Source organism: Methylobacterium sp. CM6241 (assembly GCF_054817845.1).
Genome location: NZ_CM139246.1, coordinates 1,446,008 through 1,501,996, shown reverse-complemented (window position 1 = coordinate 1,501,996; position 55,989 = coordinate 1,446,008). Strand labels below are relative to the sequence as shown.

At 67.9% G+C, this 55,989-nt stretch carries 51 protein-coding genes (2 of these 51 only partly in view); 27 read left to right on the top strand and 24 right to left on the bottom strand.

Annotated elements, in window-relative coordinates; genetic code table 11:
• From ACYQR9_RS06965 to ACYQR9_RS06935, 7 genes are all read right to left on the bottom strand, one after another.
• Positions 1-48: the 5' portion of an MSMEG_0570 family nitrogen starvation response protein gene (locus ACYQR9_RS06965; RefSeq protein ID WP_207413000.1), read on the bottom strand. Its footprint begins 240 nt before the window's first position; the window shows 48 of its 288 coding nt (coding positions 1-48); its start codon is at positions 46-48; its stop codon lies off the left edge, out of view.
• Positions 41-1,219 (bottom strand): MSMEG_0565 family glycosyltransferase, encoded by a 1,179-nt coding sequence (locus tag ACYQR9_RS06960; protein ID WP_461229143.1) that lies wholly within the window; start codon positions 1,217-1,219, stop codon positions 41-43. Before ACYQR9_RS06960 ends, ACYQR9_RS06965 begins: the two co-directional genes overlap by 8 nt.
• Positions 1,220-1,224: 5 nt before the next feature.
• Positions 1,225-2,199: a sll0787 family AIR synthase-like protein gene (locus ACYQR9_RS06955; protein WP_461229142.1), complete on the bottom strand. Its 975-nt coding sequence runs from the start codon at positions 2,197-2,199 to the stop codon at positions 1,225-1,227.
• Positions 2,200-2,201: 2 nt separating this feature from the next.
• Complete coding sequence (locus ACYQR9_RS06950; RefSeq protein ID WP_461229141.1) at positions 2,202-2,747, bottom strand: MSMEG_0567/Sll0786 family nitrogen starvation N-acetyltransferase; 546 nt, start codon at positions 2,745-2,747, stop codon at positions 2,202-2,204.
• An 8-nt stretch (positions 2,748-2,755) separates the two neighbouring features.
• Entirely contained in the window at positions 2,756-3,844 is a 1,089-nt protein-coding gene (locus tag ACYQR9_RS06945; RefSeq protein WP_461229745.1) for an MSMEG_0568 family radical SAM protein, read from the bottom strand.
• Positions 3,789-4,880: a Nit6803 family nitrilase gene (locus ACYQR9_RS06940; protein ID WP_461229140.1), complete on the bottom strand. Its 1,092-nt coding sequence runs from the start codon at positions 4,878-4,880 to the stop codon at positions 3,789-3,791. The genes ACYQR9_RS06945 and ACYQR9_RS06940 overlap by 56 nt, the downstream gene beginning before the upstream one ends.
• A 154-nt stretch (positions 4,881-5,034) precedes the next feature.
• Positions 5,035-5,517, bottom strand: a complete 483-nt coding sequence (locus ACYQR9_RS06935; protein ID WP_056427869.1) for an MSMEG_0572/Sll0783 family nitrogen starvation response protein — start codon at positions 5,515-5,517, stop codon at positions 5,035-5,037.
• A gap of 354 nt (positions 5,518-5,871) precedes the next feature.
• On the opposite strand from ACYQR9_RS06935, the gene ACYQR9_RS06930 reads away from it, so the two are divergent.
• The 5 genes from ACYQR9_RS06930 (at position 5,872) to ACYQR9_RS06910 (ending at position 10,313) form a co-directional block, all read left to right on the top strand.
• On the top strand, positions 5,872-7,323 hold the full coding sequence (locus ACYQR9_RS06930) for an aminotransferase-like domain-containing protein (protein WP_461229139.1): 1,452 nt from the start codon (positions 5,872-5,874) through the stop codon (positions 7,321-7,323).
• A 287-nt stretch (positions 7,324-7,610) separates the two neighbouring features.
• Positions 7,611-8,339, top strand: a complete 729-nt coding sequence (gene gntA, locus ACYQR9_RS06925) for a guanitoxin biosynthesis heme-dependent pre-guanitoxin N-hydroxylase GntA (RefSeq protein ID WP_056427872.1) — start codon at positions 7,611-7,613, stop codon at positions 8,337-8,339.
• Complete coding sequence (locus tag ACYQR9_RS06920) at positions 8,320-8,967, top strand: DUF1989 domain-containing protein (RefSeq protein WP_461229138.1); 648 nt, start codon at positions 8,320-8,322, stop codon at positions 8,965-8,967. Before gntA ends, ACYQR9_RS06920 begins: the two co-directional genes overlap by 20 nt.
• A 51-nt stretch (positions 8,968-9,018) precedes the next feature.
• Positions 9,019-9,735: a ribonuclease HI gene (gene rnhA / locus ACYQR9_RS06915; protein WP_056427876.1), complete on the top strand. Its 717-nt coding sequence runs from the start codon at positions 9,019-9,021 to the stop codon at positions 9,733-9,735.
• A 14-nt stretch (positions 9,736-9,749) separates the two neighbouring features.
• The gene (locus tag ACYQR9_RS06910; RefSeq protein ID WP_461229744.1) at positions 9,750-10,313 is read left to right on the top strand and encodes a DNA-3-methyladenine glycosylase; all 564 of its coding nucleotides are present in this window, start codon (positions 9,750-9,752) and stop codon (positions 10,311-10,313) included.
• Between the two features lie 42 nt (positions 10,314-10,355).
• Here the strand turns inward: ACYQR9_RS06910 and ACYQR9_RS06905 are convergent, their stop codons facing one another.
• Both ACYQR9_RS06905 and ACYQR9_RS06900 read right to left on the bottom strand, forming a co-directional pair.
• Positions 10,356-11,501, bottom strand: a complete 1,146-nt coding sequence (locus tag ACYQR9_RS06905; RefSeq protein WP_461229137.1) for an NADH:flavin oxidoreductase — start codon at positions 11,499-11,501, stop codon at positions 10,356-10,358.
• A gap of 1 nt (position 11,502) precedes the next feature.
• Positions 11,503-11,895: a RidA family protein gene (locus ACYQR9_RS06900; protein ID WP_461229136.1), complete on the bottom strand. Its 393-nt coding sequence runs from the start codon at positions 11,893-11,895 to the stop codon at positions 11,503-11,505.
• A 120-nt stretch (positions 11,896-12,015) separates the two neighbouring features.
• On the opposite strand from ACYQR9_RS06900, the gene ACYQR9_RS06895 reads away from it, so the two are divergent.
• From ACYQR9_RS06895 to mnhG, 7 genes are all read left to right on the top strand, one after another.
• The gene (locus ACYQR9_RS06895) at positions 12,016-12,969 is read left to right on the top strand and encodes a LysR substrate-binding domain-containing protein (protein WP_461229135.1); all 954 of its coding nucleotides are present in this window, start codon (positions 12,016-12,018) and stop codon (positions 12,967-12,969) included.
• Positions 12,970-13,209: 240 nt separating this feature from the next.
• Complete coding sequence (locus tag ACYQR9_RS06890; protein ID WP_461229743.1) at positions 13,210-16,140, top strand: monovalent cation/H+ antiporter subunit A; 2,931 nt, start codon at positions 13,210-13,212, stop codon at positions 16,138-16,140.
• On the top strand, positions 16,140-16,508 hold the full coding sequence (locus ACYQR9_RS06885) for a Na+/H+ antiporter subunit C (RefSeq protein ID WP_018041828.1): 369 nt from the start codon (positions 16,140-16,142) through the stop codon (positions 16,506-16,508). The genes ACYQR9_RS06890 and ACYQR9_RS06885 overlap by 1 nt, the downstream gene beginning before the upstream one ends.
• Complete coding sequence (locus ACYQR9_RS06880; protein WP_461229134.1) at positions 16,505-18,112, top strand: monovalent cation/H+ antiporter subunit D; 1,608 nt, start codon at positions 16,505-16,507, stop codon at positions 18,110-18,112. The genes ACYQR9_RS06885 and ACYQR9_RS06880 overlap by 4 nt, the downstream gene beginning before the upstream one ends.
• A complete protein-coding gene (locus ACYQR9_RS06875; protein ID WP_461229133.1) occupies positions 18,109-18,600 on the top strand; it encodes a Na+/H+ antiporter subunit E in 492 nt (163 codons plus the stop codon). Before ACYQR9_RS06880 ends, ACYQR9_RS06875 begins: the two co-directional genes overlap by 4 nt.
• A gap of 61 nt (positions 18,601-18,661) precedes the next feature.
• Complete coding sequence (locus ACYQR9_RS06870; protein WP_018041825.1) at positions 18,662-18,946, top strand: K+/H+ antiporter subunit F; 285 nt, start codon at positions 18,662-18,664, stop codon at positions 18,944-18,946.
• Positions 18,943-19,284, top strand: coding sequence for a monovalent cation/H(+) antiporter subunit G (mnhG, locus tag ACYQR9_RS06865; protein ID WP_056427896.1), 342 nt, complete (start codon positions 18,943-18,945; stop codon positions 19,282-19,284). The genes ACYQR9_RS06870 and mnhG overlap by 4 nt, the downstream gene beginning before the upstream one ends.
• A gap of 30 nt (positions 19,285-19,314) precedes the next feature.
• On the opposite strand, the gene ACYQR9_RS06860 is transcribed toward mnhG, so the two are convergent.
• From ACYQR9_RS06860 to ACYQR9_RS06845, 4 genes are all read right to left on the bottom strand, one after another.
• The gene (locus ACYQR9_RS06860; RefSeq protein WP_461229132.1) at positions 19,315-21,066 is read right to left on the bottom strand and encodes a monovalent cation:proton antiporter-2 (CPA2) family protein; all 1,752 of its coding nucleotides are present in this window, start codon (positions 21,064-21,066) and stop codon (positions 19,315-19,317) included.
• A gap of 72 nt (positions 21,067-21,138) precedes the next feature.
• Positions 21,139-22,077 (bottom strand): pirin family protein, encoded by a 939-nt coding sequence (locus ACYQR9_RS06855; protein ID WP_461229131.1) that lies wholly within the window; start codon positions 22,075-22,077, stop codon positions 21,139-21,141.
• 654 nt (positions 22,078-22,731) lie between these two features.
• The gene (locus ACYQR9_RS06850) at positions 22,732-23,109 is read right to left on the bottom strand and encodes an energy transducer TonB family protein (protein ID WP_461229130.1); all 378 of its coding nucleotides are present in this window, start codon (positions 23,107-23,109) and stop codon (positions 22,732-22,734) included.
• A 194-nt stretch (positions 23,110-23,303) separates the two neighbouring features.
• Positions 23,304-23,576, bottom strand: a complete 273-nt coding sequence (locus ACYQR9_RS06845; protein ID WP_461229129.1) for a hypothetical protein — start codon at positions 23,574-23,576, stop codon at positions 23,304-23,306.
• 642 nt (positions 23,577-24,218) lie between these two features.
• Here ACYQR9_RS06845 and ACYQR9_RS06840 point away from each other — a divergent pair.
• Positions 24,219-26,411, top strand: coding sequence for a transglycosylase domain-containing protein (locus tag ACYQR9_RS06840; RefSeq protein ID WP_461229128.1), 2,193 nt, complete (start codon positions 24,219-24,221; stop codon positions 26,409-26,411).
• A 57-nt stretch (positions 26,412-26,468) separates the two neighbouring features.
• Here ACYQR9_RS06840 and ACYQR9_RS06835 read toward each other — a convergent pair whose 3' ends face one another.
• The 5 genes from ACYQR9_RS06835 to ACYQR9_RS06815 form a co-directional block, all read right to left on the bottom strand.
• Positions 26,469-26,723 (bottom strand): BrnA antitoxin family protein, encoded by a 255-nt coding sequence (locus ACYQR9_RS06835; protein ID WP_056427909.1) that lies wholly within the window; start codon positions 26,721-26,723, stop codon positions 26,469-26,471.
• 29 nt (positions 26,724-26,752) lie between these two features.
• Positions 26,753-26,983 carry a hypothetical protein gene (locus ACYQR9_RS06830; protein WP_056427912.1) on the bottom strand — a complete coding sequence of 77 codons (231 nt, stop codon included), beginning with the start codon at positions 26,981-26,983 and terminating at the stop codon, positions 26,753-26,755.
• 478 nt (positions 26,984-27,461) lie between these two features.
• Complete coding sequence (locus tag ACYQR9_RS06825) at positions 27,462-28,730, bottom strand: arsenic transporter (protein WP_461229127.1); 1,269 nt, start codon at positions 28,728-28,730, stop codon at positions 27,462-27,464.
• Between the two features lie 159 nt (positions 28,731-28,889).
• Complete coding sequence (locus ACYQR9_RS06820) at positions 28,890-30,212, bottom strand: MFS transporter (RefSeq protein ID WP_461229126.1); 1,323 nt, start codon at positions 30,210-30,212, stop codon at positions 28,890-28,892.
• A 250-nt stretch (positions 30,213-30,462) separates the two neighbouring features.
• The gene (locus tag ACYQR9_RS06815; protein WP_461229125.1) at positions 30,463-31,119 is read right to left on the bottom strand and encodes a DNA-binding protein; all 657 of its coding nucleotides are present in this window, start codon (positions 31,117-31,119) and stop codon (positions 30,463-30,465) included.
• Positions 31,120-31,274: 155 nt separating this feature from the next.
• Between ACYQR9_RS06815 and ACYQR9_RS06810 the strand changes: the two genes are divergently transcribed.
• The 3 genes from ACYQR9_RS06810 (at position 31,275) to ACYQR9_RS06800 (ending at position 34,735) form a co-directional block, all read left to right on the top strand.
• On the top strand, positions 31,275-31,943 hold the full coding sequence (locus ACYQR9_RS06810; protein WP_311275875.1) for a response regulator transcription factor: 669 nt from the start codon (positions 31,275-31,277) through the stop codon (positions 31,941-31,943).
• Complete coding sequence (locus tag ACYQR9_RS06805) at positions 31,940-33,325, top strand: ATP-binding protein (protein ID WP_461229124.1); 1,386 nt, start codon at positions 31,940-31,942, stop codon at positions 33,323-33,325. The genes ACYQR9_RS06810 and ACYQR9_RS06805 overlap by 4 nt, the downstream gene beginning before the upstream one ends.
• Positions 33,326-33,547: 222 nt before the next feature.
• A complete protein-coding gene (locus ACYQR9_RS06800) occupies positions 33,548-34,735 on the top strand; it encodes an FAD-dependent oxidoreductase (RefSeq protein ID WP_461229123.1) in 1,188 nt (395 codons plus the stop codon).
• 6 nt (positions 34,736-34,741) lie between these two features.
• On the opposite strand, the gene ACYQR9_RS06795 is transcribed toward ACYQR9_RS06800, so the two are convergent.
• The gene (locus ACYQR9_RS06795; protein ID WP_461229122.1) at positions 34,742-36,253 is read right to left on the bottom strand and encodes a glucosamine inositolphosphorylceramide transferase family protein; all 1,512 of its coding nucleotides are present in this window, start codon (positions 36,251-36,253) and stop codon (positions 34,742-34,744) included.
• A gap of 302 nt (positions 36,254-36,555) precedes the next feature.
• Here ACYQR9_RS06795 and ACYQR9_RS06790 point away from each other — a divergent pair, with 302 nt between their 5' ends.
• Together ACYQR9_RS06790 and ACYQR9_RS06785 are read left to right on the top strand one after the other, a co-directional pair.
• Entirely contained in the window at positions 36,556-38,667 is a 2,112-nt protein-coding gene (locus ACYQR9_RS06790) for a GumC family protein (protein ID WP_461229121.1), read from the top strand.
• 61 nt (positions 38,668-38,728) lie between these two features.
• Positions 38,729-39,979, top strand: coding sequence for a VpsF family polysaccharide biosynthesis protein (locus tag ACYQR9_RS06785; RefSeq protein WP_461229120.1), 1,251 nt, complete (start codon positions 38,729-38,731; stop codon positions 39,977-39,979).
• Here the strand turns inward: ACYQR9_RS06785 and ACYQR9_RS06780 are convergent.
• Positions 39,939-41,195: a glycoside hydrolase family 5 protein gene (locus ACYQR9_RS06780; protein WP_461229119.1), complete on the bottom strand. Its 1,257-nt coding sequence runs from the start codon at positions 41,193-41,195 to the stop codon at positions 39,939-39,941. The genes ACYQR9_RS06785 and ACYQR9_RS06780 overlap by 41 nt on opposite strands.
• Positions 41,192-42,421 (bottom strand): DUF1972 domain-containing protein, encoded by a 1,230-nt coding sequence (locus tag ACYQR9_RS06775; RefSeq protein ID WP_461229118.1) that lies wholly within the window; start codon positions 42,419-42,421, stop codon positions 41,192-41,194. The genes ACYQR9_RS06780 and ACYQR9_RS06775 overlap by 4 nt, the downstream gene beginning before the upstream one ends.
• A gap of 166 nt (positions 42,422-42,587) precedes the next feature.
• Between ACYQR9_RS06775 and ACYQR9_RS06770 the strand changes: the two genes are divergently transcribed.
• The 7 genes from ACYQR9_RS06770 to ACYQR9_RS06740 all read left to right on the top strand — a co-directional run bounded on the left by ACYQR9_RS06770 (position 42,588) and on the right by ACYQR9_RS06740 (position 51,433).
• A complete protein-coding gene (locus ACYQR9_RS06770; RefSeq protein ID WP_461229117.1) occupies positions 42,588-43,739 on the top strand; it encodes a glycosyltransferase in 1,152 nt (383 codons plus the stop codon).
• A gap of 6 nt (positions 43,740-43,745) precedes the next feature.
• Entirely contained in the window at positions 43,746-45,038 is a 1,293-nt protein-coding gene (locus tag ACYQR9_RS06765; RefSeq protein ID WP_311275884.1) for an MATE family efflux transporter, read from the top strand.
• Positions 45,039-45,141: 103 nt separating this feature from the next.
• Entirely contained in the window at positions 45,142-46,326 is a 1,185-nt protein-coding gene (locus tag ACYQR9_RS06760) for a GNAT family N-acetyltransferase (RefSeq protein ID WP_461229116.1), read from the top strand.
• Between the two features lie 656 nt (positions 46,327-46,982).
• Positions 46,983-47,405, top strand: coding sequence for a helix-turn-helix domain-containing protein (locus ACYQR9_RS06755; protein WP_056454015.1), 423 nt, complete (start codon positions 46,983-46,985; stop codon positions 47,403-47,405).
• 138 nt (positions 47,406-47,543) lie between these two features.
• A complete protein-coding gene (gene metK, locus ACYQR9_RS06750; RefSeq protein ID WP_207412970.1) occupies positions 47,544-48,722 on the top strand; it encodes a methionine adenosyltransferase in 1,179 nt (392 codons plus the stop codon).
• A 3-nt stretch (positions 48,723-48,725) separates the two neighbouring features.
• Positions 48,726-49,463: a tRNA (guanosine(46)-N7)-methyltransferase TrmB gene (gene trmB, locus ACYQR9_RS06745; protein ID WP_461229115.1), complete on the top strand. Its 738-nt coding sequence runs from the start codon at positions 48,726-48,728 to the stop codon at positions 49,461-49,463.
• 209 nt (positions 49,464-49,672) lie between these two features.
• On the top strand, positions 49,673-51,433 hold the full coding sequence (locus ACYQR9_RS06740) for a sensor histidine kinase (protein ID WP_461229114.1): 1,761 nt from the start codon (positions 49,673-49,675) through the stop codon (positions 51,431-51,433).
• A gap of 7 nt (positions 51,434-51,440) precedes the next feature.
• Here ACYQR9_RS06740 and ACYQR9_RS06735 read toward each other — a convergent pair whose 3' ends face one another.
• Positions 51,441-52,391: a hypothetical protein gene (locus ACYQR9_RS06735; RefSeq protein WP_461229113.1), complete on the bottom strand. Its 951-nt coding sequence runs from the start codon at positions 52,389-52,391 to the stop codon at positions 51,441-51,443.
• Positions 52,392-52,629: 238 nt separating this feature from the next.
• Between ACYQR9_RS06735 and ACYQR9_RS06730 the strand changes: the two genes are divergently transcribed.
• Together ACYQR9_RS06730 and murJ are read left to right on the top strand one after the other, a co-directional pair.
• Entirely contained in the window at positions 52,630-53,229 is a 600-nt protein-coding gene (locus ACYQR9_RS06730; protein WP_018041792.1) for a superoxide dismutase, read from the top strand.
• Between the two features lie 259 nt (positions 53,230-53,488).
• Positions 53,489-55,018, top strand: a complete 1,530-nt coding sequence (gene murJ, locus ACYQR9_RS06725; protein WP_461229112.1) for a murein biosynthesis integral membrane protein MurJ — start codon at positions 53,489-53,491, stop codon at positions 55,016-55,018.
• A gap of 10 nt (positions 55,019-55,028) precedes the next feature.
• Here murJ and ACYQR9_RS06720 read toward each other — a convergent pair whose 3' ends face one another.
• Positions 55,029-55,313, bottom strand: a complete 285-nt coding sequence (locus ACYQR9_RS06720) for a hypothetical protein (RefSeq protein WP_461229111.1) — start codon at positions 55,311-55,313, stop codon at positions 55,029-55,031.
• A 209-nt stretch (positions 55,314-55,522) separates the two neighbouring features.
• A protein-coding gene (locus ACYQR9_RS06715) for a YncE family protein (protein ID WP_461229110.1) crosses the window boundary here: on the bottom strand, positions 55,523-55,989 show its final stretch. 700 nt of this gene lie beyond the right edge of the window; only the last 467 of its 1,167 coding nucleotides appear in the window; the start codon falls outside the window, past its right edge; the stop codon is at positions 55,523-55,525.

Here is a 55,989-nt window from a genome sequence, read left to right as displayed (position 1 = left end):
CTCGCGCCGGCCATCCGGCCAGCGCACGTGGAAATGCATCTCAGGCATCCGACATCTCCTGCTTGCGGGCGGCGAGCGCCGCGTAGGCGGACTCGTGCTTCTCGGCGCAGGCGCGCCAGGAATGGGCCTCGGCGACAGCGATCCCTGCTCTCGCCAACCGGCCGCGGAGGGACGGTTCGAGGACAGCGCGCAGGCCGTTGAAGATCGCTCCCTCGTCCTCGGGATCGACGAACACGGTGTCTCCGGTCGTCAGATATTCCGTGAAGGGTGGCCGGTCGGACACGAGGGTGGGCGTTCCGCTCGCCATCGCCTCCAGCACGCAGAGGCCGAAGCCTTCCCTCAGCGAGGGGAAGACCAGTGCGTCGGCCAGGCGATAGAAGGCCGGCATCGCCGCCTGAGGCACCGGTCCCGTCTCCACCACCGCCCGGCCGGGGCCGAGGGTGAGGCCGTTCCGGTCGAGGGCGGCCCGGCACCGGGCCTGGTAGCCGGAATGGTCGAGGAGCGAGGCACCGCCGACGACGAGAAGCTGCGCGTCCGGTCGCTCACCCCTCAAACGCGCGAAGGCCTCGATGATGGCGAGGGTGTTCTTGCGCTCCTCGAACCCACCGACGCTGAGGAGCACGGGACCGTCACCGAGGCCCCAGTGCGCACGGAGCGCCGCATCCCCCTCCCCCGGCGCGGGGCCGAAGGCGCCGGTATCGACACCGTTGCCGACATTGAGCGCGTCGAGACCGTAATCCCGCGTCAGTGCGCCCTGCCAGAGGCTGCTCACACACAGGAGGGCGGTGGCGTCGAAGATCGCCCGGTCGTGCCAATAGGCGAGCTGGGGGTCGGAGAAGAGGTCGACATGATGGACCGTCCGCACGAAGCCGGGGATCAGGCGGCGGCGCGCGAGGGTGGCAAGCGCATTGCCGCTGATGGCGTCCTGCGCATGGAAGACATCGTAGTCGCAGGCCGCCGGCGATGCGAAATGGCGCAGGTAATCCTCGATGCGGATGCGCACGAGCTCCACCGTGGAGCCCGAGACCGGCCGCGCGGCGACCGAGGTCACCGGGCAGGCGGCCCGGCGGAAGAAGCCGCTGCCCGAAGGGTCCGGCGCATGGACCACGGCCTCGTGGCCGAGGGCGACGAGCGCCTCGCCGAGGGCCAGGGCATGGACCACCCCGCCGCGCGGATTGGTGGAATGCGCCAGGATGGCGATGCGAAGCGGCTCACCCATTCGCGTCACTCCCCTTGCCCGCAGCCGATGAGGGGACCGGCTGCGAAATCCCAGATGACGGCCTCGTCCTCACTCTCGGCGAGGGTGGCGACACGGCTCGCATCGATGCCGCCGATGGCGGCGGCCGCGATCCCCCGCTGCGTAAAGCGCCCCAGCACCGCCTCGACACTCCCGGGCGGAACGCTGAGCAGGTAGCCGAAGCTCGGGAAGGCGGTGAGCCAGCGAACGAGGTCGATCCCCTCGGGGCGCGGGATGCGGTCCAGCCGGATCGACGCGCCGACGCGGGAGCATTCGAGCAGCATCAGCGCCGTACCGACGAGGCCGGCCATGCTGATGTCCTTGGCCGCCTTGGCCAGCCCGTCCTCGGCGATGCCGCTCAACAGTTCGATATCGCCGCGCAGGCGAAGGGCCGGCGCGGCACTGGCCGCGTCCCAATAGGGGTGCGGACCGCGAAAGGCGCCGCGCAGGTCGATCGCCGCCACGAGGCTGTCGCCGGGCCGGGCGTCGAAGCTGGTGAGCAATGTCTTCGCACGGCCCAGGATGGCCACGGCGAGATGCTCGCCCGCGTTGCGCGTGTTGCTGTGGCCGCCGACGATGGGCACGCCGAAGGTCTCTGCCCCCGCCCTCAAGCCCATGAGCATGGGGTCGGCATGGGCCTGGTCGCGGCTCCACAGTGCGTCGACCACGGCTATCGGGCGTCCGCCCATGGCCGCGATGTCGCTGACATTGACCATCACCCCGCAGAACCCCGCGAAATACGGATCGTCGGCGACGAACCTATCCATGAACCCTTCGATGGCGAGGAGGAGGTAGCCGTCGCCATCGGGAATCGCGGCGCAATCGTCGCCCAGGGGCACGGCGAGCGCACGGTCGCCCAGGCCGAGCCGCCCGATCACCGCGTCGATGTCGCGTTTATGGGCGAGGCCGCGCCCGTCTCGGAGATGTCGCGCGATCTCGGCGAGGGATTGTATCTGGCCCATGCTCACGCCGCCTGTTTCAGGAGGGTGACGAGGCCGTGCTCCGGGTCCGCCATGGCTGGGTAATGGGCGAGATCGGCCTGCATCAGGTGATGCGGCCGCCCATGAAGTTCGATCTCGGCGAGACTCGTCCAGTGCAGAGCCTGGAACAGGATCGCGTTGGCACTCTGCACATGGGCGAGGAAGCGCGTGCATCCGCGCGCATGGGCGGAGGCCACCGCCACGTGGATCAGTCCGGCACCGAGGGCACCGATCCGGCGGTGATCCCGCGCCACCGCGAGGCGCGAGCCCCACCATTCACCGGGATTGTCGGTCGTCTCGTGGATGCGCACGGTGCCGACCACCGCGTCCGGCGCGCCGCCGAGGGTCGAGAGGGCGCAGATCGGGACCGCCGCCGCGTCGATGGCATCGCGGTCGTCGCCCTCGAAGATCCCCTGCTCGGCGCAGAAGACCTGGCGACGCAGGGCGGCCGTTCCGCTCCGCTCCCAGGGCGCGGTGGCGAACTTGATCCGGAAATGGCTCGACCGGTAGGCGGGGACGGGCTCGAACATCGTCCAGCTCACCGCTCGTAGGTGGAGAGGGCCGAACAGGCGCCGCAGCGGCCGCACCCGGCCTTGATGTCGGTGGAGCGCAAACCCGCCCCCACCAGCATCGCCGCGAGCGGCTGGAGCACGGAATGCATGAAATCCGGCGAGGGGGCGGGATGGTCCTCCAGCGGCGTGCCGGAAATCGGCACGAACGGCACCACGAACGGGTAGACTCCCATGCCGATCAGGCGCTCGGCCATGGCGAGGATCGCTTCCGTCGTGTCTCCGAGCCCGGCGAGGATATAGGTCGAGACCTGGCCCTTGCCGAAGACCGGAACGGCGGCGGCGAAAGCGTCGAAATAGCGGTCCAGCGGCACGCTCGCCTTGCCGGGCATGATCGCGGCGCGCACCTCCGGCGTCACCGCCTCGAGATGCAGACCGAGTGCATCGACGCCCGACGCTTTCAGCCGAGCGAACCAGCGGTCGTCATCGGGAGGCTCGCATTGGGCCTGGATCGGCAGGTCCACCGCCGCTTTCACCGCGAAGGCGCTCTCGCAGAGCACCGCCGCCCCCCGGTCGGTGGCGTTGGGCGTACCCGTCGTCATCACCATGTGCTTGACGCCGTCGAGAAGCACGGCCGCGCGGGCGACCTCCGCGAGTTGCTGTGGCGTCTTGTGGGCGACGGTTCGTCCGGCCGCGAGCGACTGTCCGATGGAGCAGAACTGGCAGGTCTTGGTGCGGCTCTGGTAGCGGATGCAGGTCTGCAGCACCGTGGTGGCGAGCACGTCGCGCCCGTGCAGCACGGCGATCTTCGAATAGGGCACCCCGTCGAGGGTCTGGAGCCCGTAGAACCGGGGCTTGCCCGGAAACGTCACCCGACCGATCACGGTGCCGTCATGCTCGATGAGGCTCGACCCGTCGGCATCCGGCCGGCGCACGAGGTAGGGCGAATCGAAGGCGCTCGCGGTATGGACCGGCACCATCACGGTGCGGCCGGCGATGGTCATCGCCTTGTGGTCGGAAGGGCCGGCCCCGCCCCGGCGGCTGGCGACCCCGGCGCGGGTGTCAGCCAACCTGACTCCGTAGGATTGGAGCGCGTTGATCAGGTGCTCTGTCGGCATCCCCTGGTAGACCGGGGACGGCACCGGCGAGGAAGCGGCCGGGGAGGTCAGCAGCGGAGAGTCGCTCATGGTCGGTGCTCCGGGGATGCGGGATGTCCAATGCGGGCGTGGTCACCACCGTGCGGGCGGGACGTGCGTCATGGTTGAGGCTGAGGAGTTCGGGGCGGGCGTAATGGCCGACCGAATCCATCATCCGCTTGCGCTTGGTGACCAGCGCCATGTCCATGTCGGCGACGAGGATGCCCTCGCCCTCCGTCATCGGCGGAACGAGGTGCTTGCCTTCAGGCGAGACGATGGCGGTGCAATTGCCGCCGCGCAGGGCCCCGCGCATCCGCTCGTCGGGAGAGATCTTGGCGATCTGTGTCTCGGTGAGCCAACCGGTGGCGTTGACGACAAAGGCGGCCGCCTCCAGCGCGTGGTGCCGGATCGTCACCTCCATCTGGTCGGCGAAGATTTGCCCGACCATGGAGCCCGGGAACTGGGCCGCGTGGATCTCCTCGTGCTGCGCCATCAGGGCGTAGCGGGCGAGCGGGTTGTAATGCTCCCAGCAGGCGAGCGCCCCGACCCGGCCCACCGCCGTCTCGACCACGGTGAGGCCGGCACCGTCCCCCTGACCCCAGATCATGCGCTCGTGGTAGGTCGGCGTGATCTTGCGGCGCTTGAGCAGCAGCGTCCCATCCGCGTCGAAGATGAGCTGCGCATTGTAGAGCGAGCCGTGGTCGCGCTCGTTGATGCCGAGCACGATCACCGCGCCATGCCGGCGCGCGGCGGCCGAGACCGCCTGCGTCACCGGCCCCGGCACCGTCACCGCGCCCTCGTAGAGGCGCAAATGTTCGGGCCCCTGTGCCGCCGGCGGGGCAATGAAGGAGAAGTACGGGTAGTACGGCACGAAAGTCTCGGGGAACACGATGAACCGTGCGCCCCTCCCCGCCGCTTCGTCTGTCGCGGCGAGCACTTTCTCCAGCGTCCCGCCCGGCCGCTCCAGATCCGGGGAAATCTGGACGGCGGCGGCGCGCACGATGCGTGACTCGGACATCGGCCTGTTCCCTGTTCGCCATGGTCCGCGAGCATTCCCTCTCCCCTCTGCGGGAGAGGGTGGCCCACGAAGTGGGTCGGGAGAGGGGAGCGCCATCTCTGGAGAGGTCGCCCCTCTCCCGCCTCCACCACAGAGGGGGAGGGTCAGAACGGCCTCAGACCGTCCAGGTGTCGATGACCACGGCGTTGTCGCGCTTGTGCAGCAGCACGAGGTCGAGGACGTCGGTGGGGGCGATCGGGCGGATACCCTCGATCAGCGAGGGCTCGCCATGGCCGTAGAGCGCCTGCAGCGCGAACCGGCAGGCATAGACCTTGCCGCCCTCAGAGAGGAACTTCACGATCTGGTTGTTCATGTTCATGTGGCCGGGAAAGGCCTCGTCGCCGAGCGTCGGGAAGCCGCGCTGGACGCCGAGCGTCACGCCCGGCCCGTAGAGCAGGACGGAGGTCTCGAAGCCCTTGCGCAGCAGCCGCGTCGCCTGGAGCAGGTTCACGAAACCGATGGAGCCCTCGAAGGCCACGGTGTGGAAGGTGACGAGGGCCTTCTGGCCCGGCTCGGCCTTCACGTCCTCGAAGACCTTCTCTTCGTAATCGACGAAGTAATCGCCCTTCTTATGGTGCTCGGCGGTCACGGCTGGCATCGCAAATACTCCCCGTCATCTCGATATCCGCCGCGATCACGAGCAGCGACGGCTGATGAGGAGATGGCAAACCGCATGCCAGCAGCCGGTGGAGTTCGATCCAGCCAAATCCGCGCTGACGGATACAGTCAATCATGCGGTCAATGTCCGTCGAATGCGAAGGCTCTGACCAGCGTGCCGATCGCTTAAAAAGCGAGCATTGGATGCATATATACTCGACACAATGGACACTATACTCACGATCTATTTGAATGCATTGACCGGAAATTCAGATCCAGAACCTTACGGTATATCACGGCATGGCGGTTGCTTTCCATACAATACCGGATTGAATGGATATTGATCGGTTTCGCGATGACCAACAGCCAGCGATCGGCCAAGTCCGCCCGGCCGACCTTGCCTCTCCTCGTCTCGCCGGAGGGATGGACGCCGGACCTCCGCCGCTGGGGCAAGCCGCATTACCTCGCCATCGTCGAGGCCATTGCCGACGATATTCGGACCGGGCGTCTCGCCGTCGCGGAGCGTCTCCCGCCCCAGCGCGTCCTCGCCGAGCGGCTGGACCTGAACTTCACCACCGTGGCGCGCGGCTATGTGGAGGCGCAGCGCCGGGGGCTCGTTGAAGCGCGGGTGGGCCAGGGGACCTTCGTCGCCGAACCGGCGCTCCGCGTCACGCAGCCGAGGGCGGCACCGGAGCGCCGGCACGGCCCCGTCGATTTCACCATGAACTTGCCGCCGGAACCCGACGACCCCGCTTTGCTCGAGCGGATGAGGGGCGGCCTCGCCTCGGTCTCGGAGAATCTCGCCAATCTGCTGCGCTACCAGGGTTTCGGCGGGACGCCCGACGACAAGGACGCGGCGGTGGAATGGCTGCGCCGCCGCGGCCTCGACGCGCCTCGCGACCGACTCCTGATCTGCCCCGGCGCCCATGCGGCGCTCGGAGCCGTGATGAGCCTCGTGGCGCAACCCGGCGACACAATCTGCTGCGAGGCGCTGACCTATCCCGGCGCGCGGGCGCTCGCCGCTCATCTCAACCTGCGCCTCGTCGGCCTGCCCATGGATGGCGAAGGGATCGACGCCGCGGCCTTCGCGGCCACCTGCACCCGTCATGCGCCGAAGGCGCTCTACCTCAACCCGACCCTACAGAACCCGACCACGATCACGATCTCGCCGGAGAGACGCGAGGCCATCGTCACCGTGGCGCGACGCTACAACGTGGCGATCATCGAAGACGACGCCTACGGTTTCGTGCCGATGATTCCGGTTGCGAGTTTCTACCGCCTTGCGCCGGAGATCACCTATCACGTGGCCGGCCTCGCCAAGTGCCTCGGTGCCGGCCTGCGGCTCGCCTACATGCTGGCCCCCAGTGCCCGCGCGGCACTCCAACTGACGTCCGCCCTGCGCGCATCGACGGTGATGGCCTCCCCCATCACCACGGCTCTCGCGACGCGCTGGATCAATGACGGCACCGCAGAGGCGATCCTGGCCTTCGTGCGCTCGGAATCGACTGCGCGGCAGGCCATCGCCGCCGACATGCTGGGGCGGCACGGCGTGACCGCCGACCCCGCCGGCTTCCACCTCTGGCTGTCCCTGCCCGAAGGCTGGACCCGTTCGGCCTTCGCAAGCCAGGCGCGCGCAGCCGGAATTGGCGCTGTGGCGAGCGACGCTTTCCTCGCCGCAGGAGAAGCGCCGGAAGCGGTGCGGATCTGCCTTGGAGGACTCGCCGGCCGCGCCGAGATCATGCAATCGCTGGAGGTGCTTGCCCATGCCCTGTCGCATTCACCGGAGCTGGCTTCCGCCTATATTTAGCAGCGCGCGACAAACGGCCGGAGCGGTAGCAAGAGAGCGTCAAGGTGTCCCATGACAACGACCCCTTTATCTCCATGACAACGTACGAAAGGAGACCGACCTAGATTATCCTAATTTATCGAGATCCTGGGCCTCATCTGTTGGTGATTCCGGAAACTCTGTGGACAGCGACGTTCTAGCTCAACGAGAGTCGGAACCTCCCCTGCCGCGATTGGTTGGCCATGTCCTCGCAGCGCGGGCCTCCGGGTCCGCTTGCGGAGCTCAGACCAGAGACGATCCGGAGCACCATGCTGTTTCCCACCGACGATGCCGGGCATCCGCTCGCTCAGGAATTTCACGCCTTCATCAAGAGTCAGCCTTTCCCCTGCGTCGGTGCGAAATCGGCTCTCGCCAAGGGGCAACTGAAGGTTCTAGTGGCCCGCGACATCGCCTCCGGCTGGGACGATACGCGGATCTATCCGGCGCTTCTGGCCTTCATCTGCCGCTACCGGGCCGACCCGAAACTGTTCCAGAGCTTCGCCGTCGTCTTCGAAGCGTCTCAGCGCCAGAGCGAAGAGGAGTTCGAGCGGCACCTGTGGGCGCGTGTGCAATCCCTCTCCGACAAGGACGTCTTTCTCGGCCAGCGCTACGACAAGCGGGTGCAGGCCGACCCGGACGACCCGCATTTCTCCCTGTCCTTCGGCGGGGAGGCGTTCTTCCTCGTCGGCATGCATCCGGGCGCGAGCCGTCCGGCCCGCCGCTTTTCCCACCCCGTCCTCGTCTTCAACGTCCGCGCTCAGTTCGAGCAGTTGCGGGCGGAGGGCCGTTACGAGGGTCTGCGCTCGGCCATTCTCGCCCGCGATGAAGCCCTTGCCGGCTCGATCAACCCGATGCTGGCGCGGCATGGCGAGACATCGGAAGCGCGCCAATACAGCGGCCGCGCCGTCGAAGGAGATTGGGTCTGCCCGTTCAGGGGGCGCGAGACTGGGACCAGGGCCGGCGACTCCGCTCTTCGGGATGGCCGCGATGCCGCCTGACATCGCCCTCCCCCCGGTCCGACGCCACGAGATCGCGCCCCGCAGCGGCGTCGCCTTCGAACTGGCCAAGGGCGACCGCCTCACCGTGATCGACCCGAACGGCGAGCAGGTCGCCGATCTTCTGGCCTTCTCCGCGGCCGACCGCGAGGAGGTGATCTCGTCGGGCCGGACCCTCGATTACGCCAGCCGCATCTACCTGACGACGGGCGACCCGATCTACTCGAACCGCTCCAACGTTCTGCTGCGCATTGTCGAGGATACGGTGGGGCGGCACGATTTCCTGCTGACCCCCTGCTCTGCGGACACCTTCCGCATCATTTACGGCGACACGCATCCGCACCGCGGCTGTTTCGGCAACCTCGCCGCCGCGCTCGCGCCCTATGGCATCGAGCCGGACCGGATCCCGGTGGCCTTCAACGTGTTCATGAACGTCGTGGTGAACGGCGAGACCGGGGAATTAAAGGTCGAGCCGCCCCTGAGCCGGGCCGGCGACCGTGTGACCTTCGAGGCCGAAACCGACCTCATCATCGGGCTCACCGCCTGCTCGGCTCTGCAATCGAACAACAATGCCTTCAAGCCGATCCATTACGAGATCCGGCCCGCAGGTGCGCCCCCACAATCGCCCTGACCCTGCGCCTCGTGCTAGGGGCCCCGCTGCCCCGGACATGAGATCAGCGTCATGACGACAACGAAGCCCGCCCTCGCCCGCGCCGTCGCCTATGCCGATGGCGGCTGTGATCCGAACCCGGGCCCCGGAGGCTGGGGCGTCGTGATCGAGGGGCCGGAGGGCAAGATCGAGCTCTGCGGCGGCGACCGCGCCACCACCAACAACCGGATGGAATTGACGGCGGCGATCAAGGCCCTGTCGCATTTCCCCGCCGGATCGGCAATCGAGATGCGCTGCGACAGCCAGTACGTCATCAAGTCGGTGACCGAATGGATGCGCGGCTGGAAGGCGAAGGGCTGGCGCACCAGCACCGGGCCGGTGAAGAACGTCGAGCTGATGCAGGAGCTCGACGCCCTCAACGCCGCCCGCGACGTGAAGTGGACCTGGGTGCGGGGCCATACCGGCAATGTCGGCAACGAGCGCGCCGACCGGCTGGCGGCGCAGGGTCGGCGGCAGGCCCTCGGTCTCGCTCCGGCCGGCGAACCGGTTCCGTCCCCCGCCGTCCCGGCGGTGGTGCCTCCTCCGGGCGTGGCGGCGGAAGCGCCGGCCCCTGCCCCCCGCACGACGCCGGTGGCGATCGATCTCGGCCTCGGCCTCGACGTGTCGCGAGCGGCCAAACTCGGCGGGCTGACGCCTCAGGCCTTCGTCGAACGCGCAATCCGCGTGGCCCTGAAACTCGGGCCGGACGGCATCGCCCGCGTGCTGGATGGCGGTTCCGCCAAACCGTGAGCCTCGGGCAAGCCGTGAGCCTCGGGGCGGATTTCTATGCGCGGCCGGCGGCGGCGGTCGCCTCCGACCTGATCGGATGCCGCCTCCTCGTCTCCGGGATCGGCGGGCTCGTCGTCGAGACCGAGGCCTATGACCGGAGCGACCCGGCCTCCCATAGTTTCAACGGGCCGACCCGGCGCAATGCCAGCATGTTCGGGCCGCCGGGCCATGCCTATGTCTATCGGTCCTACGGCATGCATTGGTGCCTCAACCTCGTCTGTGAACTGGGAAGCGCGGTACTGATCCGCGCGATCGAGCCGAAGGAGGGGATCGAGACCATGCGCGAGCGGCGCGGGCTCGACGCCCTCCGCCTCCTCTGCGCGGGACCGGGCCGCCTGTGTCAGGCCCTGGCGGTGACGAGCCTGCAGGACGGTCTTCCCCTCGACCGGCCGCCCTTCGAGCTGGAGCGACGGGACGCGACGCCGGAGATCCTGGCCGACCGCCGCATCGGCATCACGCGCGGGGCGGACACCCCCTGGCGCTTCCTCCTCGCGGGCTCGGCCTATCTCAGCAAGCCGGTATCTCGCCGACGGGAATAGGCCGGCCATCGAGGGACACCGGAACCCAGGGTCGTTTCGGTCTCAGTCGGGCGTGGCGGCGGAGCGCCGCCGATAGGCCTCGGCATTCTCGAGATCGGCGATGGGAGACAGGAGCGCGCCGTCGAACTCATCGAGGGGAAGTCCTCCCGCTACGCGGCGCGGCCAGTCCGGATTGGCGAGAGCTCCGCGTCCGAGAGACACGAAGTCCGCTTCGCCAGCAGCCATGAGACCGGCCGCCCGCGATGGCCGATGAAGACCACCATTGGCGATCACGGGTCGACGGCCATGGCGCTTGGCCAGAGCCGCCAGACTTGCCGTCGCCTCGAAGGCGGGCTGCCACGCCTCATGCTCTGTCGTGTGCAGATAATCGATGGACAGGCCGCCGAGCGTACCGAAGATGGCGGCGGCCTCGTCCTCGCCCCCGCTCCATTTATGTGTGAGGTCGTTGACCTTGCCCTGGGAGATGCGGAGGCCCAACACGAAATCGGGCCCCACGGCCTTCCGGACGGCATCCACGACTTCGACGATGAGGCGCATCCGCCGAACGACGTCGCCGCCGTAGCGATCCTGGCGCAGGTTGGTTTCCTCGCTGAGGAACTGGTCCAGGAGGTAGCCGTTCGCCGCGTGGATCTCGACACCGTCGAAGCCCGTATCCCGTGCCCGAACCGCCGCCTCGGCAAAGCCGATCACGACCGACCTGACGTCCGGTCCCGACATGGAATCAGGGATCGGATACTCACCGCTTCCGCGATAGAAGATCATCTGCCGACCCTTGGGCTTCACCGCCGAAGGTCCCCTGGTCCCGGTCCGGAACGCGTTCCCCTGTGAGAGGGCCCCGGCATGCATCAGCTGTGCGATGATCCTCGCACCGTGCCCATGCACGCCTTCGACGATCGGCTTCCAGGCATCGCACTGTTCGGTGTCGGCAAGACCCGGCTGGAACAGGTAACCCTGAGAATGCGCCGTGTCGGTGTAGAGGCCCTCGGTGATGACAAGGCCGAAGCCACCGGTCGCGAAGGCGGCATAGTAATCCGCCATGCGCTGCGTCGCACGGCCATCCGACCCGGCGCTGACCCGCGTCATCGGGGCGACCGCCATTCTGTTCCGAAGCGCCATCGGTCCGATGGCCGACGGCGTCAGGAGACGGCGCAGGGCGTCGGGATCCGGCATCGTCGCCAGCACATCCATCTCAAGCGCCCCTGACGCTGACGGCCGCAATGGCCTCGATCTCGATCATGGCCCGGGGATCGTAGAGCGCCTTGACCTCGGCGATGGTGTCGGCGGGATAGGGCGCGGTGAAGTACCGGCGGCGCAATGCCACGACGTCCCGGAAGTGGTCCATGTCGGTGACGAAGATCGTCACCTTCACCACGTCCTTCAGGCTCGATCCGCCAGCCTCCAACACCCTGCGGAGGTTGGAGAAGGCCTGCTCGCCCTGTGCCATGAAGCCACCGTCGACGATCCGCCCGTCATCATCCGCCCCGGCCTGGCCGGAGACGAAGAGAAGGCCGCCATACCGAATGCCCTGCGACAGCAGGAAAGGCTCATAATTGTCTGGCTGCGTGATGATGCGTTCCAGCATGGTCGTCTCGCTTTCGATGGACGGGAAAGCGGCATGAACCCATCTTGCCCCAGCCGCTCCGATGGCGGAGAGGTGGGCTCGAATCTGGAGCGCGACAAACTCCAAATCCTCGGGTGATGGATGAGCGGATCTCATCTCGGTCTGCGACGCCGCCTACCGCCGCTCGGCGCTCTGCGTGCTTTCGAAGCCGCGGCACGACACGGGAGTTTCAAGCTTGCGGCGGCCGAGCTCGCGGTGACGCCAACCGCGATCAGTCACCAGATCCGCGGCCTCGAAGAGAATATCGGACTGAGCCTCTTCGAGAGACGGGTCCGCCAGGTGATGCTGACCGAGGCCGGTCTCCAGCTATACCCTGTCCTGCGCGAGGGGTTCGATGCCTTCGAAGCCGCCATTGCCCGCCTGACGCGAGTGCGGAGTCGGGTACAGATCACCATCACCGCCACGAGCGCGTTCACGGCGAAATGGCTCGTCCCGAGGGTGTCCGGCTTCCGGGCTCTCCATCCGGATATCGACCTGCATCTGCTGGCCTCGGATGACGCCATCGATCTCGATGCCGCCGGCGCGGACCTCGCCATTCGTTACGGGCGCGGCCCCTATCCGGGCCTCTCCGCCGAGGCGATGTTCGCCGATCGTTTCGCGCCTGTGGTCAACCCTCTCCTCCGCAAGATCGCCTTCGACGACCTAACGGGCGACGATCCTGAAGCCGCGCCGCTGATCCATTTCCGTTGGAGACGGAAGCATCCGCTGAACCCGACCTGGGAAACCTGGTTCGATCGCGCGGGATTGCCTTGTCCATCCCGGCCCGGCCAGATCCGCTTCTCCGACGAAGGGCACGCGATCCAGGCCGCGGTGGCGGGCCAGGGGGTCGCCCTGTTGAGCCTCGCCCTCGTGGAAGCGGAACTGGCGGCGGGCCAACTCGTCCAGCCGTTCGGGCCGGTTCTGGACGGTCATATCTACCATCTCGTCACCAGCGAGGCAGGCCTCTCGAAACCCAGCGTACAAGCCACGACCGAATGGCTGCGCGCGGAGGCCGCCACGTTCCGGGCGCGGATGGAAGGCCATCCTTCGACCTGACATACCTGTCCTCGCGATATCGGGCATTGAACGAGCAAGGCTCTATCTCGGCAGGGCCAGACCATGACCGGGGAGATGTCGCGGGGATTCTACGGAATCTTGGCGCTCTCCGCCCTCGCCACGTCTGATGTTGCGTCCTATACCGCACTCGACCCGCGCGAGCGCCCCGCTCCTGGTTTCGCCGGACGCCCCGCACCCCATGGAGGGCGCTCCCGCCCAACGAGGGTATTGCCCGAGCCGATGCCGCCCCACCTGCTCCTCGCCATCGCCGCCATCCTGCCCTTCCTCGGCAGCGTCGTGGCGATCTGCCTGCCGGGCCACGCACGCAACGCCGCCGCGATCGTTGCGGGTGTCGTGATGGTGACCTGCCTCGCCTGCATCGGGCTCCTCTACCCCGCCGTCGCAGGCCCGGACCCCGTCATCTGGGCGGTCGACTGGCTGCCGACGTTGGGCGTCCGCCTCGTGCTGCGGCTCGACGGGCTATCCTGGCTGTTCGCCGTCCTGGTGCTCGGGATCGGCGCGCTCGTGGTCCTCTATGCGCGCTATTACATGGCGGAAGCGGACCCGGTGCCGCGTCTGTTCTCGTATTTCCTCGCCTTCGTCGGCGCGATGCTGGGCATCGTGCTCTCGGGCAACCTGATCCAACTCTTCGTCTTCTGGGAATTGACGAGCATCGTCTCGTTCCTGCTCATCGGTTACTGGTCCGACAACGCCTCCGCCCGGGACGGCGCGCGGATGGCGCTGACCATCACGGCGGCCGGCGGCCTCTGCCTGTTCGTCGGTCTGGTGCTCATCGGGCAGATCGTCGGTAGCTACGACCTCTCGGCGGTGCTCGCCTCGGGCGACACGATCCGCAACAATCCGCTCTACCTGCCGGCCCTGGTTCTGGTGCTGGCCGGCGCGCTGACGAAGTCGGCGCAGTTCCCGTTCCACATCTGGCTGCCGCGCGCCATGGCGGCACCGACGCCGATCAGCGCCTACCTGCATTCAGCCACCATGGTGAAGGCCGGCATCTTCCTGATGATCCGGTTCTGGCCGGTGCTGGCGAACACCGAGGCCTGGTATTGGATCGTCGGCACCGCCGGCATGATCACGATGCTGGTGGGCGCGTGGAGCGCGATCTTCCAGCACGACCTCAAGGGTCTGCTCGCCTATTCCACCATCAGCCATCTCGGGCTGATCACCCTGCTCCTCGGCCTCGATTCGCCGCTGGCCGTCGTGGCGGCGATCTTCCACACGGTGAACCACGCAACGTTCAAGGCCTCGCTGTTCATGGCGGTGGGCATCATCGACCACGAGACCGGGACGCGCGACATGCGCCGCCTCAGCGGTCTGTGGCGGGCCATGCCCTATACGGCGACGTTGGCGATGGTCGCCGCCGCCGCGATGGCGGGTGTGCCGCTCCTCAACGGCTTCCTGTCGAAGGAGATGTTCCTGGCCGAGGCGGTCGACAACGCGGACGGCCACCTGCTCAATCTCGCCTTGCCGGTGCTGGCGACGTTGGCGAGCGCCTTCACCATGCTCTATTCCGTGCGCTTCATCCGGCAGGCCTTCTTCGGACCCGCCCCGCACGACCTGCCGCACGCGCCCCACGAGCCGGTCCGCTGGATGCGCATCCCGATCGAGCTGCTGGTCCTCGTCTGCGTCGCCATCGGCCTCGTGCCGAACCTGACGATCGGTCCCCTCCTCGCAGGCGCGGTCCGGGCGGTCCTCGGCGAGCGGACCCCCGATTACGACCTCGCCATCTGGCACGGCTTCAACGCGCCGCTTGCACTCAGCATGGTGGCGCTGCTGGGCGGCATCGCGCTCTACGTTGCGTTCGGGCGGCGGATCAACACCAATCCCCGCGGCGGCCCCTGGCTGATGGACCGGATCGACGGCGGCTGGCTGTTCGAGCGGACCATGACCGGCCTCGTGAACGGCGCGCGCCGCCTGGAAGCCGGGCTCGGCGCCGAGCGGCTCCAGGCGCAGTTGCGCATTCTCTTCCTCACCGTGCTCCTGGCCGCATTGGTGACGGGAGCCACACGGGGGCTCGACCTGTTCGCGCCGGGCAAGACCACGGAGTTCGACCCGGCCTTCGCGCTGATGTGGCTCGTGGGCGCGGCCTGCGCCATCGGCGCGGCGGAGCGGGCGAAGTACCACCGGCTCTCCGCCGCCATCTTCGTCGGCGGGGCGGGCCTCGTGAGCAGCCTCACCTTCCTCTGGCTCTCCGCCCCGGATCTCGCGGTGACGCAGATCCTGGTGGAGATCGTCACCACCGTGCTGCTGCTGCTGGGCCTGCGCTGGCTGCCCAAGCGCGACGCGGCAATTCCGGCGCCGGCTTGGGAGAAGACGCGGTCCCGCCGTCGACGGATGATCGATCTCGGCATCGCCGCCTTTGCCGGCCTCGGGCTCGCCGGCCTAGCCTACGCGGTGATGACCCGGCCCGCCGTCGACGGGATCGCCCGCTGGTTCATCGAGGAGGCCTACCCGCAGGCGGGCGGACGCAACGTCGTCAACGTATTGCTGGTGGATTTCCGGGCCTTCGACACGTTGGGCGAAATCTGCGTGCTGGGCATCGTCGGCCTGACGGTGTTCGCGCTTCTCCGGCGCTTCCGCCCCGCCTCGGACAGTCTCGGTCCTCCCAAGCAGCAGGTGAACCACGACGCCTATGACGATGCCCGCGAGGGCCGCGAGCTCGGCGACACCACCGCCGATGCTCTCCTCGTCCCGCGCGTGGTGATGACGTGGCTGTTCCCCTTCATCGTCCTCCTCGCCCTGCATCTGTTCCTGCGCGGCCACGACCTGCCGGGGGGCGGCTTCGCGGCGGGCATCGCGCTCACCATCGCCTTCATGCTGCAATACATGGCTCAGGGCGCGCAGTGGGTCGAAGAGCGGCTGCGGATCCAGCCGATCTCGTGGATCGGCATCGGCCTGCTGGTCTCCGTCTCGGTCGGCGCCGGTTCCTGGCTGTTCGGGCGTCCGTTCCTCACCGCCTATTTCGCCTATTGGAAGCCGCCTCTGCTCGGCAAGGTCCCGATGGCGAGCGCGCTTCTGTTCGATCTCGGGATCATGGTGCTGGTGGTGGGCGCGAGCGCGCTGATGCTCGTCGCCCTGGCTCACCAATCCCTGCGGCGCACCCGCCCCGCCGAGGCGGGCGTGGAGCGGGTCGTCGAGAAGGAGCCCGCCTGATGGAGATCGTGCTGTCCCTGGGGATCGGCGTCTTCGCCGCCTCGGGCATCTGGCTGATGCTGCGTCCCCGCACCTTCCAGGTCGTGCTGGGCATCTCGCTGCTGAGCTACGCCGTCAACCTGTTCATCTTCGCCATGGGCCGGCTGACGGTGGGCGCCCCGCCGGTGCTCGGAGCCGGGGCCGACATCGTCTCCGTGGACGATCCGGTGCCGCAGGCCCTGGTCCTCACCGCCCTGGTGATCGGCTTCGCGCTCACCGCGCTCTTCCTCGTCGTGCTGCTCGCCGCCCGCGGCATCACCGGCAGCGACCATGTGGACGGCCGCGAGCCGCATCTGGCGGAGCCGAATCCAGAGAACCCGCATCCATGAACGCCACGGTTCTGAATGCCCCCCTGGTCAGCGACTGGACCGACCATCTTGTCGTCCTGCCCATCGTTCTGCCGATCGCGGTGGCCGGGGCGATGTTCCTCATGGACGAGCGCCGGAGTCGGCTGAAAGGGGCGCTCAGCCTCGCCACGGTGCTGGCCCTCCTCGGCATATCCCTCATCCTCGTCTGGCGCGCGAGCGAGGCGGCGCAGATCTACCGCCTCGGCAATTGGGCCGCGCCCTACGGCATCGTGCTGGTGGCAGACCGGCTCTCGGCCCTGATGCTGGCGCTCGGCAGCGTGCTGGGCCTATGCGCCCTGGTCTTCTCCTTCGCCCGCTGGGGCCGGGCGGGTCCGCGCTTCCACGGCCTGTTCCTCCTGCTGCTGATGGGCGTCAACGGCGCCTTCCTCACCGGAGACCTGTTCAACCTGTTCGTGTTCTTCGAGGTGATGCTGGCCGCCTCCTACGGTCTCGTCCTGCACGGATCGGGCGAGACGCGAATCCGGGCCGGCCTCGGCTACATCGCGGTCAACCTCGTCGCCTCGCTGTTCTTCCTCGTCGGCGTCAGCCTCATCTACGGCACGATGGGAACCCTCAACATGGCTGACCTCGCCCGGCGGCTCGCGGCGCCGGAGGCGGGGGAACTCGCTTTGTTCGAGATCGGCTGCGCGATCCTCGGCATCGCCTTCCTGATCAAGTGCAGCGCTTGGCCGCTCGGGTTCTGGCTGCCCACCACCTACGCGGCAGCGAGTGCGCCGGCGGCCGCGATCCTCGCGATCCTGAGCAAGGTCGGCATCTACGTGGTGGTGCGCCTGAGCCTGCTTCTGTTCGGGGCGGGACTGTCGGAGGGGTTCGGACAGACCTGGATCCTCGCCGCCGGTCTCGCGACGATGGCCTATGGCGCCATCGGCATCCTGGCGGCGCGCGACCTCACGCGGGCGGCGGGCTATGCGGTGATGATCTCGTCGGGCACGGTGCTGGCGGCCTTGGGGAGCGGCAGTGACCGGGCGCTCTCGGGCGCCCTGTACTACCTCCTCGGCTCCACCCTCGCGGCGGGCGCCCTGTTCCTGCTCGCCGAAATCCTGCAGCGCGGCCGCGACCCGCTGGAGGCCGCCCAGGCCGTCTTCGCCGACGAGTACCGCGACCCGTTCGACGATGCCGACGCCACGGAGATCGGCCGGGCGATCCCCGCTGCGGTGGCGCTCCTCGGGAGCGGCTTCCTCGTCTGCACGCTGATGTTGGCGGGGGTTCCCCCGCTCTCCGGTTTCGTCGGCAAGCTCGCGATCTTCACGGGGCTCACCACGGCCACGATGACCGCGTCCGCCTGGTGGCTCATCACAGCGCTGACCCTGTCGAGCTTCGCCACGCTGATGCCGATGGTGCGGCTCGGGATCAAGAACCTCTGGGTTCCGAGCGACGACCCGCCGCCGGTCCTGCGCCTTTCGGAATTCACCGCTCTCGCCGGCCTGCTCGCCGCCTGTGTGGCGCTCGCCCTCTGGGGCGGCCCGGCCCTCGCCTATGCCGACGAGACCGTGCGCTGGCTGGCGCAGCCGCAGGAATACGTTCGGGCCGTCCTCGGGCCGACGCGGGAAGGCGGTGGATCGTGAGCCGCCTCCTGCCCTACCCTATCCTGTCGGCCTGCCTCGCCGCGACCTGGCTACTCCTGAACGCGCCGCTCTCACCGGGCAATGTCCTGCTGGCGCTGCTGGTCGGCCTCACGGTTCCTGCCGTCATGCTGGCGCTCCGTCCTCCCTCGGTGCGGGTGCGGGCGCCCGGCACCCTCGCCCGGCTCGCCGTGATCGTGCTCTACGACATGGTGCGCTCGAACATCGATGTCGCCCGCATCATCCTCGGGCTTCGCGGCGGCGAGCGGCGGACCGGTTTCGTCACGATTCCCCTCGACATGCGCAAGCCGTTCGGCCTCGCGATCCTGTCGATCATCCTCACCGGCACGCCCGGCACCCTCTGGGTCCAGTACGATTCCGACACGGGCTGCCTGCTCATCCACGTGCTCGACTACACGGATGGCGAGGAATGGGTGCGGCGGGTGAAGGACCGCTACGAGCGCCCCCTGATGCAGATCTTCGCCCCATGATCTTCTTCGTCCCATAATCTTCTTCGTCCCATGATCTTCTTCGTCCCGTGAGGTTCTTCCCATGAGCGCCAACACCGTTCTCGACTGGGGCCTCGGCTTCGCCCAGGGGATGCTGGTTCTCGCCATGGCGCTCGCCGCATGGCGGATGCTGCGCGGCCCCCGCGCCCAGGATCGCATCCTCGGTCTCGACACCCTCTACCTCAACGGCATGCTGGCGGTGGTGGTCCACGGCATGCGCACCGGCAGCGGCCTCTATTTCGAGGCCGCCCTGATCCTCGGCATGATCGGCTTCACCGCCACCGTGGCGCTGGCGAAGTTCCTGATGCAGGGCGAGGTGATCCAGTGAACGACGCTGAACTTCCAGTCTGGGCCGCGTGGCTGGTGGTGGCGCTGGCGATCGTCGGCGCGGGTTTCTCGCTCACCGGCGCCTTCGGCCTCATTCGCCTCCGGACGTTCTACGAGCGCGTCCATGCCCCCACCCTGGGCGCGACGCTGGGCATGGCGCTAATCCTCATGAGCTCGATGCTGCTCCTGTCCCTGATCGAGGGCCGCCTCGTCCTGCGTGACGCCCTCATCGGCGTGTTCCTCACCGTGACGACCCCGGTGACGTTGCTGCTCCTCGCCCGCGCGGCGGCGCAGCGGGACCGCCACGAAGGCAATCCCGGTGCACCGCCAGAGGTATGACGCACGCCCGGCGACAATGAGCGCCGCGCCTCAAGCCTCCGCCGCATTCCCACGGATCAGGTCGCGCCCGGCATAGATCCCGCCCACGGTCTCCATATCGAGCCGCTCGGCGTCGCGGCGGCGGACTTCGGCCATGACCGCGCTGGCGGAATCCGGCTCGTCACCGATGGCCAGGAGTGCCTGCTCGCCGAAGGCCAGGGCCGATTCGAGCGTCTCGCGAAGCTGGTAGGCGACTCCGGCATGGATGAGCTCGATCGCGTGCTCGCGGTCGCGGGCGCGGGCGAGGACGGGAACGAGGGGGAACTCGGCCCTCGCCAGTTCGGCGATCCGCCGCGCGGCCTCGCGGTCGTCGATGCAGATCAGGATCGCCCGTGCCGTGGCGGCCCCGGCCGCGTGCAGGATGTCGAGGCGCGTACCGTCCCCGTAATAGACCTTGAAGCCGAATTGTTCGGCGACGCGGATATAGGCGGGGTTGGTGTCGATGATCGAGACCGAGCAGCCGCGCGAGATCAGCGGTTGGCTCACCACCTGCCCGAATCGGCCGAAGCCGATGATGAGGGCGCTACCCACGAGATTTTCCGGCACCTCGACGCCCTCCGTCGAGACCGAGGCCTTGGGGCCGAGGCGGTCGAAGGCGATCACCATCAACGGCGTGACGGCCATGGAGAGGATGATCGTCGCCGTCAGGATGGCGTTGGTGGTGCCGTCGATGATGCCGGCGCTCGCGGCGGCGGCATAGAGCACGAAGGCGAACTCGCCGCCCTGGGCCATCAGGGCCGCACGCTCCATCGCCTCGGGATGCGAGGCGCGCAGGAGACGGGCGATGGCGTAGATGACGATGCTCTTCACCACCATGTAGGCGGCGACGCCCGTGAGGATGAGCGCCCAGTTCGCGGCGATGACCGTGAGGTCGAGGGACATGCCCACGCCGAGGAAGAACAGGCCGAGCAGGATGCCCCGGAACGGCTCGATATCGGCCTCCAGCTGGTGCCGGAAGCTCGATTCCGAGAGCAGGACGCCCGCCAGGAACGCACCCATGGCCATGGACAACCCGCCGAGCTGCATGGCCAGGGCCGAGCCGAGCACGACGAGGAGGGCCGTCGCCGTCATCACCTCGCGGGCCTTGGCCGCGGCCAGCAGGCGGAACAGCGGGTTGAGCAGCCAGCGCCCTGCCGCCACCAGGGCAGCCACGGACCCGAGGGCGATACCGATGCCATAGACGCGGTCCATCGTGCCGGTCGCCTGCCCGCCGGGGGCCAGCAGCGCCACGATGGCGAGGAGCGGCACGATGGCGAGGTCCTCGAGCAGGAGGATCGCCACGATGCGCTGTCCCTTCGGCGTCGAGAGCGACCCGCGCTCTTCGAGAAGCTGCATGACGATGGCGGTGGAGGTGAGGACGAAGCCGGTGCCGGCCACGAAGGAGATCGCAGGCGAGAACCCCATGGCGATGCCGACGAGCATGAGCGCGGCGATGCAGACGCCGACCTGGGCGAGGCCGAGGCCGAAGATCTCGCGCCGCATGCCCCAGAGCCGCGACGGCTCCATCTCCAGCCCGATGATGAACAGGAACATCACCACGCCGAGTTCCGCCACATGCAGGATGGCGTGGGCATCCGAGAACAGGCCGAGGCCGAACGGGCCGATGGCGAGCCCCGCCACGAGGTAGCCGAGGACCGAGCCGAGGCCGATCCGCTTGAAGACCGGCACCGCGACGACGCCGGCGGCGAGCAGCGCTACGACCTGTACGAGTTCGCTCGCGGCACCGGATGCTTCAACTGCCATGATGTCGATATGTCCTCTCGGAGGGGATTCGCGGGCGAGGCCCCATGGGCCCCGCCCCGGTCTCGCGCAACTTTACGGATAGCGCACGGGCGGCGGTGATTCCGGCAAGGGGATGAATTCGGATTCGCCGGGCACGGTGTCGAAACGGGCCTGGCGCCAATCCTCCTTGGCCTGCTCGATCCGCTCGGGGCGCGAGGAGACGAAGTTCCACCAGAGATGGCGCGGCCCGTCCATGGGCTCGCCGCCCAGCACCATGAAGCGTGCGGCCTCGGTGGCCCGCACGCTGATACGGTCGCCGGGATTGAAGACGAGGAGCTGGCCGGGGCCGAACCCGTCGCCGGCAATGTCGATGGCGCCGGAGACGGTGTAGATCGCGCGCTCGTCATAGGTCGGGTCGAGGGGCAGCACGGCGCCCGCCTCCAGCATCACGTCGGCGTAGACCATCGGGCTCGACGTCCGCACGGGCGATCTGGCGCCGAAGGCCTCGCCGGCGATCAGCCGGACGATCTTGCCCTCGCCGGTAAGGACCGGCAGCGCATCCGCATCGTAATGTTCGAAGGCGGGGGCGGTCTCCTCGTCCTTGCCGCTGAGCGCGACCCAGGCCTGAATGCCGAACAGCTTCGAGCCGGTCCGGCGCAGCCCGGCGCCGGTCCGCTCCGAATGGGTGATGCCGCGACCGGCCGTCATCCAGTTGAGCTCGCCCGGACGGATCGGCAGTTCGGTGCCCAGGCTGTCCCGGTGCATGATCTCGCCGTCGAACAGGTAGGTGACGGTGGAGAGGCCGATATGCGGATGGGGCCGCACGTCCATGCCCTGGCCGAGCAGGAACTCGGACGGCCCCATCTGGTCGAAGAAGATGAACGGGCCGACCATCCGGCACTCCGTGGACGGCAGAGCCCGCCGGACGGAGAACGAGCCGAGATCCCGCGAACGAGGGACGATCAGGGTCTTGATCGCATCGCAGGAAAAGTGATCGCCCGGAACCGGGTCGTCCGCACTGTGCCAGCTCATCGCCCGTTTCCCTTCTGCTTGATCCGATTGACGTCTCTTGCGGTTTGCGAGGCAGGCATCCGATCCGCAGCACAGTTCCCGCCGGTCCACGAGATCGGTCGGGCTATACGCTCGATCCCGGCGCCAAGTCTTGAAGAATGCCGGCATGTCCGCCTCGAATGGGTTATCGGGCATCTCTGCCCTCGATGAAACAGAAACGATGGAAACCGATCGTTTCGGAAAATACGCTCTCGCCTCGTCACCTTTGCGCCGCGAGGTTATTGAGGATCATACGAACCGCACCCATAGAACCCTTCGCAGAACCCGGGTTTGGGAACCTCCCGAAGTGAGACCGCCGAAGTCATCGCGCTCGATTCCGTTGGAGTTCGCGCTCGGGGCGGGCCGAGCCGGTCCGGCGGCAGAGCGCGAGGCGCGCCGCGAAGACGCAAGCGGCGGTGTTCGCTCAGAAGCCCTGAAACGGGTCTATGGCAGTCGGTGCGAAAACGGATATCGGCAATGGCGCTTCACGATGAACAGCCCGGCGTCGCCATCTCGATCAGCGGCGGATAAGTCACCTGTCTCGCGGGGGTCGGTCTAAACTCACGGCAAACGGAACCGTGTAACAGGAAGACTGTGGAAGCTTTTGAACGAACATCAGTTAAAGACATTACGTGCTTATTTCAGCGGCACCGTTACTTTTAATGAGTTCGCTTTTACTTCTTTTGGAAACGGCGGAAATCTTGAACCCGTTTTTACAGTCAACAAAGCCATCCTGTCGAAATCGGGCGACCCAGACGAGTTGACGACATTTGATTCCACGACGTTTCCGTCCCTTCCGACAATGAAGTTGACGACAACAATCACGTCCGAGTTAGATATGTACATTCTTTTCGCAGATTGATGTCTGATGTAAACGGATCTCGTCAGGGTACCGAGATATTTTTGCTGTATGGTCGGTCCAAACTCATTGTCTTCGGCTCTGGATGCTTCGGGATAAGAGCCTAGAATTGCGCAAGAACCTGCAACTGCAATGGCAAAGAGTTTATAAAACATGGTATCCTCCACCAACAAGCGCAACCAAACTGGTTTATATGCTTGATCTGTGCAAGCCCAGAATCGGCCCTTCCTTGCCGTACTGAGGACAGTCGCTCTCGAGGAGAACCCATAAAAACGAAAGATCCCGCCACGGCTTACACCGGGCGGGACCAATTCGGGGAGTGAATTATCGTCGGAGCGTGACGCTAATTCTAGTAACCGTAGCGATAGGCTCGCCGACGATAATTGTGTTCCTGCCGGCGCAGGTGGGCGTCGTAACGCCGTTCACGCGCCCATTCGCGCCGAACCTGCTTCCGGTACCGATAGCGCTGGTACCCTTCGCGGCTGTAAAACTGCGCCTTCTCGACAAGAGCAGGCTGCTCGAGCTGGACTGATGCCAGCGGCAATGGCGCAGCCTGGGCTGCCGAGGCGAAGCCCGCGACGGCAGCGACGGCCAGGAGAACCAGTTTTGAACTCGTTCGCATCGTTTTACTCCGTGAAGCTCACGAGATGCGTCATGGCCCTTCAAGCATGAACGGAGCATTGACGCCATTCGCACACGCAAACACGGATTCGTGAGGCAGCAACCGGGCAGAACCGCCCCCGCTTTGAAAAGGCGGGACCGTTCAGATGCTTGGCGCGCATCGTGATGTGGCGACCAATGCCGCCTCGACCGATGCGCGGTGGGACGGATTCTTTCATGCCAAGCCTCTACCTCGGTGAGCCCGCCCCATGGCCGTACTCACCACGGCCCGCTTGCCAGCCGCCGCGTGGTCGCGCCTTGATGAGATCGGCTCATTGGGGCGCGATAAGAGCTTGGATCACGTGGCGGTGACGCCACGAAGGACGACAGGTCGAGCGTCGTCGGCCGTACGAACGGCAGCAGCACCAGCGAGGTTCACGCCCCGGGCAGTCGCAGGCTCATCGTCGCTTCTCCGAAGTGTGCCCGACCGAATGCCGCAAAGCTTCTCGGACGCCCTGGGAACGCTATAGGAAGGTGATAAGATTTTCCTATGGTGGAGAATCCGTAAAATGATCCGGGTTAGGAACCCTTAAACCCGCCGTATTTACCATGCGGTACCTGAGCCTCTCGGATCGCGGGATGCTCACAGGTTCAGACGAAACGCATGGCGAACGGACGCAAGGGACGCGGGCGGGAGGAGCCGAACTTCGACGTGCCGGAAGGGCGCATCGGTGGGCGGAGCGACCTCAACCTGCGGCTCAGCGGCGACGATCGCGCCGGAGGCGGTGTGGGAAGACGCGCGACGAGCAGCAACGGCCAGGGCGAAGGCCCCCGGCGCCCCTCGGCGCGGGCCAAGACACCGGCCCGGAAGCCGCGCCGGCGCTCGTTCCTGGGCGGTCTCTTCTACGGCACGCTCGTGCTCGGCCTGTGGGGCGTCATCGCCATCGCGGGGCTGGTCGCCTACCACGCCTCGCAACTGCCGCCGATCGACCAGCTCGCCGTTCCGAAGCGCCCCCCCAACATCGCCATCCTCGCCAGCGACGGCTCGCTCCTGGCCAATCGCGGCGAGACCGGCGGACGAGTGGTGAGCATCGGCGAGTTGCCGCCCTATCTGCCGCGCGCCTTCGTGGCGATCGAGGACCGGCGCTTCTACAGCCATTTCGGCGTCGACCCGGTGGGCATCGCCCGCGCCGTGGCCCAGAACGTCACCCGCCGCGGCGTCTCGCAGGGCGGATCGACCCTGACGCAGCAGCTCGCCAAGAACCTGTTCCTGACGCCGGAACGCTCGGCCTCGCGAAAAATCCAGGAGGCGATCCTCGCCCTGTGGCTGGAGCATCGCTACACCAAGGACGAGATCCTCGAACTCTACCTGAACCGGGTCTATTTCGGCGCAGGCGCCTATGGCATCGAGGCCGCCGCCCAGCGCTATTTCGGCAAGCCCGCCAAGGCGGTGACGCTGGCAGAAGCCGCCATGCTCGGCGGCCTCGTCCAGGCTCCCTCGCGCCTCGCCCCCAACCGCAACCTGCCCGCCGCCCAGGCGCGTGCGGCCCAGGTTCTCGCGGCCATGGAGGAACTCGGCTTCGCCAAGCCCGCCGAGGTGAAGCTGGCGCTGGCGACTCCGGCGCGGCCGGCGAGCAGCCGTGGCGGCGGCTCGGCCAATTACGTGGCCGATCTCGTCATGGACGTCCTCGACGACTTCCTGCCCAAATTCGACACCGATATCGTCGTCACCACCACCGTCGACACCCGCCTCCAGAGCGCGGCCGAGAAGGCGCTCGTGGACGAGCTGAACCAGAAGGGCTCGCGCTATAACGTCGCCCAAGGAGCCGTGGTCTCGATGAAGCCGGACGGTGCGATCCGGGCGCTCATCGGCGGGCGCGACTATGCGCAGAGCCAGTTCAACCGGGCCACCACCGCCAAGCGCCAGCCGGGCTCCTCGTTCAAGCCCTTCGTCTATCTTGCCGCCGTGGAGCGGGGCCTGACCCCGGACACCGTGCGCGACGACGCGCCGATCAGCATCAAGGGCTGGAATCCTGAGAACTATTCGCGCGACTATCGCGGGCCGGTTCCCTTGCGCGAGGCGCTGGCGCTCTCGCTCAACACCGTGGCCGTGCGCCTCGGCCAGGAAGTCGGGCCGAAGGCGGTGGTTCAGGCGGCCCAGCGCCTCGGCATCTCCTCGCCGCTACAGGCCAACGGCTCACTGGCGCTCGGCACCTCGGAAGTGACCCCGCTGGAAATGGTGGGCGCCTACGCCGCCTTCGCCAATGGCGGCACCGGCGTGAACCCCTACGTCATCGCCAACGTGAAGAGCACGACGGGCAAGGCGCTCTACCAGCGCAAAGACACCAATCTCGGCCGGGTGATGAATGCCGAAACCGTCTCGATGATGAACGCGATGATGCATGAGACCTTCGTCTCGGGCACCGCGAGGAAGGCCGAAGTTCCCGGATGGGACCTCGCCGGAAAGACCGGCACCAGCCAGGATTTCCGCGATGCCTGGTTCATCGGCTACTCGTCGAGCCTCGTCACCGGCGTCTGGCTCGGCAACGACGACGGGGAATCCACCAAGAAGGTCTCCGGCGGTAACCTGCCCGGCGAGATCTGGAAGACCTACATGACGGTGGCCCTCAAGGGCCAGACTCCAACGATGTTGCCGGGCGCGAACCATTGGCGAAACCGCGCCCCCGCGGAGGTTCCCGCCACCACCGGAAGTGCGCCGGGGGGCCTCATCGGCGCCCTCCTCGGCGAGCCGCAATCCGCTGCCCCGCCGCCCCGCGTCGCTGCCAACCAGCGCGCTCGCGGGCCAAGCCAGGACGACAGGAACTTTCTCGAGAAGCTGTTCGGCGTGGGAGAATAGGCGAGGAAGAGAAGCGCCTGCCGAAGGCGGGCCGGACCGTCTGAGTTCGGTCGGCCTCTACAGTCCGACGATGCCCTTCAGCGCAGCGTTGATCCGGTCCTGCCAGCCGGGGCCGTCCTTCTGGAAATGCTCCAGCACGGCTCTGTCGAGGCGCAGGGACACCATCTCGCGGGCGCCGGGCGGGCTGAGCGGCGCGGCGGGGGCGCGTTCGGCGGGTTTGGGGGCGTCGGGCGCCTTGGTGGTGGCGGCCTTGAACGCGGCTTCCGCCGCCTGGCGTGGGTCGCTGGCGCGACGGGTCCGATCGAATGCCATGGGTCGGTTTCCTGGTGAGGCTCTCTGGCTCAGCTCGCGGAGCGCTTGCGCTTGGGTGCCGGCGCGGGAGCGGCGGCCTTCGCCTCGGCATCGGCGGCTTCCTTGGCGAGGCGAAGCGCGCGAAGCTTCACGGTGCGCTCGTCGATGGCCTTCACCGATTGCAGATGCTCCGCCATCGCCTCGGCGCCTTCCTTGGCCATCCGTTCGGCGCGCTCGGCGCGCTCTTCGGAACGGGTCCGGGCGTCAGTTTCGTCGCTCATCGTCGTCCTTCCTCGCTCCCCTCGCCCCGCGTACCATCCTTCGATCGCATCATCCGGCCCTGGCAAGGGCTGCATCGGCGAAGTCGCCGCTCGCGCCCGCTCGCGCGGCGCGTGACATCGACGATCTCGGCAGGTGCCAGCAGATGGGAAAACCCACGATCGGCGGCAAGGGAGGGTGATCCACACACCCTTCGCACGGGACCGGCTTCAGGCGGGATTATCGGGGCATAGCACGTCCGGAGACCAAAAAGCGAACCCTGGCAATGACCCGCAGGGGCAACGCCGACAAATCCCGGTGGATGGCCCGTCAGAACGCCGCGATGAGAACGATTCCGGCGACCGTCAGCACGGCGCCCGCGATCCGTGCCTTAACCCGCACAGTGCTCTCGCATTCCGAGCCCGCCAAAATGCTTGATGGCCAGGATGAAGGGATGGAGCAGGGCCGGGCTCAGGTCGGAGCGTTTTCGAACGGAGGAGATCACGGCAGGAGGAGCAGGCCGGCCAGCGCCAGGATCAGGGCCGGAGGCATCACCAGGAGGCCGAGCGTGAGGAAGCGCCAGAAGCCGACATTCTCGCCTTCGCGGCGGATGGCGGTGAGCCACAGGATGGTGGCGAGGGATCCGGTGACCGACAGGTTGGGGCCGAGATCGATGCCGATGAGGATCGCCCCGGCGACTTTCTCGGAGACATCGGCCTGCTGCACGGCCGCCCCCGCGATCAGGCCGGCCGGCAGGTTGTTGACGAGATTGGAGAGTACCGCCACGAGCGTGCCGCCGCCCCAGGCGGCCGCATCCGGCGAGATCTCGGCCGCGCGCTTGAGATGATCGGCGACCATGGTCAGCACGCCGGTCTTCTCCAAGGCCTCGACCAGAACGAACAGGCCGGCCACCAGGGGCAGTACGCCCCAGGACACGTCCTTGATGATCTCGACCGCTCCACCGCGCTTGATCGCGAGGACGAGGAGCGTCGTGGCGAGCCCGGCGATGAAGGTCGGTAGGCCGAGTTCGAGATCGTAGGCCGAGGCGGCGATGAGGGTCCCGGCGGTGGCGACGATGCCGAGACCGGCGACTTTCCCTTTGCCCGAGAGCGGTGTCGCCGCGACGTCCTTCGCAATCAATTGCCGCCGCAGGACCGAGTTCTGGGTCAGGCGCAGGACGATGTAGGTGGCGACGATGGCCAGGGCCGAAGGCAGGGCGAACCGGGCGAGCCATTCCATGAGCGGCGGCATATGCGCGGCGTAGACGACGAGGTTGGCCGGGTTCGAGATCGGCAGCACGAAGCTCGCCGCGTTGGCGATGAAGGCGCAGATGAAGAGGTAGGGCAGAGGCTCGGCCTCCGCCGCCTTGGCCGCGGCATAGACCGCCGGCGTCAGCACCACGGCGCAGGCATCGTTCGAAAGGAACACCGTGACCACGATGCCGACGAGGTAGACGAGGAGGAACAGGCGCGTCGCCGATCCCCTGGCCTGGCGCACGGCGATGCCGGCGAGCCAGTCGAAGAGCCCCTCCTTTCTGGCGGTCTCGGCAAGCAGCATCATGCCGACGAGAAACAGGTAGACATCCGTCCCCTTGCGCACGCCGTCCCAGGCCGCGTCCGGCGAGATCAGGCCAAGCACTAGCAGCGCGCCGGCGCCGAGCACGGCCCAGACCGCTTCCGGCCAGGCGAAGGGCCGGGTGATGACCCCGAGCGTCGCCAGTCCGGCGATGATCCAGATTGCCAGATGAGGCGCCACGGGAAGTGCGAACATGGGCGGACGAGATCCTGTCTGGGGCGGAGAACCGGTGCCACGGGGCCAGTACCGTTCGTTTCGGCACGAGCCCCTGCTTGGTACGGAGGAGGCCCTCTTCTAACCAGGTGCCGATGTAAGCCCCGGCGCATCCGATCCCGTTCGAGACCGGTCGCCCGGTCAGGCGGGGGAGACCACCATCGGCTCCGACCCACCAGCGCTCGGTGGCTTCGAGGTGATCGTCGGCGGCTCGAAGTCGTAGGTCTCCGGCATGGCGACGAGGTAGAGGACGAACCCGGCTGCCGCGATGGCGGCCAGGACCAGGAACGCCATCGAATACCCCGCCGACACGATGATGAGACCGGCCAGCGTCGCCGAGAACGAAGCGCCGAGTCCCTGTGTCGTCGCGACGGCCCCCTGCGAGACGTTGAACCGTCCGGTGCCTCGGGTGAGGTCGGCGACGACGATGGGGAAGAGCGCGCCGTAGATGCCGGCTCCGATCCCGTCGAGGAGCTGGACGGCGACGAGGTAGAACGGGTTGTCCGAGAAGGTGTAGAGCACGCCCCGGATGGCGAGCACGCCGAAGGCCACGAGGAAGATCGGCTTGCGCCCGATCGCGTCGGCTTTGGCACCGACGAAGACCGCCACCGGCACCATGACGAACTGTGCGGCCACGATGCAGACCGAAATGAGCGAGGTCGCGCTCTCCTTGCCGGACAGCTTGGTCAGTAGCTGGCCGACTGAGGTCAGCATCGCCGCGTTGGATAGGTGGAAGATCGCCGCCAGTAATGCGAACAGCATCAGGGTGCGGTTCTGCAGCAAGGCCCGGATTCCGGAGGTTTGCTCACCGCCCTCCTCCGCCGATTCGTCGAGGCCGCGCGCGAGATCGTCGTCGATGTCCTTGGCCGGCACCATCAGCATGGCGCCGACGCTTAGGACCGCGAGCACGGCCATGAGCCAGAACACCACGATGGGTCCGAAGAAATAGGCAGTGGAACCGGCGATGGCGGCCGAGACCGCGTTGCCCGCATGGTTGAAGCCCTCGTTGCGGCCGATGCGCTTGGAGAACATCTTCGGCCCCACCACGCCGAGGGTGATCGCCGCGAGCGCCGGCGGGAACACCGCCCCGGCGATGCCGGCCACGGACTGGGTCGCGGCCACCAGATAGAAATTCGTGACGAAGGGAAGGAGCAGGCAGCTCGCCGTGACAGCCAGCGCCCCGGCGATGACGATGGCGCGCTTGTGGTTGGTCCGGTCGATCAGAGCCCCGGCCGGCGTTTGCGCGATCAGTCCGGCGATGCCGGCGATCGTCATGATCATTCCCGTCGTCGCCTCGTCCCAGCCCTGGTCGGGACCGCGCACGGCAATGAGGTAGATGGCGAGATAGGGGCCGAGCCCGTCGCGGACATCGGCGAGGAAGAAGTTGAGGGCGTCGAGCCCGCGCAGCGTCCGCTGCGACGGGGCACGCACGCGAGTCTGGTCGGCGGCCGTGTGGCTCGTCATCCGATCGATCCTTGGCGGGAATGTCGTGTTGGGGGGATCGATCGTCGCGCGTCCATGGCCGGCGAGCCGCGACCTTGCGTCGATCGCAGCGGCAAGTAGCGAGCCGAAACGATGGTTCCTGGCCGCCGCCTGAAATCTCCGTGAACGCAGCCGCACGCTCGCGGCCGGCGACCCATCCTGGACGGAACGGCTCGCCCCGGCGGCCTTATTCCATCGGCGAGGAAGAAGCCACCGGCGGCGGCACGTGGTGTCAGAAGCTGCGCTTTTCGCGGATGTCGCCGTCGAACCCGACATGGAGCAGGCGCTCGCGCCCGTCCTGGCCCTTGGCCGCCATGTCGAGATGGCGCGGACCGCGGCCGGTGACGCGGATGTCGGAATAGCCGGCCGCCTCGACCTTCGCGGTGAGCGCGGGTGCATCGATCTCGGGGCCGAGGCCGACCTTGTCCTTCGCCCAATCGAGGCCACCGGGCTTCGGGCCGCGTGCCGGACCGAGCACCACCGTCTTGCCATCGGCCCGGGTGAGGAGGGTGGCGTGGAGGAAGCCGTTCTCGAAGCGGCCCTGCACGGTCACCGCCTCACCCTTGGTGACGAGGGTGCCGCCTTCGCCCTGTTTGCCGGTCTCGACCAGGGCACGGCCGGAGCCGTCCTGCAGGATGAACTTGTTGCCGAAGATCTCCGCCACCTCGCCCTTGGCCGCGATGGCGGCGGAAGGAGCGAGCTGTGCGACGGTGACCGGCGCGACGAGGGTGAGGGTCACGCCGGAATTCTGCGCCAGGGAAAGGCCGACGGCCCCGAAAGCGAGGGGAGCCGCGATGGCGCCGACGATCCAGCCGCGGCGCGAGCGGCGCGGGGCGGCGGGGCTCGGCATCTCGGTGGCGGTTCCGTCGATGGTCTTCTCGGTCGTCATGGTGTCGATGTCCTGGAAAAGCGTATCCCCTCTCGGGTTGACGCCGTTCTAGGCTCGCCCCTCCAACCCGATCTGAACCGCGCGGTTCAGCCCCGGTTAAAGCGCGGCGCGTAGGCGCCGGGGCTGCCCCTGCATCCCCAAGGATACGGATTCCGATGAAACTCCTTCTGGTGGAGGACGATGCGGCGCTCGCGGCCGAGATCGCCAAGGCTCTCCGCGCCGAGAATTTCGCCCTCGACCACGCGGTCAACGGCGAGGACGGCCAGCATCTCGGCGAGACGGAGACCTACGACGCCGTGGTGCTCGATCTCGGCCTGCCCAAGCGCGACGGCGTCTCGGTGCTCCAGGCCTGGCGGGCCGCCGGGCGGACCGTGCCGGTGCTGATCCTCACGGCGCGGGACGGCTGGAGCGACAAGGTCGCGGGCTTCAAGGCGGGGGCGGACGATTATCTCGTGAAGCCGTTCCGGGTGGAGGAACTCGTCATCCGCCTGCGGGCCCTGGTGCGCCGCGCCTCGGCGCACGGGGCCAACCGGATCGTCTGCGGGCCTCTCACCTACGATGCCGGCCTCGGCACGTTCGAGCGGGATGGCCTGCCCCTGAAGCTGACCGGCCTCGAATGGCGGGTGCTCTCCTGCCTGATCCTGCGCAAGGACGGGGTCGTGCCCCGTGGCCAGCTGATCGAGCGGGTCTATGACGGCGACGCGGAGGTGGATTCGAACTCGGTGGAGGTCATCATCACGCGCCTGCGCCGCAAGATCGCGCCGGCCCGGATCGAGGGCGTGCGCGGCCACGGCTACCAGCTCCTGCCGGGGGAGACACCATGACCCCGCCGCGACCTCGCCACGGGCCGCCTCATCCGCATCGCGGCTCCCTGCAGCGGCGGTTGATCCTTGCCGCCCTCGTCCTCGTCACCGTCGCCCTCGTTGTGGCGGGAATCGCCATCGGCTTCATCCTGCACCGCTTCGTGCGGGGCCAGCTCGACAGCCGCCTCGACAGTCAGATCGTCGCCATCGCATCGAGCCTCGAGCGGGGCCGCGACGGCCGCCTCGCCCTCGGGCGCAACCTCGACGGCCCGCCCTTCGACCGCGACCGGTCGGGCTGGTCCTGGCAAGTCCGGCAGGGCGACGCGATCCTTCGCTCCGGCTCCCTGGAAGGCCGCGACCTCACCGTTCCAGAAGACGACCGCCCGGATGGCGGGGGTCGACGCCGCGACCGCCCCCGCCCGGCCGACGCCGTCGACCCGTGGGGCAACCCGGTGATCCTGCGCATTCTCACCCTTCCGGACGCGGCGGGGATCGGCCCGGCGACGATCGTCGCCTCAGCGCCCATGGCGGCCCTGCGCGGCCCCGTCCGGGAGGCGAGCCTTACCCTGGCGCTGATCCTCGCCGTGCTCGGCCTCTGCCTCCTCGTCGGCCTCGTCGCGCAGGTGCGCCTCGGCCTCCGACCGCTGGAACGCCTGCGCCGGGACCTCGCCGAGGTGCGCGCCGGCCAGCGCATACAGGTGCCGGAAACGCAGCCTGCCGAGATCCGCCCCCTGGTACGCGAGGTGAACGCGCTGCTGAGCGAAAACGCGGCGAATCTCGAACGGGCGCGCACCCATGTGGCCAACCTCGCCCATGGGTTGAAGACGCCGCTCGCGACCCTGACGATGGCGCTTCGGGATGGGGAGCGGGACCCCGACGGCCGGCTGGCGACTCTCGTCTCCGGCATGGATGGGCAGATCCGCCATCATCTGCGCCGGGCCCGCACGGCGGCCCTGGGCGGGGCCACCCGCGAGAGGACGGCGCTGGACACGCCCGTGGCCGACCTACGTGCCACCTTCGCGCGGCTCTACGCCGACAAGGGCATCGCCTTCGCCGTGGAGGTACCGGATGGCATGGCCGTGGCGTGCGACGGCCAAGATGTCGACGAAATGCTCGGCAACCTCATCGACAACGCCTGCCGCTGGTGCCGGGCGCGGGTTCGGATCGCCGCCTCTCTCTCCGAACGAGGCGTCACCGTCACCGTGGAGGATGACGGGCCAGGTCTCGACGCGGATGCGGCTGCCGGGGTCCTCGGGCGCGGCAAACGTCTGGACGAGACAGTACCCGGCCACGGGTTCGGCCTGTCGATTACTACGGAACTGGCAGAACTCTATGGCGGCTCGCTCCGCCTCGATCGCGGGACCTTCCATGGTCTTCGCGCCCGGCTCGACTTGCCGGCCTGACTCCATGTGTCGGTCTGAATGGCCTCTCGCGAAATGGCGGTTTCAACCGCACGGATTCTTTAGAGAGACGGCGCACCTTGAACGGGACGAAGCGGGCGGCATATCCCCTGCTGTGAAGGGTCGTCCCGCTCCGCATGCGCCTCGCCTTCGTCTCGGGATGGCACGATGGGGATACAGGGCGGAGGACAGGTGGCCCATTCGGGCTCGGGCGGGAGGTTCTGAATGTCTGAGATCCACCACGACGTCATCGTCATCGGCGCAGGCCTCGCCGGAACCACCGCGACCATCGCGCTCGCCAAAGCCGGGTACGACACGGCGATCATCGACACTCACGCGGTCTATCCCCCCGATTTCCGGGCGGAAAAGCTCGGCGTGCCGCAGATGGACCTGTTCGAGAAGCTCGGCTTCGGCGAACTGGCGCGGGCCGTGACGACGCCGGTGGACGAGGTTTGCGTCACGCGCTTCGGCCATCTGGTCTCGCGCCATGCCGTGCGCGAATACGGTGTCCACTACACACCCCTCATCAACGACCTGCGCGGCGCCCTGCCCGCCTCCTCGCCCCTCGTGGTCGCGCGCGTGGCGGAGATCGAGACCGGCCCGGAACGGCAGACGGTCACCCTCGCCGATGGCAGCGTGCGCACCGCGCGGCTGGTGCTTCTGGCCACCGGCCTCGGTGATGTGCTCCGGCGCAAGGTCGGCATCGGCAGGACCATGATCAGCGAGAAGCACTCCCTGTGCTTCGGCTTCGACATGGCGGCCCCGCCCTCGTCCTTCGGCTTCGAGTCCCTCACCTATTACGGCGAGGGCGCGGACAATGCAGTGGCCTATGTCACGCTCTTTCCCATCGGCGCGACGATGCGGGCCAATCTCTTCGTCTATCGCGCGCTCTCCGATCCCTGGGTGAAGGAGTTCCGCAAATCGCCCGAGGCGCTGATGAGGCAGGCCATGCCCGGCCTCGCCCGCCTCTGCCCGGACCTCACCGTCACGGGCCCCGTGGAGATGCGCCCCATCGATGTCGTCCAGGCGGCCGATGCGGAACGCGACGGGGTCGTGCTCCTGGGAGACGCCTTCCTGACCCCATGTCCGATCCCCGGGACCGGGATCGGCAAGGTGCTGACCGATGTCGACCGGCTCTGCTCCGAGCACCTGCCGCGCTGGTTCGCCACCCCGGGGATGGGCAAGGACAAGATCGCCGAATTCTACGCCGACCCGATCAAGCAGACCTCCGACCGGCAATGCCTTCAGGCGAGCCTCTATGCCCGCCAGATCACAATCGGCAGCGGCGCCGTATGGACCCTGCGGCGCCTGCGCAACCGCGTCGGCCGCTACGGCCTGCATGCCCTCCACCTGCTGCGCACGGCCTTCGCCAAGCCGCGCGGACCGGCGATCGGGCGCACCAAGACCGTCTGAGGCGGGCTATCGCCCCCTGCGCCAGCGGGGGGAGCGGGCCGAGCCGTCGATGAACTCGAAGGCCGAGGTGCGGTTGAGGGTGTGAAGACGGGTGCCGGGAAAGAGCGGGCCCGAGCGAAGGATCGTCTCCACGGTCTGCGCGTAACCCTCGTCGTCGAGGCGGTCGATCCGCGCCAGCGCCAGCGCCTCGCCATAACCCAGGCGGCAATCCTGGACCGGGCGGATCAAGGCGCCGTCCCGCTCGACGATTCGTCCCGCCGGCCGCGCGGAGGCGATGTCGATGAGCACCGGGTTGCGCGCATGCGGCGTCCAGGGGCCGCGGAAATCCGGGGCCGACCAGAGATGCAGGCTGTCGTGGTAGGAGCCGAGCACCGTCCCCCCGCCGACATCGGCGGCCTGATCGCGCACCGTCGCGAACATCCACCAGCGGCCGTCCCGCTCCAGCAGGGTCGGATCGCTGACGGTGATGCCGCTGAGCAGCGTCGCTTCCTTGACCCAGCCGCCCGGAAAGGCCGTGGCCCGGTAGAGGTCGACCGTGCCGTTGGCGCAGCTCTCCGGGATCATCCAGAACGACCCCTCGCGCTCGAACACGAACGGGTAGGACAGGTGATGCGGCTCCTCCAGCACCGGGACCGGCGTTCCGACCGGGCCGTTCGCATCGAAGGCCACCGCCGAGATCAGCGCCTTGCCCGTCGCGTGCGGGAAATCCTCGACGAAGAGGATCGTGCGGCCCTCGTGCTCGACGCCGAAGGGATCGGCGTAGAAGCGCAGGCCGTCATCCGCCAGGTCGCGCCAGCCCGATGAGGGATGGGCGCGCAGATCGATGAGATCGGGGCCGGCCAACCTGCGCCAGCCGACGCGCCAGTGCGGGGCGCGGTAGCAGAGGTAATAGAGGCGGCGGATGACGAGCCGCGCCGCCATTTTCGCGGCGCGGGTGCCGATCGTCTTCACGGTCAGGGCGGGCGCCTCGGGCGACACTGGGACGCCGTCCCGAAGAAGCGGCCGGGCGCCCGACAGCGCGCCGACGATGAGCGTCATGCTGCGGATCAGCCCATCCTCAAACGCGGTGAGCATGGTGCCGCGATCCTCGGCGCCGAAGCGCCCGGAGGCGATGATCCTGCCATCCGTGGAGAGGGTCGCGACGGGAGAGCGGCCGGCGAGAAGCGCGGCGAGAAGCGCGCCCTCGCCCGCCACCCCGTCGAAGCCGAGGCGCCAGACCGGAAGGTCCGGGCCGCCCTCCGCATCGCCGCAGAGATCGAGGATGCAGGACGCAGCCGCCGTGGGTTCGGGATAAGCAGCCAATGCGCTCCCCGGAACGGGGGCGGACAGACCGCCGAGTGACAGCCGGTTCAGCAGGGCTTCGAGGCGGAACAGCAGCGCGGCGTTGTCCGGCAGGCCCCCAGGCCCTGGCGAGCGGTCGACCTCCACTTCGAGCCCGGGAAATGCTGCGAGCCGTTGCAAAAGGCAGAGATGCCAGCGGCGGGGGGCGCGTCCATCCAGCCTCAGTCGCAGGCGCATCGTCGATCCCCAGACAGTCGAAAGCCGAGGCCGATGGCCGCGGGCCGGTGGGATCGGTCCGACCCTGGACGTTCCCTCATTCTGCCAGGTTACGGCATCACGATTGAGAAACCCTTCACCACCATCGGCGCGAAGGGGCCGCGGGAGGGAGATGTTAATGTTTCACTAACCATATATTGGAGGGAACGGGCGAAGATCGGTGAAATCCCCAGGTGTTGGTGAATCGTCAGTAAAATCAGATCATGCCTATATCTGAAGGACGGGCTGTATCCCGGTCACGGCCCGAGCATCCGATGGCACAGATGGACAGACACATCGCGGCGGCGGATTGGATCGGTCGATCGAGCATCGACCGGCCACCCCCGTCCGAGCCCGACAAGAGCGCCGAGATCGGGGATCTCTGGCGCATCCTGTACGTGCGCCGGGCTTGGGTGCTCGGAACCGCCGCTCTGCTCACCTTCATCGCGGTGGCCTACGGCTTCCTCGCGCCGCCGCTCTATGCGGCGACCGCCCAGATCCTGATCGACCCGCGCGACAAGCAGATCGTCACCAACGACGTCAATCCGGTGGCGATGGCGCCGGATGGCGGCGTGATCCAGGTCGAGAGCCAGGCGCGCGTGATCGAATCCGATTCGGTCCTGACCCGGGCGGCCCGCGAGGCCGGATTGCTCGATGACCCGGATTTCGGCGGCGTCGGCAGCGGCTTCATCAGCTGGACCCTGCGCACCCTCCAGGGCGAAGGCTCCGCCCCGAGCACCGATGCCGCCGCAGAGGCCCGGGCCGTCCGCGCCCTGCGGCGCAAACTCTCGGTGAAGCGCGCCGACAAGGTCTTCGTGGTGGATGTCGTCGTCACCGCCGGCAACCCGGACAAGGCCGCCCGGATCGTCAACGCCATCGCCAGCGCCTACCTCAAGGACCAGACTTCCTCCCGTGCGGATGCGGCCGCGCGGGCCTCGGCCGAATTGGGCGCGCGCCTCGACGACCTGCGCAAGCGCGTGAACGTCGCCGAGAACAAGGTCGAGAAGTTCAAGGCCGAGAACGGGTTGATCACGGCGAGCGGCCAGCTCATCAGCGAACAGCAATTGGCCGAGAGCAACAACCGCATCGTCGCCGCCCGCGCCCGCACGGCGGAGGCGCGCACCCGGCTGCAGCAGATCAAGGATGCGCGCGGTACCGCGTTCGGACCGGACACGGCCCCGGAAGCGATCCAGTCCGCGGTGATCGAGCGGCTGCGCAGCCAATATGCGGAGCTCGCGAGCAAGGAAGCGGATCTCCGCACCCAACTCGGCAACCGTCACCCCTTCATCGAGTCGGTGCGGACCCAGATGCAGGACGTCAAGCGCCTGACCGAGACGGAGCTGACCCGCATCGCCCGCTCGGCCGAGACGGATTACCAGCGCGCCGTCGCCAACGAGAAAGCGCTGACCTCGAATCTCGACGAGTTGAAGCGGGGCTCCATCGTCACCGGCGAAGCCTCCGTGCGCCTGCGTGAGCTCGAACGCGAGGTGGATACCAGCCGGGCCGTCTACGGCAACTTCCTCAGCCGTTCGCGCGAGATCCAGGAACAGACCGGCATCGACACCACCAATGCCCGCGTCATCAGCTGGGCCCGTCCGCCCGCCGAGCGGAGCTGGCCTCTGCGCCTCCTCCTGTTCGTCGGCGGGCTCGTCAGCGGCCTCGGCCTAGGGGCCGGCCTCGCCTTCGTGCGCGAGTATCTCGACCCCACCGTCCTCTCCCGGCGCCAGATGGAACGGCTCTCGCACACGTCCGTGGTCGCCACCTATCCGGAGTTCAAGGCGGGAAGCGAGCGTCCGGCCAGCGTCGCCGCGAGCCTGACCCTCGACCGGCTGTCCAGCGTGCGCGGCCAGATCCACCCGCCGGGCCAGGCGTTGAGCGTGCTCGTCACCTCGGCGGCCTCCGATGCGGCGGACCGGCGCTCGACACTTCACCTGCTCGCGGCCGTGGCGACGGCGCGCGGCGAGCGGGTTCTCCTCGTGGATGCGGATCTCGAAGCGACGCCGGAGCAGAAGGCCTACGGCCCCGGCCTCATCGAGGTCCTGCGCGGCGAGGCCGGGATGGCGGCAGCGGCTAAGTCGGATCCCGAGAGTGGTGCCGCGCGGATCGGCATCGGCGATACCGCCAGGGCCTCGCGCGAGGCTCTGAGCCGGGCCAATATCGAGCAGTTCCTCGCGGCTGCCAAATCGAGCTTCGACCTCATTCTCATCGATGGCGGCGTGCTCACCGGAAATCTGCGTATCGGGCCCCTGGCCTCGGCCAGCGACCGGTTGCTGATCGTGGCGAAGAACGGCGCCACGCGTCAGCGCGACCTCCTCGACATCCTCGACGTCTCGGAAGTGCTGGGCCGTCCGGTCTCGGGCAGCCTCTTCGTCGACCGCTACGCTGCGGCGGCGTGACGGGCTGAGCATGAGGAGCGCGCTCCATTACCCGGCTCGACCGCGGAGGGAGACCGGAGCGGTGTCGCGCAGCCCGATGCCGTTCGGCCTGATCGCCCTCACCGTGCTGATCCTCGGCGTATCGGGCGGCATGCTGTGGAATGTCGGCATCAATTACGACGGGCTCACGGGTGCGGCCCCGCAGAAGATCCACCCCTCGACCTATCTGGTCCTCGTCCTGTTCGGTTGGGCCGCGCTGAAGTCGGGCAACCCGGCGAGCTACCTCGTCTACGCCGTGCAGGTGCGGCCGGCGGGGATGCTGCTCGCCGTCTGCAGCATCGGGCTTTTCCTGCACATCGTCCTGCGTAGCGGGCCCGGCATGGCGGGAGCGCTGGACACGTTCCTGCTGCCCGGCCTCTTCGCCGTGCTGCTGGCCGATCGCGACGCGCTGACCTGGAGACGCCTCGAACTGACGGTGCATGCGGTGATGCTCGTCAACGCCCTGCTCGGACTCACCGAATTCGCGACGAAGACCCTGTTCTTTCCTTATCGGTTGGACGGTCAGGTCTTCGCCACGGATACGCGCTCGGCCGCACTTCAGGGGCACCCCCTCGGCAACGCCACCCTCACGGCCTGCTACGTCCTCGCCCTCATCGGGGGAGGCGGACGCATGACGGTTCCACAACGCCTCGCGATGATCGGGCTGCAACTCGCCGCCCTCGTCGCCTTCGGCGGGCGCTCGGCCATGGTGGTGACGCTGATCTTCGGCGGCGGCTATGGTCTCTTCGCCCTGCACAAGGTGCTGAGCGCGGGCCGGATTCCGCTCCTGGCGGCAGCGGCGGGGATCTTCCTGTTCACCCTCGTGCCCCTCGGCATCGGCGGCCTCGCGGCCGGCGGGTTCTTCGACGCGCTGCTCAGCCGGTTCATGGCGGATGGCGGAAGCGCCAATGCCCGCGTGGAGATGCTCGACCTCGTCGCCAGCATTCCGTTTCGCGAATTGCTGGTCGGCCCGGATATGAGCCTCGTGGATTCGCTACGGCGCGTGAGCGGGCTCGAATGGGGCATCGAGAACCCCATCGTCCGAACCCTCGTCTACCAGGGCATCTTCATGACGGTCCTGCTCACTGCCGCGGTGACGCTCTACATGATGGAACTGGTTCGGAATTGCCGCACCGGCACGTTCCTGCCCGTGATCGCCTTCGTCATCCTGGTGAACACGTTCGAAGGGATCGGCGGCAAGACCACGCTCCTGGCCAAATTCGCCATCCTTCTCCTCGGCCTGTTCCACGCGGTCAGCGATCGTCCGCCGGAACGCGCAGACCGAGGGCGGTGACGATGGCCGGATCGAAGCGCTTGCTGGCATCGTCCATCAGCCCCATCCCGTCGAACAGGTTCCAGAAGGCCCAGGGGAAGCCCTCGGCCTCGGCTGCCTCCCGCACGTCGCGGACGTAGCGCGACCGGTCGTCCGCTTGAGCGGCGACGTAGCGCGCATCGCTGCGCAGGGCGCCGAACTCTCCGAGGACGATATTCGCTGGCGCTATGCCGTGGCGGCGGGCCCATTCCCCCACCATGGCGAGGTGGCGGGCGAGGTATCGTTTGTCCGGCTGGGCGGCGAAGTACTCGCCGAGCTTGGCCTCGGTCAGGGCGTAGGCGTCGCGCTTCGCCTCCGCCGACAGACCGGCATCACCGGCCATCCGGGTCCGCACGGCGGTGAGCGTCGTCTCGAGGCTGCCGGCGGAGGCGGGCCAGGGCACCGCGTTGAGCGCGCGGTAGACCGGCTCCCGCATCCAGGGCGCCCCCTGATGGCTGAACAGGTAGGGCTCGTAATAGTGGAAGGTGAACAGGAGCGGCGCGAAGCGGGCAAGCGGCGCGGAGTCGAGGGCGGTGAGCCCGGTGATCATGCTGCCACAGGCGCCGCAGGCCACGAGGGTCAGGCGCGGGGCGACCCGGCGAGCCTCGCCGAGGAGATCGTCCTGGATCGTCAGCCACGATGCCGCGCCGCAATCCTGCGGCGGCTCGTTGACGGACTCCAGCGCCAGCCGCTCGGGGGCGATCCGCTCCAGCATGCGGGCGAGGTCCGAAACGAAGCGGCGATAGGCTGCAAAAAGCGGCGCGCCGGGATCGCCGTAGAAATTCTGAGGGTTCCAGTGATGGGTCGCACCGTTGGCCTGGACATTGACCAGGACCGCGAGATCCGCGCGCAACGCCGCTTCCACCGCGGCCCTAAGCTCGGCCATGAGGCGCTCGCGCTCCTCCGGCGCCGCTGCGGCGAAGGGGCCGGGATCGACGGGCATGCGCAGGAAATCGAACCCGGCGGCGCGCAGACGGGCGAGGTCGCGGCTCGTCGGGACGGGCCGGCCTTCCTGGAACGGCGGTCTTCCGTAATCCGTGCGGGGGGCCGGAAATTCCCGCGTCAGGGAGAACCAGGGCCAGGTGTTGACGCCGCGCCTCAGGCGGAGCGGCGGCGGCGGGGCGGCGGCGGCCGGGACCCGTGCCGCCGTCCATGCCGCGGCCGCGAGGATCGCCCTGCGTGTGGGCGCTGGCCTCACGAAGCGCGATCTCGGCTCTGGCCTCCCACCGCCATCGGCATAGGGGCCGGAGGGAGATGGGCGGAAGAGGTGCCGGCGTGCTTCGACTCCTGGCCCGCCGGTGCGGCGAAGCCTCCGAGGGCCATGGCCTCGGCCTCGTACTGCTTCAGGATCTCCGACCATTCGAAGCGGTCGGCGGCACGGGCGAGCGAGGCGACACCCGCCCTTCTCGCCGCGCCATCGTCCGCGATCAGGGTTTCGATGTGCCGCTCGCAGGCATCCGCATCGGCGAAGTAAAACTGCTCCTCGCCCGCCGTCCCCCGGTTGAACGGATTGTCATGGGCGATCACCGCGTTTCCGGCCCACAGCGCCTCCACCAGGGACGGGTTGGTGCCGCCCACCGTATGCCCGTGCAGATAGGCGCGCGCATGGAAGCGCAGGGATCTGATCGTCTCGGATTCATAGATGGCGCCGGGAAAGAGGACCTCGTCGCTGGCCGCCTCCCTCACTGCGCGGTGATAGGGATTGCTGTCGGAGAGCGTGCCGAGGACCACGAGCCGCATGCCCCGCACCTTGCGCGAGAAGGCATCGACCATGGTGAGGATGTTGTTGTCGGGCTCGATCCGGGCGATCGAGGTCATGTACCGCCCCGGCTTCAGGCCCATGGCCTCGATGGGCCCGGTCGGCGCCGCCGAGATCGGATCGCCGCCATACGGAATGGTGGCGATGGCGGATCGCGGTCGGCGCGTAGCCACATGGTCGGCGATGGCTGGGTGGTCCGCCACGAGGCGGTGCGAAGCCCAGGCGGCGATCCATTCATTGGTCCAGAACCAGGCGCGCACCGCCATGGACCATTTCGGCCGCTTCCACTCGATGCCGTCCATATTGGTGATGATCTTCGCGCCGGAGAGGCGCAGATACGGCAGGAAGACCGCCCCGTTATAGCCGAGGACGAGGCTGACGCCGCCCCGCCTGGCGGCGTCGCGCACGCAGTGCCAGTCGAAATCCAGGGTCGCCCGCGGGCCGCTGGTGGAGACGGCCACATGGATGAGCTCGACGCCCTGCCAGGTGGTCGTGCGGAAACGCTCCGTCACCGCCTCGACCTCGTCCTGGCAATAGACCGCCACATGCCAGCCGCGCTTCACGAGAAAGAGCGCGAGCTTCTCGGCGAAAGTTTCAAAGCCGCCATGGGAGGCGGGAATGCCACGCGTCCCCAGGATCAGCAGCGAGGGCTTGTGCGACGGCATCCGAGTCTCCTTTAGCCCCCAACGGTCCCGAGACGGGACATGAGAATCATCTCCAGGCAACCATGCGCCATGATTACACTGGGCGAGGTTCTTGCTCGGTAACGATTGAAAACATCGTGGCATGTCATCTTGGGGCAGTTGAGGTTGGGATTGAGGTCGAGTCGGCATGCGCATCACCTGCGTCCACCAGGGATACGAGCTCTATGGGTCCGACCGCAGCTTCGTTGAGAGCGTGCGGATCATCCGCGCGGCCTATCCGGCTGCCGTCATCGACGTCGTCCTGCCCCGTTCCGGCCCCATCGTGGGTGCCCTCGAAGGCGTTGCCTCGCGGATCGTCTTCGAGCCGCTCTGGATCCTCCGGCGCCGCGACCTGCCGCGCCTCGCCACCCTCGGCCTGCTGACGCTTCCTGTAGCGATGCTGCGCGCCTGGCGACGGCTGCGCGCGAGTGACCTCGTCTATATCAACACCTCGGTGGTGGCGGATTATCTCCTCGCTGCCCGGCTCTGCCCCGGTCGTGCCATCGTGCATGTCCACGAGATCCCGCAGGGCGCCACCCTGAAGCTGCTGCGCGGGCTGATCCGCTGGAGCGGGGCCGACATCGTGTTCAACTCCCGCGCCACCGCGAAGGCCTTCTCGCTGACCTCCAAGGTTGCCATGCGGGTGGTCTATAACGGTATCGCGGGGCCCGAGACGCCACCGGCCTCCACCTATGACGGCTCGCGCCCCCTGCGCCTGCTGATGCTGGGACGGATCAGCCGCATCAAGGGCCAGGAAATCCTGGTCGAGGCGATCAACTCGCTTCCGCCGGAAGTGCGCGGGCGGATCGAGGTCCGCATCGTCGGCAGCGCCTTCGAGGATACGGCGCGCGAAGAAGCGCTTGCCCGCCAGATCGCCGATGCGGGTCTCGGCTCGATCATCCGCCTGTCCCCCTTCGTCGACGATCCATCCGATCTCTATCGCTGGGCGGACGTGGTGACGGTGCCGTCGCGCCTGCCGGAATCCCTCGGCCGCGTGGCGATCGAGGCGATGGCCTATGGCCGCCCGCCCGTCGTGTCCCGCATCGGCGGGCTGACGGAAGTGGTCGAGGAAGGGTCGAGCGGCTGGGTCGTCACGCCCGACGATGCGCCGAGCCTGGCTTCCGCTCTGGAGCGCATCGTCACCGATCCGGCTTCCTGGCAGGAATTCCCAGCGGCCGCCCGTGCCCGCTACGCGGCCCTGTTCGGTGAGGAAGCCGCCGCGGAAGGGCTGGTGGCGATGATCCGTGCCCGCATCGGCGGTCGCGCGGGCGCCGATGCCAGCGCCGTCGCGGCGAGCTGAATCGTCATGCACGGTCTGAACCGCCTCGCGCGCCGCTTCATCCTCATGCTGGGGGGCGAAGTCACCCAGAGCGCCTTCCATTTCGGGATCAACATCGTCCTCGCGCGAAGCCTGAGCCCGCACGATTACGGGCGCTTCGCCATTCTCTTTCTCGTGGGTGGACTGGCGCTCACCTACATCCGGTCGCTGGCAGGCGTGCCGGCCACCATCACCATTCCGCCGCGCGCCGGACGCCGCGCGGCGCGTGGTTTCGATGTGACCTTCGGTACGGTGGCGGTCATCCTCTCCGCGGCGATCGGGGCCGGGGTCTGCGCGGCGCTGATGGCCACTTCGGACATCAACGCCCTCGCGGGGAGCCTCTTCGTCGGCCTCTGGTCGCTGCGCAGCTATCTTCGCCTCGCGCTCTTCGCCAAGCACCGGCCGGCGATCTCGGGGCTGGGAGACGTGGTCTTCGCCCTCTCGGGCACCGCCTTTACCGTGGCGATGATCCATTTCCAGGGCGCGCCCGGCCTCGACGAGACCCTGTTCGCCCTGGCCTGCGCCAACGGCCTCGGCATCGTCGCATCGCTCGCGCTGCTGCGGGAGCCGATCCGGCTCAGCCTCGGCCGCTCGGTGCGCCGCCGCTACGGGGCGATGATCCCGACCCTGTCGTGGTCGCTGGTCAACGTCACCACCGCCAACGTCCAGGGCCAGGGGCAGAGCCTTCTCGTGGCCGCCATCGCGGGGCCGGCTGCCTATGCGCCGATGGCCGCCACCTTCGTGCTGTTCTCACCCCTGCGGCTCTCGGCATCCGCCCTCATCAACATGGTCCAGCCCGAGGTGGCGGGCCATCTCGCCCGAGGCGACTTCCCCCTCGCGCGCCGCTTCGCCTTCATCTGCTCCGGCCTGCTGGGGCTCGGCTGCATCGCCTACGGCGTCATCATCCTCTGGGCGCTCGAACTCATCGAGCACAAGCTGTTTGCCGGCCAGTTCACGGCGGCGCCGATGACGCTGATCGCGGTGGCGGCCTGGGCCATCGTCACGGTCTCCCTCATTCATGCGCCGATGAGGGTGCTGATGGAGACGATGCAGGAATTCCGTCCCCTGGCGGTCATCGCGGGCGTGAGCGTGGGAATCGGCGCCGTCGCCGTCATCGGCCTGCTCCTGATCGCTCAACCGGCTTGGTCGCTCTTCGGCGTCCTGGGTTCGGAAGTCGTGGTCCTGGCGGGCTGCCTGTGGATGCTGAAGCCCTGGAGCTCAGCCCGTCACCCGATGCAGCCCGGCCTCGGCGGCGATCTCGAAGCAAGGCCCGGGCGATGACCCTCAACTCCCTCGGCGAGGCCCCTCGCGCCGTCCATCGCGGCATGTCCGCCGCCCAGGCGGAAGCGTTCCGCCATACCACGATAGCCAGGACATCCCAGTCATGAGCGTGATCCCGGAACGTCCCGCACCGACGCTCCCCGTCTCCGCCCGCCGCTACAGCGCCCGCCTGCATACGACGATGGCGACGGTCGCCGATCTCTGGAGCCGGCTAGAGACCGACGGGACTGCCACGGCCTATCAGCGTCTCGATTGGGCGACGGCGGTGGCGGAGCGTCTGAGCACCGAATCCAAGGCCGAGCCGATCATTGTCGAGGTGGTCGACGCCAACGGACATCCGGTCATGCTGGTCCCCCTGGCGCGCCTGCGCCGGCGCGGCCACCACGCGATCACCTGGCTCGATCTCGGGGTCTGCGACTACGCGGCGCCGATCCTCGCCCCCGGGATCGACCTCTCCGCCGACGAGATGCCCCAGGCCTGGACGGCGATCCGGGACGTGCTTCCCCGGACCGACCTGATCCAGATCAGCCGGATCCCCGACGATGTGAATGGCCGGCCGAACCCGTTCGCCTTCCTGCCCGGCAACCGCCGGATGGACATGCAGGCCTCGGGCGTCGCCATCGAGGGCGATGCCGAGACGCTGCTGTCGCGCCTGTGTCGTCCCAGCACCCTGAAGGACATGGCCAAGCTGCGCCGCCGGCTGGAGCGTGCCGGCGCCGTCACCTTCGTAGAGGCGCGAAGCGCCGGCGAGGTGGACCGGATCTTCGATGCGCTGGTCGAGCAGCGCCGCTCGCGTTTCGCCGAGATAGGCCGGTTCAACCTTCTCTCCCGGCCCGATGTCGAAGCCTTCTACCGCGACGGCGCGCATCGAGGCCTGACCGGCGGACCGGTCCGCCTGTTCGGATTGGCGGTCGACGGAGAATGGATCGCCTGCGCCTACGGCCTCGTCCATGGCGGCACCTTCCATGGCATCCTCCTGACCATGGCGGGCGAGGCCTGGCGCAACACCTCACCGGGCCTCCACATCGTCGCGGAAACCCTGCGCTGGGCCCGCGCCGAGGGACTCGGCTATTTCGATTTCACGGTCGGCGTGATGCCCTACAAGTCGGATTTCGGGGTTCAGACCCGGGATCTGAGCGAGCTCTTCGAGGTCGTGACCCTGCGCGGCCATCTGGTGAAGCGCCTGATCGCGGGAACCGAAGCCTCGAAGATCTGGCTGCGGGGCCATCCGGAATGGTTTGCCCGCGCGCAGAAGGCGCGCCGGTGGCTCCGGCGCAAAGTCGCCTGAGGGGACCGGCCGGAAGCCGGCCGCCGGCGACGAGGGGTAAAGCCAGGCCTATCGCTTCGAGCGATTAGCCTGCTGCCCTCGTCCGTACCGGTTGGCCTACCCGCCCGATGATGCTAGGGGAACACGTGGTGAGTCTCCGTAGCTCAGCTGGACAGAGCACAGGTTTCCTAAACTTCAATTGGGCGCCGCGATGGGAAACCGCGCGGCGGATCCGCTCAAATTCGGGGAACGCCCAAGGCTGGCACGCGTGCTGGCCCGGCCGATCCCGAGCCAAGCCCCGGACTCATCCGGGGAAGGTGTAGAGACTAGACGGGCGGCGCCTAAAGATCGCGACGGGTCAATCCCCACCGGTCCATGGCGAAGGGATAGTCCAGACCACGAACGCTCCTGCACGGAGCGGCGGCGGAAGCCGAAGTGGGATGAAACCTGGGGTCGCAGGTTCGAGACCTGCCGGGGACGCCACCTCTCCATTCTCGACGTATCGTCCATATCCTGGACAAGGTGACGGCTCGGAATAGCACACCGCGCCGTGCTTTTTCGGGTTGGGTTGAACCTGCGAACGTGGAAGAAACAGTAGCTGCGAGCGCCCTGAGCGACGACGATCTGCCCAAGTGCACGGCTCGCGACAGGATTCATGAGACTGCACGGGATCCGACATGGCTGGACAAAAGACCGATGCACGCGATGTCCATGTCGGCCTGCGCATTTCCGAGCAGAGGAAGAAATCGGCCCTGACCCAGAAGCGCGTCGCCCAGAGCTTCGGCATGTCGGCAGCGCAGCTTCAAAAATACGAAAAGGGTATCAATCGCATCAGCGCGATCCATCTCGAGATTCTCAGCCGGATGACCGGTATGCCGATCGAATATTTCTTCGATGGCATGGAGCGCAGCGACGATGTTCCGGCTCAGGGGTTGAGCGAGGCACCGCAGCGGGCTTTCGTGAGGCAGGAGGGTCCGCAGGCCCAATGGGTCGGCCTCGTCGATGTCGTCGCCAAGCACGTGACGGAGCATTTCTCCGATGCCAGCCGCCGGGAATTCGCTGCCGCGATCCACGCCCTCGACGAGAAACTAAACGGCTGATCTAAAGTATGTTTTGTTCGTTTTAGCGGATACGTTCGGTTTGTCGTCTTGACCGGTCGAAGTGGGAGTGCCAGAAGCTCTCCGTTCCGAATACCGGGTCTAACGCTGCCGAGGCGAACCCGAAACCGGGGGGCCCAGATGCCGCGTTCCAACTACCTGTTCACCAGCGAGTCGGTCTCCGAAGGCCATCCGGACAAGGTCTGTGACCGGATCTCGGACACCATCGTCGATGCCTATCTGGCGGCGATGCCAGAAGCCCGCCTCGGGGTCGAGACCCTTGCCACCACCAACCGCATCGTCATCGCGGGTGAGGTGCGCGGCCCGGATTCCGTGACCTTCGAGCACCTGGAGCACCTCACCCGTGAAGCGGTGAAGGACATCGGCTACGAGCAGTCGGGCTTCCACTGGAAGAACAACGACATCGCGATCCACCTGCACGCCCAGTCCGCCGACATCGCGCAGGGCGTGGATTCGTCCGGCAACAAGGACGAGGGCGCCGGCGACCAGGGCATCATGTTCGGCTACGCCTCGGACGAGACGCCCGAGCTGATGCCGGCGCCGATCTACTACGCCCACAAGATCCTCAAGGACCTCGCCGACGCCCGCAAGGCGAAGCAGGGTGACGCGGCCAAGCTCGGCCCGGATGCCAAGAGCCAGGTGACGGTGCGCTACGAGAACGGCCGCCCGGTCGGGATCACGCAGATCGTACTATCCACCCAGCATCTCGACGAAACCCTCGATTCCGCCGACGTGCGCGACATCGTCGAGCCTTACATCCTGGCGGCCCTGCCCCAGGGCTGGGTCGGCGAAGAGACCGTCTGGCACGTCAATCCCACCGGAAAGTTCGTCATCGGCGGTCCCGACGGGGATGCGGGCCTCACCGGCCGCAAGATCATCGTCGACACCTATGGCGGCGCGGCACCGCACGGCGGCGGCGCCTTCTCGGGCAAGGATCCGACGAAGGTCGACCGTTCGGCGGCCTACGCCGCGCGCTACCTCGCCAAGAACGTGGTGGCCGCCGGTCTCGCCACTCGCGCCACGATCCAGCTCGCCTACGCCATCGGCGTCGCCAAGCCTCTCTCGATCTACGTGGACCTGCACGGCACCGGGACTGTGGACGAGGCCAAGCTCGAGACCGTGCTGATGGACGCTCTCGACCTCTCGCCCCGCGGCATCCGCATCGCCCTCGGCCTCAACAAGCCGATCTATGCCCGCACTTCCGCCTACGGCCATTTCGGCCGCAAGCCCGAGGATGACGGCGGCTTCTCGTGGGAGCGCACCGACCTCGCCGACAAGCTCAAGTCGGCCCTGTCCTGACCCGTGACGTACGGGCGGGATGATCTCCCGCCCGACGAGGGCGGGGCCGGAAGCGAGGGCGCGGACCGCGCCTTCTACGGCCGGCGCAAAGGCAAGCGCCTGCGTGCCGGACAAGAGCAGCGGCTGGCCGAACTGCTGCCGCGCCTGCGCGTGGCGTTGCCGAAAGCAGGCGCGAGGCTCGATCTGCCCGCACTCTTTTCAAATCCGGTCGACGAGGTCTGGCTGGAAATCGGGTTCGGCGGCGGCGAGCATCTCGCCGCCCAGGCCACGCTTTACCCGCAGGTCGGCATCATCGGCGCGGAGCCTTTCGTCAACGGCGTCGTCAAGCTGCTGCGGGCCGTCGATGACGGCGAACTCGGCAACGTCCGGATCTGGGACGAAGACGCCACTCAGCTCCTCGCCGCCATTCCCGATGCGAGCCTCGCCCGCGTCTACCTGCTCTATCCCGATCCCTGGCCTAAGCGCCGCCAACGCAAGCGGCGGTTCGTCTCGGACGAGACACTGACCGAGATCGCCCGGGTCCTGAAGCCCGGCGGCGTCTTCCGCTTCGCCAGCGACATCGACGATTATGCCGGCTGGACCCTGGTCCGCGCCGCGCGTTGCGACGCTCTCAGCTGGACCGCCGAAGCCGCCACCGACTGGAAACGCCCCTTCGCGGAATGGCCCGGCACCCGCTACGAAGCCAAGGCAATCGCGGCGGGCCGGGGCCCGACCTACCTGGAATTTCGTCGCGTAGGCTGATCGGTCGGGAGCGATGCGACCGCGCCGAGCTCCCGCACGGTTGGAATTCAGCCCTCGGGACGGGTGCGCTCCGGCACAGCTTTTTCGTCGTAAGCCCTTGCGGCGCAGAGCGTTGCGTCTTCAGATGCCACAGCAACGAGCATCCGGGGCTACCGGAGCGAGTCTTGTGCCCCATACGAGCCAGGGGCGCCGCCGAGTGAGGGTGCGGAGTGGGCAGCGGATCTGATCGAGGATCGCCAGTGCTTGGGGATGCGCGCTCCCCGGCCGACCCATATCGGCGCGGCTTCGAGGAGGCCGGGATCGGCCTGGTGATCGTCGATCACGCCACGAATCGCATCTACGATGCCAACCGGTTCCTGACGAACCTCCTGGGATACGAGACTGGAGCCCTGACAGGCCGGCCCGTCAGTGTGTTCGGAGACGATTCCGGCCTGCTCTCCACCGGCATCCGGCGCTGGACCACCGAGAGCGGCACGCCCCTCGACGTCCGTATCCGGCCATCCTCGGCCACGAACGAGGGCGTCTTCCACACCTTCGTGGTGGAACGGGTCGATGCCGATGATATCGTGCGCTCGGAGGAGAACCGCGCCGCCCTTACCGCCGCCGGGCTCGGAGAATGGCGGATCGATCTGGCCGACGGGCTCCTCAGGGTGTCGCGGCGCGCGGCCCATATCCTCGGCTTCCCGCCCGGCACGTCGCTGACCTGGCCGCAGGTCGCCGAGCTGATGGACGCGCCCGAAGTGGAAAGAGTGAAGACGACCGTCCGCACCGCGATGAGCGACGGCACTCCCTTCGCCATCGAAGCCCGCCTGCGTCGGGCGGGCGACGACGTCGAGATCCGGATCAGCGCCAGGGGGCAGGCGATCGGTGCCGTGGGCGGCCGGTCCGGAATCGTCGTCGGCGTACTGCAGGATGTGACGACGCGGGTGGAGGCGCGTGACGCCCTCCGCGAGAGCGAGGAGCGCCTGCGCATCGCCACGTCGCTGGCCGAACTCGGTATTTTCGAATGGCACATGCTGGACGACCAGGCCGTCTGGGAGAACGAGCGCATGTTCGCGATCTTCGGGCGACACCCCGAAGAGGGAGCTCTGGGCAAGCGCGAATTCCTCAACACCGTCCTCCACCCCGATGACCGGCCCGCATTCCGCCAGGCGATCTCGACGGCTCTGCGTGAGGATTCCACGCTGCAGGCCAGCGGCCGAATCCAGCGCGCGCATGACGGCGCGTGGCGCATCATCGACATGGCCGGGCGCTTCGAGAGCGATGCCCCCCATCGCCTTCCCCGCCGCCTCATCGGCGTCGTCGCCGACGTCACCGAGCGCAGGATCGCCGAGGAGCGGCAGGCGCTACTGATCCGTGAATTGCACCACCGGGTGAAGAACACGCTGGCGACCGTCCAGGCCATCGTCGGCTCGACCGCCCGCACCGCGTCGAGCATCGAGAGCTTCTACGAGGCTTTCGTGGGGCGGATCATGTCGCTGGCCCATACCCATTCGGTCCTCACCGAGGATACCTGGCAGACCGCGTCCCTGCGCAACCTTCTCGAGAACGAGCTCAGGCCCTATGGCGACGGTGCGTCGGACGGGCCGGGTATCAAGCGCATCGCACTCGACGGGCCGCCGGTGGACCTCGCCTCCGAGATCGCGGTCCCGATCGGCATGGCGATCCACGAATTGACCACCAACGCGGCGAAACACGGCGCGCTCTCGACGCAGGAGGGACGGGTCGCCATCACCTGGAGCGTCATGGAGGATGCAGGCAGCAAGACGCTGCATCTCGAATGGTCGGAATCCGATGGGCCGCCGGTGCGACCGCCGACCCGCCAGGGTTTCGGCTCACGCCTGCTGCAGCGCGTGCTCACGGCCCAGGTCCGCGCCGACATCGCCGCGAGCTATCCGCCCGAAGGGTTCCGCCTGACCATGACGGCGCCGCTGCCCGCCCGCACCGAGGGGCTGAACCCCTTGGCCTGACCGGATGTCACGCCGCTCCGCGGGCAGCTCCGTCTTCGCCGCCCGCCTCGACGAAGGCCTTCAGTTCATCCAGGGAGTCGAAGGTGAACTGGCCACGCGGCGTATCCGCCTCGATAGAGCCGTTGGAATACATCACGTAAGTGTTGCCGCCGGACGCGTAGGTGCCGACCACGGTCAGACCGGCCTTGGCGGGGCCGGCGGCCGGTTCGACCTCCTCGGGTGAAGCACGCTCCGCAACGGGCTCCGGCTCGTCGACCACCGACGACCGCAGCCCGAGCGGCTCGTCCTGATCGGCTTCACGCGGCGGCGAAGGCGGCACCACGACGGCGGGCGCTTCCACGACCGGGGGCGCGGGCTCCGGCGCGGGGATGACCGTATCGACCATCGCCATCGGCTTCACCGCCCGAGGCGGCTTGTTCGGCTTGATCCGCCGCGCCGGCACGGCATCGGCTTCCGTCCCGGGCCCTCCCGTGCGGACCTGGTCCTTTCGCGCTTCCTCGACGGAAGGAGGTGGCGGTTCGGGCAGGAGATCCGGCAGGAGCGGCGATGCCGGGTCGCTGCCGAGAGGCGAAGCCTCGTCGGTGAAATGAGGTGGCGATACGAGCCTCGGCTCAGACAGCCCCAGCGCGCTGGGGCGCTGCCGCCCGGACGGTGCCGGCTCCTCCGCGGCGTCGGTGGCGTCCAGCCCCGTCGGGTCGATGCGGCCCCGCCCCTCGGACAGGACGGCCCCCTCCGCGCCGAGCCCGGCCCCCTGCTCCAACAGGACCCGCTCCAGCCGCTTCAGGTAGGTGGCGACCACAGCAAGGCCGAGGAGGAGCGCGCCCGACGAGGCCGTGGCGGCGCCCGCGATGGTCATCGTCCATCCGCTTTCCAGCCTGACATAGGGAAAGCCCTGGACCACGGAAGCAATGCCGCCGACGATCATGACGACGGCGAGCGCGAACAGCGCGAGGATCATGGAACTCTCTAGATGACGCCTGCACGTAGGAAGTGCGGCGCGCACAGTAAGGCCCGGCCCGGGTTTTGCAAAATCGATCCGCGGAGAAATCCCCGTTCACCGTTCGATATCGGACGCCCGTTGCCCTTGGCGGAGGAGCGACTTAGGTACGAACGCGTTGGCCGGATGACGGCGCGACCCTCGCATCCCTCGGAGCGAGACCCGCCATCCTGTGCCACCAGACCCGGGAGACCTGCCGATGACCTTCACCCTGCCCGAACTGCCCTACGCCTACGACGCGCTCGGCCCATACATGTCGAAGGAGACCCTCGAGTTCCACCACGACAAGCACCACAAGGCCTATGTCGATACCGGCAACAAGCTGCTCGAAGGCACGGGTCTCGAAGGCAAGACCGTCGAGGAGATCGTCACGGCGTCCTACGGCACCAACCAGCCGCTGTTCAACAATGCCGGCCAGCACTTCAACCACCTCCATTTCTGGAACTGGATGAAGCCCAATGGCGGCGGCGCGGCCCCGGCGGCCCTGGCCGCGAAGATCGACGAGGATCTCGGCGGCTTCGACAAGTTCAAGGCGGACTTCATCCAGGCTGGCGTCAGCCAGTTCGGCTCGGGCTGGGCGTGGCTTGCGGTCAAGGACGGCAAGCTCGCGATCCTGAAGACCCCCAACGGCGAGAACCCGCTGGTCCACGGCGCCAAGCCGATCCTCGGCGTCGACGTGTGGGAGCACTCCTACTACATCGACTACCGCAACCGCCGCCCCGACTACCTCAAGGCGTTCATCGAGAACCTGGTGAACTGGGAATACGTCGAGAAGCTCTACGGCGAAGCCTCGAAGTAAGCTCCGCTCTCACGGTCGCGCCGCGGGTCTTCTGGCCCGCGGCGTTGCCTTACGGAACTGCTCGCATCCATTGAGCCTGACGAGACCGTCGGAGCGCGGCACTCCTCCCCCTTGTGGGGAGGAGTTGGAGGTGGGGGTGGCTGGGCGACCCGCTGCGGAGCCCGGCGGAACCACCCCCACCCTCGCTCCCTCCCCACAAGGGGGAGGGAAGAACGCGCATCGACGAAGCGTTCCGTTTCCCTCTCTCCGGTCGATTCGCATGATCCGCAGCATCCTTTCCGTCGGCGGCTGGACGCTGGTCTCACGCGTCACCGGCTTTGCCCGCGACGTGGTGATGGCGGCCGTGCTCGGGGCGGGGCCGGTGGCAGACGCCTTCGTCGTCGCCTTCCGCCTTCCGAACCATTTCCGCGCCATCTTCGGCGAGGGTGCGTTCAACACCGCCTTCGTCCCGAGCTATGCCGGCCTTTCGGAGACCGGCGAGGAAGGCGCGGCCAGGCGCTTCGCCACCCGCGTCTTCACCCTTCTGCTGCTGACGCAGATCGTGCTTCTCGCCCTCGCGTGGTCGGCGATGCCCTGGGTGGTGCGGGCCCTGGCACCGGGCTTCTCGGACGATCCCCTGCGCTTCGATCTCGCCGTCGCGCTGACACGGATCACCTTTCCCTACCTCCTCTTCATCACCCTGGTGACCCTGCTGTCGGGCATCCTCAATGCCCATCGCCGCTTCGCCGTGGCGGCGGGAGCGCCGGTTCTCCTCAACCTGTCGATGCTGGTGGCCCTGGCGCTGGCGGGGTTCTTCCCGAACGCCGCCTATGCCGCCGCCTGGGGCGTCTCCGTCTCGGGCGTGCTGCAATTCGGCCTCGTCTGGCTCGCCTGCCGGCGCGCGGGCATCGCGCCGGAATTGGGGAGGCCGACCTTGCGCGATCCGGCGATGACGCGGTTCTTCAAGGTGCTCGGTCCGGCGGTGATCGGCGCGGCCGGCTTCCAGATCGCCTCCTTCGCCGACACGATCATCGCGAGTTTCCTGCCCACCGGAGCGGTCTCGGCCCTCTACTACGCCGACCGGCTGTACCAGCTGCCCTTCGGCGTCATCGCCATCGCGGCGGGAACGGTGCTGCTTCCGGAGATGAGCCGGCGGATCGCCAAGGGCGACGTTGCGGGGGCGCATGCGGCGCAGAACCGGGCGGCGGGCTTCTCGCTGGCCCTGTCGGCCCCCTTCACCATCGCCTTCCTCACCCTGCCGGGCCTGATGATGACGGCGCTGTTCCAGCGCGGAGCGTTCAGCGCCGAGGATGCCGCCCGCGCCGCTTCGGTACTCGCCGCCTACGGCCTCGCCCTGCCCGCCGTGGTGCTGGTGCGCAGCGCGGTGGCGAGTTTCTACGCACGCCAGGACACGATGACGCCGCTCATCGCCTCGCTCGCCTCCATCGCCCTCAATGTCGCGCTCAAGATCGTGCTCACCGGCCCCTACGGCGTGACCGGACTGGCGCTCGCCACCGCCGTCAGCCAATGGCTGAACCTTGCGCTCCTCGTGGGGCTCGCCTGGCGCCGGGGTTGGACGGCACCAAGCCGGGGCCTCGGCATCACAATGATCGGCGTGGTCGTCGCCTGCGCCGCCCTCGCCGCCACGGCGATCTACGGCCTGCCGATTGTGGAACGGTCGGTACCGGCCCTGCCGCATTTCCGCGAGATCGTGGTGCTCGGGCTTCTCGGGCTCGTCGGCGCCCTCGTCTACGCCGCCCTGTTGCTCGGGACCCTACGGGCCTTCGGCCTGCGCCTGCGCCGGGCCTGATCCTCTCGGATCAACAGCCCCGGCAGATCCCGTTCAGGACGCGGTCCAGCTGCTTCTGCCGGTTGGTCCGCTCGTTCGGATCGACGATGGGGGCGCCGGCCGCACCAGGCGGAACGGTCTGGCCCGTGGTCGACGTATGAGGCGCCGTGACGGTGGTTTCAGGTCCGCCCCCCGTTCCGGTGACAGCGGCCCGTGCTCCAGACAGACCGACAAGGAACGACAGACCGAGAGCAACGGCGATGATGCGACCGTGACGTCCCGATCGCTCTGAACCCTCGTATCGATCTCGCATCATTCCTCCCCGCATCGTGTCGGCGGCGTGCCAGCACAGCCTATGCTTTCGGCTTGCGCGCCTCTCTCTGTATCGAAACCGAAAAACCGGTGACAAATCAGACGGGTTCCAGAATTAAATCACCGGCGATACGGGGATTAATCTCGTCCGACCGGCTGGTTCTCCGTATCGGGTCGCGCAGGCAAGGTGAGCCGCACACGGCAGTCCCGGTGTTACTGTCCGGCCCGCCCCCGCATCGAGGCCGGCTGGCCGGGAAGACTCAGCCTGAACCCCGTATCGTGAACTGCATCTCCGTCGATGCGGTAGACGCCGATGGTTCGGTCCACGTAATTTCCGATATAGATATGCGATCCCGATGGACTGAAGGCGATGCCTTGCGTCACCGCCCCCGCCTCGGCCTCTCCCGTGCGGCGGACGAGCCCCGACGGATCGATGGTGAGCAGCGCCACCGCCCCGGTCGGGGTGTAGCCGGGGCCGCTCGCCGGAGCGCTCGATCCGCGCACCACGGCCACCGCCGCGTGCCGGCCATCGGGCGAGATCGTCAGGGTTTCGGGCGTATCGCCGATGCCGAGATGATCGGTCACCACCGGGCGCGGCGCATCGGCCCGGATCACGCTGACGCTGTCGGCGTGCCCGTCGCTGGGCTCGGGGCCGGTATTGGCGGCGAGCGCCAAACGCC

What these genes read in the sequence shown, in the direction of transcription:
- ACYQR9_RS06880 (WP_461229134.1), top strand. Translation starts at nt 16,505, where the DNA reads ATGAACGCCACGGTTCTGAATGCCCCCCTGGTCAGCGACTGGACCGAC.
- ACYQR9_RS06795 (WP_461229122.1), bottom strand. Translation starts at nt 36,253, where the DNA reads ATGCGCCTGCGACTGAGGCTGGATGGACGCGCCCCCCGCCGCTGGCAT.
- ACYQR9_RS06885 (WP_018041828.1), top strand. Translation starts at nt 16,140, where the DNA reads ATGGAGATCGTGCTGTCCCTGGGGATCGGCGTCTTCGCCGCCTCGGGC.
- ACYQR9_RS06800 (WP_461229123.1), top strand. Translation starts at nt 33,548, where the DNA reads ATGTCTGAGATCCACCACGACGTCATCGTCATCGGCGCAGGCCTCGCC.
- ACYQR9_RS06900 (WP_461229136.1), bottom strand. Translation starts at nt 11,895, where the DNA reads ATGCTGGAACGCATCATCACGCAGCCAGACAATTATGAGCCTTTCCTG.
- ACYQR9_RS06935 (WP_056427869.1), bottom strand. Translation starts at nt 5,517, where the DNA reads ATGCCAGCCGTGACCGCCGAGCACCATAAGAAGGGCGATTACTTCGTC.
- ACYQR9_RS06765 (WP_311275884.1), top strand. Translation starts at nt 43,746, where the DNA reads ATGCACGGTCTGAACCGCCTCGCGCGCCGCTTCATCCTCATGCTGGGG.
- ACYQR9_RS06850 (WP_461229130.1), bottom strand. Translation starts at nt 23,109, where the DNA reads ATGTTTTATAAACTCTTTGCCATTGCAGTTGCAGGTTCTTGCGCAATT.
- ACYQR9_RS06770 (WP_461229117.1), top strand. Translation starts at nt 42,588, where the DNA reads ATGCGCATCACCTGCGTCCACCAGGGATACGAGCTCTATGGGTCCGAC.
- ACYQR9_RS06735 (WP_461229113.1), bottom strand. Translation starts at nt 52,391, where the DNA reads ATGATCCTCGCGCTGTTCGCGCTCGCCGTCGTCATGATCGTCGGCGGC.
- ACYQR9_RS06810 (WP_311275875.1), top strand. Translation starts at nt 31,275, where the DNA reads ATGAAACTCCTTCTGGTGGAGGACGATGCGGCGCTCGCGGCCGAGATC.
- ACYQR9_RS06905 (WP_461229137.1), bottom strand. Translation starts at nt 11,501, where the DNA reads ATGGATGTGCTGGCGACGATGCCGGATCCCGACGCCCTGCGCCGTCTC.
- metK (WP_207412970.1), top strand. Translation starts at nt 47,544, where the DNA reads ATGCCGCGTTCCAACTACCTGTTCACCAGCGAGTCGGTCTCCGAAGGC.
- ACYQR9_RS06920 (WP_461229138.1), top strand. Translation starts at nt 8,320, where the DNA reads ATGGCCGCGATGCCGCCTGACATCGCCCTCCCCCCGGTCCGACGCCAC.
- ACYQR9_RS06870 (WP_018041825.1), top strand. Translation starts at nt 18,662, where the DNA reads ATGAGCGCCAACACCGTTCTCGACTGGGGCCTCGGCTTCGCCCAGGGG.
- ACYQR9_RS06815 (WP_461229125.1), bottom strand. Translation starts at nt 31,119, where the DNA reads ATGACGACCGAGAAGACCATCGACGGAACCGCCACCGAGATGCCGAGC.
- ACYQR9_RS06840 (WP_461229128.1), top strand. Translation starts at nt 24,219, where the DNA reads ATGGCGAACGGACGCAAGGGACGCGGGCGGGAGGAGCCGAACTTCGAC.
- ACYQR9_RS06820 (WP_461229126.1), bottom strand. Translation starts at nt 30,212, where the DNA reads ATGACGAGCCACACGGCCGCCGACCAGACTCGCGTGCGTGCCCCGTCG.
- rnhA (WP_056427876.1), top strand. Translation starts at nt 9,019, where the DNA reads ATGACGACAACGAAGCCCGCCCTCGCCCGCGCCGTCGCCTATGCCGAT.
- ACYQR9_RS06940 (WP_461229140.1), bottom strand. Translation starts at nt 4,880, where the DNA reads ATGTCCGAGTCACGCATCGTGCGCGCCGCCGCCGTCCAGATTTCCCCG.
- ACYQR9_RS06845 (WP_461229129.1), bottom strand. Translation starts at nt 23,576, where the DNA reads ATGCGAACGAGTTCAAAACTGGTTCTCCTGGCCGTCGCTGCCGTCGCG.
- ACYQR9_RS06775 (WP_461229118.1), bottom strand. Translation starts at nt 42,421, where the DNA reads ATGCCGTCGCACAAGCCCTCGCTGCTGATCCTGGGGACGCGTGGCATT.
- ACYQR9_RS06930 (WP_461229139.1), top strand. Translation starts at nt 5,872, where the DNA reads ATGACCAACAGCCAGCGATCGGCCAAGTCCGCCCGGCCGACCTTGCCT.
- ACYQR9_RS06945 (WP_461229745.1), bottom strand. Translation starts at nt 3,844, where the DNA reads ATGCCGACAGAGCACCTGATCAACGCGCTCCAATCCTACGGAGTCAGG.
- ACYQR9_RS06760 (WP_461229116.1), top strand. Translation starts at nt 45,142, where the DNA reads ATGAGCGTGATCCCGGAACGTCCCGCACCGACGCTCCCCGTCTCCGCC.
- ACYQR9_RS06730 (WP_018041792.1), top strand. Translation starts at nt 52,630, where the DNA reads ATGACCTTCACCCTGCCCGAACTGCCCTACGCCTACGACGCGCTCGGC.
- ACYQR9_RS06960 (WP_461229143.1), bottom strand. Translation starts at nt 1,219, where the DNA reads ATGGGTGAGCCGCTTCGCATCGCCATCCTGGCGCATTCCACCAATCCG.
- ACYQR9_RS06835 (WP_056427909.1), bottom strand. Translation starts at nt 26,723, where the DNA reads ATGGCATTCGATCGGACCCGTCGCGCCAGCGACCCACGCCAGGCGGCG.
- ACYQR9_RS06895 (WP_461229135.1), top strand. Translation starts at nt 12,016, where the DNA reads ATGAGCGGATCTCATCTCGGTCTGCGACGCCGCCTACCGCCGCTCGGC.
- ACYQR9_RS06755 (WP_056454015.1), top strand. Translation starts at nt 46,983, where the DNA reads ATGGCTGGACAAAAGACCGATGCACGCGATGTCCATGTCGGCCTGCGC.
- ACYQR9_RS06720 (WP_461229111.1), bottom strand. Translation starts at nt 55,313, where the DNA reads ATGATGCGAGATCGATACGAGGGTTCAGAGCGATCGGGACGTCACGGT.
- ACYQR9_RS06830 (WP_056427912.1), bottom strand. Translation starts at nt 26,983, where the DNA reads ATGAGCGACGAAACTGACGCCCGGACCCGTTCCGAAGAGCGCGCCGAG.
- ACYQR9_RS06825 (WP_461229127.1), bottom strand. Translation starts at nt 28,730, where the DNA reads ATGTTCGCACTTCCCGTGGCGCCTCATCTGGCAATCTGGATCATCGCC.
- murJ (WP_461229112.1), top strand. Translation starts at nt 53,489, where the DNA reads ATGATCCGCAGCATCCTTTCCGTCGGCGGCTGGACGCTGGTCTCACGC.
- ACYQR9_RS06950 (WP_461229141.1), bottom strand. Translation starts at nt 2,747, where the DNA reads ATGTTCGAGCCCGTCCCCGCCTACCGGTCGAGCCATTTCCGGATCAAG.
- ACYQR9_RS06805 (WP_461229124.1), top strand. Translation starts at nt 31,940, where the DNA reads ATGACCCCGCCGCGACCTCGCCACGGGCCGCCTCATCCGCATCGCGGC.
- ACYQR9_RS06790 (WP_461229121.1), top strand. Translation starts at nt 36,556, where the DNA reads ATGGACAGACACATCGCGGCGGCGGATTGGATCGGTCGATCGAGCATC.
- ACYQR9_RS06855 (WP_461229131.1), bottom strand. Translation starts at nt 22,077, where the DNA reads ATGAGCTGGCACAGTGCGGACGACCCGGTTCCGGGCGATCACTTTTCC.
- ACYQR9_RS06955 (WP_461229142.1), bottom strand. Translation starts at nt 2,199, where the DNA reads ATGGGCCAGATACAATCCCTCGCCGAGATCGCGCGACATCTCCGAGAC.
- ACYQR9_RS06890 (WP_461229743.1), top strand. Translation starts at nt 13,210, where the DNA reads ATGCCGCCCCACCTGCTCCTCGCCATCGCCGCCATCCTGCCCTTCCTC.
- ACYQR9_RS06860 (WP_461229132.1), bottom strand. Translation starts at nt 21,066, where the DNA reads ATGGCAGTTGAAGCATCCGGTGCCGCGAGCGAACTCGTACAGGTCGTA.
- gntA (WP_056427872.1), top strand. Translation starts at nt 7,611, where the DNA reads ATGCTGTTTCCCACCGACGATGCCGGGCATCCGCTCGCTCAGGAATTT.